The following is a 55,550-nucleotide window of genomic DNA, read 5'->3' on the forward strand; positions in this document are numbered from 1 at the left end:
CAGTTGAAGCATGGGCGAAAAGCTGGAGTCCTATAAACCAAGATGGAGTTCGCAGATATAATAATAACTGGGGAAGTAAAAAGAAAGTTTATGGTCTATGGGTTAAAAAGTCGAATAACAATAAGTATATAAATGCTGCAAAATATGCGGAAAAGCAAGCAGATAATAAAAAGAAATATAATTTCAACTTTTTTAATAAAAAGACAACTGCTAAATTTTATTGTTCTCAATTAGCTTGGCGTTCTTGGAAAAACCAAGGTATTGATATTGACAATGTCAAATGGGACACTGTTGTAACACCAATGGAGCTTGTAAAATCCAATAACACAACAATCTTTTATCACAAGGGTTAACATTGACAAAAACAATCGGTGCTGCACCGGTTGTTTTGTCATTTCAAAGGGAGGAAAAAATGAATAGACTTAAGACCCTGTTTATTTTCATTTGCATACTGATAGTCACAACCTCTTGTAGTCTCATCCCAACTGGGAATGAAAAAGAGGAAAGAAGTAGTAATAGCAAGACTGCATTAAAGAATATTGACAATGCAAAATTTATTGTTGGTTTTTCTAACACTTTAGATAGGGGAAGTGAGATTGGGGTTTACAGTGAAGATGGTACTAAAATGGATAGCTTGGAATTGAAAGATGGTATAAATTTCACGATGTCTTCATATAACAAAAACGATACGTTCTTCTCATCAAATAGAAGCAATAATCACTTGATGATAGACAATAAAACTGGAGCAATAAACAAAATAAATGAAAAGAGTTTGTCGAAAACAACTGAGGATGAAGGTGCTTTCTTTATAAACAGTTCTGGCGGTTATATCATCCATGACATTAACGTTGGATATACAGACAAAGGGCTGGAAAGTGAACTGGTATATTGGAAGGGAAACAGCCGAAAAAACAAGAAACAAATAAAGCTTGACGGAGAACTTGGATCAGCAATCGTCGCTAAAAATAAAATTTATGTCATTTCAAGTGATGAAGAAAGTATGTCCATCATTTCAATTAACCTAGAGACAAATAAGCAAGAGAACAAGGCATCCATACCGAATAAAGGGATATACTTCATGGATGAAAAGGATGCATTCCAAGCTCTAGATGAAAATACATTTGTACTGGCAGTTAATGATAACGTGAATGAGAAAGAGAATTCTAAGCTCATATTAATAGACAGAGAGACGCTTAAGGTAAAAAAAGAAGTCGAGATGGAGAAAGGGTTTCATCCTGCAAAATTGAAAATATTAAAAGATAGCATCTTAGCTGTTTCTTTTGATGGGAAGCTGCAGGTGTTTGATAAAAAAATGGTTAAGAAAAAATCTTTCGATTTTTATGCTGGGGATGATAACAAATTAATGAATGATGTTCAATTCAATGACAGAGAGATGTATGTTTTACTCAAAAACTTTGATATCCAGCGTGATAACAAGCTTGGAGATATCACTTCTTATGATTTGAAATCAGGAAAAAAGGTAAAAACAATCCCGCTAAAAGCAAATAAAGAGTGGGAAATCGCCCGGTTCGAAATTTTAAAATAAGTTGGAGGTGTTTATATTAGCCCGCTTTTGAGCCCTGCATATATCATACTCATCATTCTTCCGGCAGCTTCTTTCTTGCTGGGGATAATAGGGTATTTCATCTTTCAAAAAGTATGGACTATGGTTGTCGTCGTATTGATCCTGTCATTGATATTTATGTTTGTTGTAATAGGAGCAGAGCCAACATTTTTAGTTTGGGTGTTTATCATGACGGGAGCCTGCCTTATCTCCGGTTCAATCACTAAGACTATAATGAATTTTACAAAGCGAAAATATTAAATGGAATAATCATAAGAGTGTACACCAAAACCATAATCCCAAAAATCCCGCGACGAAAATTGCGGGTTTTTTTCGTTTTCACTTTTTGTTCAAATAGTTATAATATTACAAAAATAGAGATTAGAGGGAGAGGTATATATGGACCAAGTTTTGCCGTCGTCCCAGGTTGGTGTCAAGATCAATGAATAGTACAAAATGATTCGTCAGTTCAGTGTGCCTGATGCTGAGATTTTAAAGGCTGAAGTAGAACAGGAAATAGAGGAGATGGAAGAGGATCAGGATTTGCTTGTTTTTTATTCATTGATGTGCTTTCGTCACCAATTGATGTTAGATTCCTTGGAGCCGGAAGACAGATATAGAGATCGCCCCACAGTCGACGAACTGCTTGAGAAAATAGAAAAACCGCAAAAAAGACTTACAGGCCTCTTGAAATATTACTCATTATTTTTTCGTGGTATGTATGAGTTTGATCATAAAGAGTATGTTGAAGCGATAGGCTATTATCGCAAAGCAGAGAGAGAGTTGAATGCTGTATCAGATGAAATGGAGCAAGCTGAATTTCATTACAAAATAGCTGATGCCTATTATCAAATTGATCAGCACTTTGTTTCCCTCAATCATTTAAAAAAAGCCAAGCAATTGTTTGAAAAAAGTCAATTATACAAAGTGAAAGTGATTGGCTGTAATATGATGGTTGGTGCTAACATGTACGATATGTACAGGCTGACGGAGGCCGAATCATATTATCGGGAAGCATTAAGTATCGTCCGCGGCTTGGAAGAGGAAAAAGTGAAAAGAATTATAGGAGTGATCTTTCATAACTTAGGCTTAGTTTATTTAAGAGGGAAAAATTTGATTGCTGCTGAAGAGAATTTCAAAAAGGCAATAGACGTGAAAGAACATATTGATACAGTGTATGGGGTGAGATCATTATATATGATGGCAAATGTCCTGTACCAATGTGGTAAAGTCAAGGAAGCGCGTTTCTTTTATGAAACGGCTTTAAATCGTGCCCGGACTTCTAATGAAGAAGAATATTTGGCTAAATTAAAAATCATTAATTCATTATACGAGGAATATAATGAAACAGCAGTGAAACAAAGCTTAGGTTACTTAGAAGAGAAACGCCTTTGGTCTGATTTCGCAGAGCTAACTGAAAAATTAGGTGACTTTCATTTTGAGAAGAGGAACTATGTAGAGGGAAGAAACTTTTTAAAGAAAACCATACATGCCCAAACACAAATACTTAAGGTTACGGAGGCTATATAATGAAGAAACTTTTAATTAGCTCCGCTTTAATCGGTATTCTTTTCACTGGATTATTAAGTGTGACAAATGTTTATACTGCTGAATTGAATGAGTCTGGAACTTTTTATATCGCCGAAAAAGCTATAAATATTTAATTGTACTCCCAATTCAGTTCCCCGCCTTTTAAGGTTGGGGTTTTTCTTTTTAAAATCTCCACCGGTGTTTGTGCTTATCCCATTTCAACATACGCTGCCGCATGAGGTTCTTGACCGCTTCACGTATAGCCTGTAATCCTTTACCGGTTTTTCTCTTCAACTCATCCATTGAGGATTTTTCCCGAAGTGAGTCATGTTAAAGATAATCCGGTACATTTTTTCCGCTCAAAATCATTCATTCGAATTACCTCCTCGAGTAAATAATACAAGAACGAACATTCCCTTTTCAATTTGAAAAGCAGACAGACAAAAACTTTCAGGATGGACCTGAATCCCCCTCTAATTATAGAAGGGGATTCAGCAATCATCCGTAATCTTACAAAAAGGCAAGAAGATGCTTTGCACGCTATATCGAATTTCTTAAATCAGTATGGGGTGCATCAATGCCTCTATGAATCGCCAAATAAGGCGTTTTTTTCATAATATCTTTCACAGCCTCGCTAAAACGATTTCACAACATTCTGATCTGAAAATTGTTGGCCAATCATTTCCGCCTGGCTTACAGAGTTGTTTTGGATGACGATTCCAGTATTTAAGCCTCCGGATCCAAACGCTGTTTTTGAAGCGGTGATAGGGGTGATGGTTAACGCGCCGCCGACATTGACAACTCCGTTTCCTGATAAGTTGTTAATTTTAATAGGGGAACCATACATACTCTTTTCTCCTCTCACTTCAAGCTGCTAACTATATGTATGCTGTCATTTTGAATAAGATTAAACAACGCGGCAAAAATTGCCGAAAGCTCCGGCAATTTCTCTTTTGCTAGGGATAATAGAGCATTTCATCTTTTGAAAATTTTCATTGATATGTTTGTTGTAAGGGGCAGAGAACGTTTTTCATTTGGGTGTCTGTCTTGACAGGGGTTTGCCTTATCTCCGGTAAGATAATTTCAAGGAAAAACAAAACAGGCTGTCGAGAAGATCCCGACAGCCTGTTTATTTTTGTTTGCGTGAAAGAGCGAAGAAAAACGGGAAGGCGGAACCGGCCAATAACGTACCGAATAAAAACATTCCCCCGATGAACACATGATAGTTCACTCCGCCGATCCAAAGCCCCGTGATTAAGGAAACGATGCTCAATGCGATCATCACAAAGCCGGGAATCAGACGTTTCTTACCCGTTGTCCGATAAGCAATAAGAGAACAGAAGATGCCGATGACAATCGGCACAATCCACAGATAAAAAAGGATAAATACTGACATAAGCAAAACTCCGATTTTTTCTTCTATCATACCAAAAACGCCCGGAAAAAGATACGAACGAGAGCCGACGGCCAAAAGAAAAACCGGCCGAGATGGGCCGGTTTTTCTAACGGAATGAATCGTAAATCACAAACAGATTAAGCGCGATCACCAAAACCGCAATCAGCCAGGCGAGAGCCGTAACCCATTTTCGGTTCGTCAGGACGCCCATCAGGCGTTTGTTGCTTGTAAACATAATCAGCGGCACAAGCGCAAAGGCGATGCCGAATGAAAGAACAACCTGGCTCCATACGAGCGCTTCTGTGGCGTTGATTCCTGAGATAATGATGATCATCGGAGGAATGATGGTAATGAAACGCCGCAAATAAAGCGGGATACGGTAACGGATGAAGCCCTGCATGATAATATCGCCTGACAATGTGCCGACAGAAGAGCTTGAAAGCCCTGCGGCCAGCAGTCCGATCCCGAAGAGAATTGCTGAAGCCGGCCCGATAAAGTGGCCGAATTGCTGATAAGCCACGTCTAAATCCTCCACATACAGTCCGTTCTTGAAGAAAAGAGCGGCCGCGACAATCAGCATGCTTGCGTTAATCGCCCCTGCGATTACCATCGCGATGAGAATGTCAATCGTCTCGAATTTAAAAATCTTTTTCCGCTCGTTATCCGTTTTTCCGACGACACGGCGCTGCGTCAGGGCGGAATGTAAGTAAATGGCGTGCGGCATCACGGTTGCACCGAGTATCCCGGTTGCAAGAAGCACACTGTCCATTCCATCGATTTTCGGGATGAACAGCCCTTCGAGTACGGAAGCGGCGTCAGGCTTGGCAAAGAAGGTTTGCAGGGCGAAGGCGATCACCACGACAAACAGAAGTCCGGCAATGCCCGCTTCCAGCGCCCGGTAACCCCGGCGCTGAAGCTCTAAAATCGCGAATGATCCGATCGCCGCGATAATGGCCGCTTCAATCATCGGTATGCCGAACAGCAGATTGAGCCCGAGGGCCGCTCCGATAAACTCAGCCAGATCAGTCGCCATAATCACCAGTTCACCCTGTATCCACAACCCGGCGGATACCCATTTCGGATACCGGTCTCTGGCGATTTCCGGAAGGTTTTTACCCGTGGCGATGCCGAGCTTCGCGGAAAGGACTTGAATTAAAAAAGCCATCAAGTTTGAAAAGAGAATGACCCACAACAGCATATACCCGTATTTCGAACCAGCTGAGATATTCGTAGCGAAGTTTCCCGGATCAATGTAGGCAATCGCCGCGATAAATGCGGGACCTAAAAAAGGCAGAAGCCGCTTGAATCCCTTGCTTTTGCCGTCAAGTGCATCCTGAACGGCTTTTGATTGCAGTGATTGTGCTGAGATGTCTTTGCTCATTATGTCTCACCTAAATTCCGATAGATTTTTAGCTAAATAACAAAAAGTTTCCTAGACGCAAATTATTTTATCTACATCATAAATCCGCTATTATGAGTTGTCAAGCTCTTTATGTTCAATAACCAGTACATTTTTTCCCCGTTTTATCTATGATATGTATCCCGCCCGAGAAAGGTCCGAAAATGCAAAAGACATCGTTTCGGAATAGAAACGACGCCGTTTTCAAACGATGTTTCCCCATGCGCGGATCCTTTGAGCGTTCTTTAAAAAGGTGGAAGAGTACACTTGCCCATAAAACGTCAGAACCTTCCGATCGCCGGCACTGAATGGAGAAAAAGCCGGCACATTGCCTCCGTGTGCCGGGTAAATAGAATAATAATGAATCTTTCCTTTGGAAGATAAAACCTTTCTGTACCATTCAAATGACCTCCGGCAAAACCTCTGCTTCTCTGAATAAACGTTTGAATCCGCGGTATATAAGTGATTCAGGACCAATAAACCGCAGTTATTTATCAAAACAAAGAAAGGTTTTATCATTTGCGCAGAAATGAAGTTGGAGCATTAGACTTATTTCAGTCTTCCTGGCAAAAAAGTATAATAACGTCAGGAAAGCTTTCCAGCCATATGATAAAAGAGGGGGAATTTTCTTGGTACGTCGTTTGTCGGTCTTTTCTTTAGCTATGATTTTTGCTGTTTCTTTATTCGCTTTTGGCGGCTCTGCATCAGCTGCAACTTTTACACCTAAAGCTGAACCGGACGTTTCCATTTTAGCAAGCGGGGGAACAGTCGGTATTTACGGTGCTAACATGCGCTCATGCTCAAAGGTCAGCTGTTCAACGATTACAACATTCTCAAGCGGTAAAACAATTACAGGTACTTGGGTAACCGGAGAATATGTACAAGGCCACTACACCAACTCTAATAAATGGCTGAAAGTGACGTATGCAGGAGCGACAGGCTACGTGTCCGTCACCACTCTGTCTTATTATTACGGTTTATAATCAGAAAAACCCCCGTTCTTTTCAGAGCGGGGTTTTTCCATGTATTCCGGTTTAATTTCCTCGCTTCGTTTCATCATCGTGTTTCATCAGCTGATCGATTTCTTCCTTAGAAGCGTTTTTTTTCCACTCTTTCGCCTGACTTGTCGCAATGGGAATGGCCCGTCCTTCTTCATAACCCTCATCTACCATCGCATTCGCGATTTCGATCGCTTTTTTCCTCACAGGTTCCTCGAGATTCTTCAATGATTGCGGATAATCCTTCATAGACCAAGGCATGTCTATCACTCCTTTATGAAAAGTGTTTCCCGCCTGAAGAAAAAGAAAACCGCCTCATCAAAAAGAATGACAGCTATTTTTACGAGAGACCAGCAATTTCCGAATAAAATATAAAGGATAAAGAAGCAAATACAGATTGAATGCCCACCACATCAGATCAAAATCACCGATAAATACCCAAAAGGCAATCGCTTGCAGGCCTGAACAAAAGGTCAGCACAAGTGATATTAATGCGAAAGGGCGCCATAACGCATGTTTCCGTTTATAAAGAAACAAGCTGTACAGCCCGGTTATCGAAATGAAAATATCTAAGGGAAAGAATGACCAGTTCCAGGCCATTATCATGGCGTTATCATAGTCTTTAAACACCATGTTTTTTGGAATCCACTCAAAAAAAGTAACAATCCAATAAACGATAAATCCAATATCTGTAATGAGGAAGAGAACCTTTAACCCTTTCATCATCAGTTTCTGTCCGTATGAACGCTGATGCCGTTTGATGACGTTTCACTTTCAGAAATAAAGTTTAAGGTAACGACACCGATGATGATCAGAAGAACAGCGACAGCTTTTATGACAGAGAACTGTTCATGGAAGAAAAAAATTCCGATAAAGGAAATCAGCACGATCCCCATTCCCGACCAGACCGCATACGCGATGGAGACACTTATATATTTCAAAGTCAAAGTAAGAAAACATAGGCTGCCGATATAAAACAATAATAATAAAATACTGGGGACAAGTTTTGTAAAACCATTTGATAATTTCATGCTGACCGTACCCATTACTTCAAAAATGATCGCTAAACTCAAATAAATCCAATGCATTCAACATTCTCCTTCATTCGTATTATTCAAAATTATACAATATATAGAATTTAAAGAAAATTAAACAACGGAATGTTTTCCGGATAAAAAACCCGGTCGGGTAAGAAAACACCATAAAGGTATACTATGTACAAAGACATTCGGAAGGGACGTGCAGGACGGGTGACAGAAGAACGGACAGACCTGGAAAGACAATTGAAAGACATTCAAAAATGGGAAAAGGCGCAGCAGAGGGTGATGTTCTGGAAAACGCTCACCCGCCTGCCGTTTCAGCTTTTGGACAAGCTGACACCTCAATTTATTCAGCGGAAAATCGGACGCATTCTCGATGAAACGGGAACGTTTATTCAGTCAGGCGGACAGTATCTCACATCAGAAAAGCGCATTATCAAAAAGTTTCAGAAACGGCTGCCGCACGGCACATGTCAAACGCTTCTCGATATCCGGAATGCACCGCTTGCCGTCATGGATGAAATCGCAGAAGCCATGGCGCGCACAAGCGTAAAGACCGCCACGGTGCAGGGAGCCGCAACGGGAGTCGGCGGCGTGTTTACGCTTGCGGCAGATATTCCGGCGATGCTCGGTCTGTCCTTAAAGACGCTGCAGGACATCGCGATTGCCTATGGCTTTGATCCGAAAGACAAAAAAGAACGCGTGTTTATCATCAAATTGCTCCAGCTGGCATCCAGTGACGTCATCGGAAAAAAAGCAATCCTGCGGGATTTACAGCAATATGACCAAAACGACCAAATCTATCAGCGCATTGCCTCGCAAATCCAAGGCTGGCGGGAAGTCGTTTACAGCTACCGCGACACGTTCGCCGCGAAAAAACTGCTGCAAATGGTTCCGGCCGCAGGCATCGTCTTCGGCGCATCCGCCAACCGTTCAGCTTTAGAAAGCATTGCGGAAACAGGCATCATGCTTTATAAAAAGCGCCGGATTCTAAAACGCCTGAAAGATACAGAATGATAAAAAACCACCCGAAAACACATTCAATGTGTTTTCTTTGTTTATGAGTTCTGAAATCGGGAAACCAACAACCAACACCAATTAAAGGAGGAATTCAAAAATGGCACAAGAAAACAAAATGAGCAGAGAAGAAGCAGGTAAAAAAGGCGGACAAGCTACAAGCAATAACCATGACAAAGAATTCTATCAGGAAATTGGTCAAAAAGGCGGAGAAGCCACAAGCAAAAATCACGACAAAGAATTCTATCAGGAAATCGGTGAAAAAGGCGGAGAAGCCACAAGCAAAAATCACGACAAAGAATTCTATCAGGAAATCGGTGAAAAAGGCGGAGAAGCCACAAGCAAAAACCATGACAAAGAATTCTATCAGGAAATCGGCGAAAAAGGCGGAGAAGCCACAAGCAAAAATCATGACAAAGAATTTTATAAGGAAATCGGCCAAAAAGGCGGAAACAGACGCAGCAGCTAATAAAAGCATAAAAGGCAGACAACCTGCAGAGCAAAAGCGATCCGGCGCATCAGCTGGATCGCTTTTTATTTTGGGAAAATCTTGTTCTGGGCCGACGTTGCGGTACAATAAATGAAAAAAGGAGTTTTCACTCGTGTCTGAAATGCAAAATTTACTCGCCATCGCCAATAAAGTCAAAGAAAAACACGACAATTTTTCAATCGCGGAGATCAATGACCACTGTGTGCGCCTCGCAGTGTTTACGGGAGAATATGACTGGCACCATCACCCTGACTCAGATGAATGGTTCATTGTTCTTGAAGGTGAGCTTCTGATCGATTTTAAGGACAAAGAAACTGCAGTGCTCAAAGCAAATGACAGCCTGCTCATCCCGAAAGGCACTATTCACCGTACACGCTCATACGTCAGAACCGTGAATCTTTGTGTCGAGCATACGCAAGCGAAAACAGTCATCACAGAGGGACTGCCATGCTGATCAAAAAGATTGTATGTGAAACAGACGTTGCAAACGCTGAAGTATTTGCGCAAGCACAGTCACGGTGGGGAGCATTATCACGTGTAAATGGCTTCGTCAAACAGGCCGGCGGCTGGCGGAAAAACGCAGACGGTCTGTTCATCGCAGAGATCATCAGTGTTTGGGAGAACAGACAGGCCTATGATCATTTTATGGAGAACGAACATGACCGCATATACGAAGAAAACGAGCAGAAGGCTGCGATTCTTTCAATAGAAGTGATGCTGTACGAAGAGGATGAACCTTTCATTCACGAGCTGTTACATCATCCGGACATCCGATACGAACCTGATTGGACAGTTGTGCGCACATAAAAAAAGCCCTTTTAGAGGGCTTTTTTATTTTCGTCCGGGAAGCGTGTTGTGGACATAAGGCGGGACAGGATCCAGCTTAGCTATTTCGCCGTGCGCTTTCGGTTCTTTTTCGTATTCGAACGGTTCGCCGTCCGGCGCTTTTTCCTGCAGCCAATTCTGTTCAGCGCTTTCTCCGCCGTCTGAGAAATGAATAAGCTTATGGGAGAATGACTGTTTTTCCAGCGCCTTCGGGAATGTGGAAGGAACAATCGGGCCTTCCTGTGCCTCTAATTCTTTAATAGCCGCAAGCCATTGGTTTTGGTGCATCGTGTCACGCGCCAGCAGGAAGCTGAGCATATCTTTCACACCTTTATCATCGGTCATTTCATACAGGCGTGCGACTTGAAGCCTTCCTTGTGATTCGGCGTTCAGATTGGCGCGGAAGTCTGCCAAGAGGTTTCCGCTTGCGACGATATAGCCTGCGCTCCACGGAACGCCCGTGCTGCTCTCCGGCATTGCGCCGAGCCCTGAGACAATGGCATGGTGCGGGTTCATGCCGCCTAAAATGGACCCGATGACCGGATCATCCGCCGCTTTTTCCTGCTCTGCCAGCGGAGCATCTTCTAACAGTCTCGCAATCATCGTCGCGATCATTTCAACATGGCCGATTTCTTCCGTCGCGGTGTCCATCAGGAGATCTTTATATTTTTCATTGCCGCGTGTATTCCAGCCCTGAAACAAATATTGCATGGCGACGGATATTTCCCCGTATTGCCCGCCTAAGATTTCCTGCATCTTTTTTGCGAACAGCGGGTCAGGACGATCCGGTTTGGCCGGATGCTGCAGTTTTTTCGTATGTGTAAACATGTCTCCATCTCCTTTTTTATTTGTCCCTACTTACTTCCCCGTCAGGAAAAGGGATGAAACGGAGATGGGCGTATTGGTCCTGCTAAGGATCGCGGCGCAAGGATAACAGATCTTCCACAAGCCCGCGGCCGATCACCTGCTCATATTGCCCGTAAACTGGGTCGAGACGTTTCATCCATTTTTTCTTTTCCGCTTTCGTCAGCACGTGAATATTGATGGATGAATTCTTCTTGATTTCTTCGAGCTGGTCTTTATTCATTTTCTCAGCGGAGGCTTCGTTCCATTCCGTTGTTTCTTTCATCGCCTCCGTTAAGATGGTTCTCGTTTTTTCAGTCTGTGAATTCCAGAAATGCTCGTCGGTCATTACGGCATAACCGAGGTATCCGTGATTGCTGATTGTCAAATAATCTTGAACATTATAAAATTTTTTAGAATAGATATTTGAAATCGTATTTTCCTCTCCGTCTACGAGATTGCTTTCCAAGAGCTGAAACGTGGAATTAAAGGAATCCTGCCGCGGCTGCGCGCCAAGCAGGCGGTACTGGTCCTCGATCACACTGCTCGGCATGATCCTGAGCGCCTGTCCCTTTAAGTCATCCGGTGTGAAGATCGGCCCTTTATTTGATGTGAGCTGCTTAAACCCGTTTGTCCAGTATGCCAGTCCTTTCAAATGATGCTTTTCTAAAGATGCGAACAGGCGGGTGCCGATTTTGCCGTTTAAGCCTTCCTGCACGGCCTTATAGCTGGTAAACGCGTATGGCAGATCCAAAACACCCCATTCGGGAGAGAGTGATCCGAGCTTTGAGGTGGAGGGAGCGATGAATTGCACGTCCCCATTTTGGAGGGCGTTTATTTCTTCATTATCTGAATAGAGGCTCCCGTTTGGAAACACCTCTACTTTAATGGTGCCGCCGGACTTTTGATAGACCAGGTCGGCAAACTTATTCGCAGCCCGCCCTTTAGGCGTGTTTTCAGCAACGACATGGCTGAATTTGAAAACAATTTGATCTTTCAGGCCTTCCTGTTCGTCATCATAATACGGATCTTCCGTTGAGAAACGATCATGAAAGCCGATGAATAAAGCGGTTCCAATACCGAGTACCATCAGGCTGAGACAAGTCAGCAAGCTTTTCATCGAAAACCCCCTCCGCCATTTTCTATAACAAGCATAATCGGGCGGGCCGGTTTCGTAAAGAGACGGAAAGGAAGAGGCCAATGACGAAAAAAAAGCTCACCATCCGCTGGAAAATCACCATACTTTCTTATATCGTCGTGCTTTTTACCTTTTTGATCGTAGGCATCGTGCTGATCGGCAATATTCAGCATACAGAAGAGCGCGAGCTGAAAAAACGGCTGATGAATACCGCGCGGACGGTATCTGAGATGACGGATGTCAAACGCGCTCTCGAGCAGAAAAAACAGAGAGAAGACGTGCGCCATGCGGTCGAAGAAATAAGGATCATCAATGAAGCGGACTACATCGTCGTCATGGATATGGATCATATACGCTATTCACATCCCGTCAGCACAATGATCGGAAAGCGTTCAAGGGGCGAGGACGAAGCAGCGGCGTTCGCCGAGCACATTTATTTTTCTGAAGCAAAGGGAGAGATCGGCACCGCCGTCCGCGCTTTTTATCCCGTAAAAGACCGGGATTTGAATCAGATCGGTGTCGTCCTTGCCGGTAAAACGCTGCCGGGCTTTGGTGAAATTCTTCTTCAGCTGAAGCATGAAATTCTGTTTATCGTTCTGTTGGCGCTCGGCTTCGGACTGGCGGGCTCCTTTTTGCTGGCCCGCCATATCAAAAAACAGATGTTTTGGCTGGAGCCTCATGAGATCGTGAGAATGTATGAGGAACGGACCGCTACGTTTCATTCGATGAATGAGGGTGTCATCGCGATTGATAATCAGCACCACATCACCATTTTTAATGAAAAAGCGAAGCAGATATTCAATGTCAGTCAAGATACTGATGGCAGATTGATCTGGGACGTATTAAAAGATTCCCGGCTCCCTGAAATCGTTGAGCGGAACCAAGCTGTATATAATGAAGAAATTCAAGTCAGCGGAAAGGTGATCATGAGCAGCAGAATTCCGATCGTCATGAAAAAGAAGGTCATCGGAGCCGTCGCCATTTTCCAGGACAGGACGGAAGCAGCGAGAATGGCTGAAGAACTGACAGGCGTAAAAAATTTTGTCGATGCGCTCAGAGTTCAAAACCACGAACATATGAACAAGCTCCACACCATCGCGGGACTGATTCAGCTCGGAAAATCAGAAAAAGCGCTCCAGCTCGCTTTCAAGGCATCGTCAGAACAAGAAAGCGTCACTGAATTTCTTCATCAGGCCATTCAGAATGACGCTGCGGCGGGGCTTTTGTTAAGCAAAATCAAAAGAGGAAAAGAGCTCGGCATTTCTGTGAAAATTGATGAAAACAGCAGCTTCTCGGAATTTCCGGAGCATGTCGACCAGCATGACATCGTCGTCCTGCTCGGCAATTTAATAGAAAATGCATTCGGCGCATTTGAAACAGCGGACACGGAGGACAAACACATTGACATCAGTATCGAGCAAAATGATGAAGTGCTTGCTATATTAATAGAAGACAACGGAAGCGGGATTTCCGATCAGCACATCCCGCGCCTTTATGAAAAAGGGTTTACCGTCAATAAAACGGGGGGCACGGGATACGGATTGTACCTCGTCAAACAAATCGTCGACAAAGGGATGGGCGTCATTGAAGTCGACTCACAGCAGGGACAGGGAACGGCATTTTCAATTTTATTTCCGATGAAGGGGGAGGAATCATTAAATGGACATCAAGGTGCTGCTTATTGAAGATGATCCGATGGTGCAGGAGGTGAATAAAGAATTTATCACCGGTGTTTCGGGATTCAGCGTCATCGCCACGGCCGCTAACGGAGACGAGGGAATCAGGCTCATAAAAGAACTGCGCCCCGACCTCGTAATATTAGACGTGTACATGCCGAAAAAAGACGGCATTAAAACGCTCCAGGAAATCAGAAAACAAAAGCTCGAAGTGGACGTCATCATCGTCTCGGCTGCAAAAGACAAAGAAACGATCCAGCTTATGCTGCAAAACGGTGCGGCCGATTACATTTTGAAGCCGTTCAAGCTGGAGCGGATGAGACAGGCGCTCGAAAACTTTAAACAATATAAACGCAAAATCGAAGAGCATGACACCATGTCGCAGGATCAGCTTGACGCGCTGCTTAAAATTCCGCAAAATCAGTCCCGGAATCTGCCGAAGGGGTTAAATCATTTTACGATGAATGAAATTTTGACCTATATGAAACAGCAGACGGAGCCGCTTTCAGCTGAAGAAGCCGCCAAAGCGCTCGGAATTGCCAGGGTGACGGCGCGGCGTTATCTCGATTTCCTTGAAAAGGACGGCCAGATAAAACTGGACATTCAATACGGAGGAGTGGGCCGGCCGGTTAACCGCTACAAATTCGTCCGTTAGCCAAGACCAAAAAGACCAAAATGTCCGTTATGATCATAAGCTTCCCCTCCCTTCATGAAAACGCTATCATTTGTACATAGACGCAGCGAGAGGCAAGGGGGAGTAGGGATGAAAATTTTCAAAAATCTCACGGTGCAAGTCATCACGGCGGTCATCATCGGCGTCATCGTCGGGCTCGTATGGCCTGAGGCCGGGAAACAAATGAAACCGCTCGGCGATACATTTATCAATGCGGTAAAAATGATTATCGCCCCGATCATATTCCTGACGATCGTGCTTGGCATCGCCAAGATGGGAGACATGAAAAAAGTCGGAAAAGTCGGGGGAAAAGCATTTATTTATTTTGAGGTCGTAACCACCATCGCCCTTATTATCGGACTTCTGGTCGTCAATATCATGAAGCCGGGTGAGGGGCTTGATTACAGCAAGCTTGAAAAAGGAGATGTCTCTCAGTACACGCAAAACGGGGGACAGGGAATTGACTGGATTGAATTTATCACTCACATCGTTCCGTCAAACATGGTTGACGCTTTTGCAAAAGGCGATATTCTTCAGGTCTTATTCTTTTCTGTTTTATTCGGGGTCGGCCTGGCGGCGCTGGGTGAAAGAGGCAAAAGCATTATTGATTTCTTCGATAAACTGTCACACGTCTTTTTCAAAATCATCGGCTACATCATGCGCGCGGCGCCGATCGGCGCATTCGGGGCCATGGCCTATACAATCGGCCACTTCGGACTGGATTCGATCAAGCCGCTGGCGAGTCTGATGCTGTCTGTATACATTACGATGTTCCTGTTTGTATTCGTCGCTTTGAATATCATTTGCAGAATATTCGGTTTCAGTTTGTGGAACTATCTCCGTTTTATAAAAGATGAACTGCTCATCGTTCTCGGCACAAGCTCTTCTGAGTCGGTTCTGCCGCGGATGATGGATAAAATGGAGCGCTACGGCTGTTCAAAATCGGTTGTCGGCCTTGTCATTCCGACGGGATATTCCTTTAATTTGGACGGCACCTCAATTTATCTATCCATGGCGACGGTTTTTCTGGCGCAGGTGTTCGGCGTTGACCTTACGATCGGTCAGCAGATTACGATCATTCTCGTGTTGATGCTGACATCAAAAGGCGCGGCGGGCGTAACCGGAAGCGGATTTATCGTGCTCGCCTCCACTTTGTCGGCGCTCCAGGTGATCCCGCTGGAAGGGCTTGCGCTGCTCCTCGGTGTTGACCGCTTTATGAGTGAAGGAAGGGCGATCGTCAATCTGATCGGAAACGGAATCGCCACCATCATCGTAGCCAAGAGCGAAAATGAATTTGACGAAGTGAAAAGCACACAGGCCGTAAAAGAAATGAAAACGGCGGTATAAAAGGGGAGGAACGGCATGCATCGGGCATGCCGTTCTTTTTTTCGGCCGCTATGAGTAAAAAAGATAAATTTGTTTAAATTTATTAGGAGGTGGACAAAGACCTTAGCGTCATTTTGTTATATAATTTACAATTAGAGAGTGAAAGATGAAATCTAAGGGCTTTTTGTCCTAGCAGGAGTGTATAAATGGCGGCTATTTTTAAATTTTTTCAGCATCCGGGTGTCAGACGTTTTTCCGTTTTTCTTGTTTTGACTGGGGTGTTAGTTGTATTCCGAAGTATGATTAATTTGATTTTGCTTACGTTTATTTTTACTTTTCTGATGGATCGGCTGGAGACTGTCATCAGGCACGTGCTGAACCATTTTTTCCGGATCAGCCAGAGGGTGGTCATTACCGTTTTATATATTGCGCTGGCTGTCGGAGCGACTGTGGGAGGCTTTGTCTTTTACCCGATTGTTGCCAAGCAGATTGAACAGCTGATTAAGCAGATCAAGCACATCGCGTATCATCCCGATGTCATCCCGTTTTATGAAGAAATATCGAGCGTGTTCGGCGATATTAATATCGGTTCCTATGTAAAAGAAGGATTTAATGTACTGTATACATACTTGGCCGATATCAGCACTTTCGGTTTGCAGGTCGTGATGTCACTGATTCTCAGCATGTTTTTCCTGTTCGAGAAAAAGCGGCTCACGGAGTTTATGAAAAAATTTCAGCACAGCAAGCTGTCTGTTTTTTACTACGAACTTGCTTATTTCGGCAGCAAGTTTGCGAGAACGTTCGGCAAAGTGCTTGAAGCTCAATTTATTATCGCGCTGGTGAACTGTATCCTCACCTTGATCGCATTGGCGATTCTGCATTTTCCGCAGCTGTTCGGCCTGTCAATCATGGTCTTTTTCCTCGGGCTCATTCCCGTTGCGGGTGTGGTGATTTCGCTCATTCCGCTCAGTATCATCGCGTATACGACGGGCGGCGCTGCGTATGTCATCTACATCGTACTGGTCATTTTCGTCATTCATGCGATTGAGACTTACTTCCTTAATCCGAAACTGATGTCAGCGAAAACGGAACTTCCGATCTTTTTTACCTTTACAGTTTTAATTTTCTCGGAACATTTCTTCGGCATTTGGGGCTTGATTATCGGGATTCCGATTTTTGTGTTCCTGCTGGATATTCTGGATGTCGTCAATAACGAAGAGGTGGAAAAATCTGAACCGGAGCCGGATAAGACGTAACATCAGCTCCGCTCTTCACGAATATATGACAAATGTTATAATGCAGACAGTGCCTTATGTACGGGCACTGTTTATTTTTTGTGAAAAAGGAGGAAGGCTGTATGACTGAGCCGATTTTACATATCGAAGGCCTTGACAAAACAATAGGCAAAAAGCACATTTTAAAAAACATCAGCTTGGATGTCAGGCAGGGCGAGATCATCGGTTTGCTCGGTCCGAATGGATCGGGGAAAACCACACTTATCAGAATCATCGTCGGCCTTTTAAAGAAAAACAGCGGTACGATTACAATTAACGGTTTTCAGCACGATGCTGATTTCGAAAAAGCGCTTGAATCTGTCGGAGCAATCGTAGAAAACCCTGAATTCTACCCATATCTGACGGGGTGGGAAAATCTGAAGCACTTTGCCAATATGCACAAGAACATCAAGGAGGACAGGCTTCAGGAAGTAATCGAGCGGGTCGGGCTCGCAAATGCCGTTCACGACAAAGTTAAAACGTATTCCCTCGGTATGCGTCAGCGCCTCGGCATCGCACAAGCCATTCTTCACCGTCCGAAGCTGCTCATTTTAGATGAACCGACAAACGGGCTTGATCCCGGCGGAATGAAGGATTTCCGCAACCATTTAAAAGAGCTCGCGGAGCTTGAAGGGACGAGCATCCTCTTTGCGACGCATTTATTGCGTGAAGTGGAGGATCTTTGCGACTGTGTCATCATCATTCAAAAAGGTGAAATCAAAACAGAGGTCGTCCTGCGCGGCGTTGCGGAAAAAGAGGAAAAAGCCGTCATCGACATCCAGCCGGCTGACAAAGCATTTGAATGGCTGTCCGAACAGCAATTTGCTCCGGAGAAAAACGGCGGGGGCATTACCGTCACCGTATCGAAGAAGGACATCCCGGCATTAAACCGGGCGCTCGTCGGACAAGACTTTCTCGTGTATTCCATCATGCCGTATGCGGAATCGCTTGAGGATGAATTCATGAAAGTGACGACGGCGCTTCAAGAGGAGGGGGAGACGAATGTTTAAATTGACAGCAAATGAGCATATGAAGCTCTTTAATCGTAAAGTCTCATTAGTGGCGCTTATTCTGATGGCCGTTCTCCAGTTTATTATGGCGCTTGTCATTAAACGGCTTGTCATCAGCTCCGGGACGGATGAGAATTTCATCGGCTACATGGCGTACGCACCCGGGCTGAATATTCTGCTTGAGGCATTAACGATCGTGATCGCGGCAACGATCATTTCCGCTGAATTTGATAAGAAAACGATCAAATTTTTGTTAATCCGCCCGGTAAAGCGGGAGCGCATTTTTATATCTAAACTCATTACCGTATTTTTGGTCAGCCTGTACCTGTATGCGGCGTACTATATTCTGTCACTGCTTTTCGGCATCGCTTTCTTCGGTATGTCGGTGACATCTGAATCAGGGACGCTCCTCGTGAACACGCTGAAAGTAATCGGCACGAACTGGGTTGAGGCATTTGCGATGGCATGCTTCGGATTGCTGTGCTCTTCCTTATTCCGAAACAGCGCCACGGCTGTCATTTTATCATTTATCGTGCTGTACGGCGCAAAATCACTCGTGACGATTATGTCTCTCTTCCAAAACAAATGGGGAAGCTTCCTGCTGTTCGCGAATACTGACCTGACGCAATACATGAGCGGGGCAAAACCGCTGTTTGCGGGAATGACGCCGTTATTTTCCGTGGGCATTATCATTATCCATATCGTCTTCTTCTTAGCCGTCGCTTGGTGGAGTTTTTGCAAACGCGATGTTCGGGTGTAAAGTAAAGGAATGACATTTTTGTGAAAAAGATCACGATAAATCAATAATTTATGCTATTTTGATTTATAATAAAGGTAATGACGGAGGTGCTCACTTGAGAAATTTTATTACCGCATTACCGATTGTGTTATTGCTTGGTTTTTCCTTTGTGTCATTCATGTTCCAATTCGAACATCTTGTTTATTTCAGGCTTGCGCTGGGATTGTTTTCTACAGTGGGTCTGTTTCTCTTATATAAAATGAAGACGGGATTCCGTTATTTCATCATCTACCTGTATGCAAGCTGGATCGTGCTTGCGGCAGTTACCGCTTTTGAAGAGCCGATTTTCTCAAGCTTTTTCTTTGGCGGGCTTGTGATGACGATGGGTTATCTCACATATATGCTGATCTATCTCGGGCTCAAGCAGGATCGCGGCCCGGAAGCAGTCTAAAACGCGCTATTCTACGGAATAGCGTGTTTTTTTGTACAGCCTCACAGTTGCGGAACGAGACTTGAATCTCTATAATACTTATTAACTTTATCGGAATTATAATGGGGGGATTCCAGTGTCTTTATGGATACAGAACGAACGGCAGAGAGAATGGATGGAAAAAATCGGCCTTCTTGCAGATGAATTTCAAAAAACAGCCGCGCTTGATGATGAAGAGGGCCGTTTTCCCGCAGAGAAAATTCAAAGATTGCGGGACGCGGGATATACGGCGCTAACGGTACCTGAGGCTTTCGGCGGAGCAGGCATCTCGGTTTACGATATGGTGCTGTTTCAGGAACGGCTGGCGAGGGGGGACGCGGCCGTAGCTCTCGGAATCGGCTGGCATTTATCCGTCATGGGAGAGCTCGGAGAAGAAAACAGCTGGAATGAAGATGTCTTTTCATTTATCGCAGAAGAAGTGAAAAAGGGAGCCGTCCTGAACAGGGCAGCGACAGAAAAGCAGACCGGCAGCCCGACGAGAGGGGGAAGACCCGGCACTTCCGCGGTGAAAAAAGACGGTCAATGGGTGCTGAACGGCTGAAAAACCTTTACAACCCTTTCACTGACTTTGGATTATATGCTGGTGACGGCATGGATTGAAGAAAAGCAAACGACCGGCGTTTTTCTCATCCATAAAGACCAGGCGGGCGTTTCGGTCGAAGAAACATGGGATATGATTGCCATGAAGGCGACCGGAAGCCATGATCTCCTTTTAGATCATGTCACGGTCGGTGACGAGCGGCTCGTGGAGCTTTTCAGCGGGCCGAGAGGGGCAAAAGTGAACGGCTGGCTGCTCCACATTCCCGCTGCTTATTTGGGCATCGCTCAAGCGGCAAGGGACTATGCCGTCCGGTTTGCATCCGAATATTCGCCGAACAGCCTGAACGGTCCGATTAAAGACGTGCCGGCCGTTCAGCAGCGTGTCGGGGAGATGGAGCTGGAATTGTTAAAAGCGAGACAGTTTCTCTTCACGGCGGCGCAAATGTATGATGACCCAAAACGCCGTCCGTTTATAAAAAGCGAGCTCGGCGCGGCAAAACACATTGTGACGAATGCCGCCCTTTCTATTGTTGATAAAGCGATGAGAATCACCGGCGCGAAAAGCCTGGAACGAAATAATCCGCTTCAGCGGTATTACCGGGATGCCCGGGCGGGACTTCACAACCCGCCGATGGATGATGCGGTCATCGGCAAATTAGCGGCGGAAGCATTTGAGCAATAAAAAAAGAGCCTGAAAAAGGCTCTTTTTATGTATGGCTGTTGTGCTGAAGCCGTTTTTGATGCTTACGGTCAATTCTGTCATAGATCACATTCATCAGCTTTTGATTATTCATGATGGCGGCCTTGTTTTCTTTTATCAGCTGTTCGTAAGTTTTTATTTTACGTTTCGGCATGAGTCCGCACCTTCCTTACATATTTGATATTCGCTTTCTAGCTCTCCAAGCGATAATTCGTATAAATGCCGTTCCGACTTTTTGTATATTCCGTTATTAATCAGCAAATGGATCAGATGTTTTTTTCGTCCTTCAACTGATGATCTGAGTTGAGGAGAAGATCTCATGATTACCCTCCTATCAAATGATATTGATAATCATTATCAGTTAATGAAAGTATACAATGTGAATATTCATATGTAAAGGAAAAATACCGCCAATTTTTCGACAAAAAGTTTCCCGGGGAATAATGCTGTCGAATTGATTGCATTTCCGGCAGATCAAAACTGCTATTTTTCTGCTTTTCCATCCATACTATGAATGAGAATGGAGGCGTCTTATATGAATGATCAAACGGCAAACTTAAAACGGGGCGAAAAAGGCGCGCTTCTCAATATCGCTGCGTACCTCATCCTTGCCGCCGTGAAACTGGTGATCGGTCTTGTTTATCATTCCGAAGCGCTCAGAGCGGACGGGTTAAATAATGCTACGGATATTGTCGCATCACTGGCTGTGCTGATCGGGCTCCGGATTTCCCAGCGCCCCGCGGACAGCGATCATGCCTACGGACATTATAGGGCTGAAACAATTTCTTCATTAATTGCGTCTTTTATTATGATGGCGGTCGGTATTGAAGTGCTGATCGGAGGAGCGAAGGCGGTCGTGAGCGGTACGGAGACCGAGCCGAGCTTCATTGCGGCTTGGACGGCGCTCGGAAGCGCGATTGTAATGTACGGCATGTATGTATACAACAGCCGTCTGGCGGATCGGATCAAAAGTTCGGCGCTTCATGCGGCGGCGAAAGACAGCCGTTCTGACGCTTATGTCAGTATTGGGGCGTTCATAGGCGTCGTAACGGCCCGGTTTCATCTGCCGTGGATTGATCCGGTCATTGCTTTTCTGATCGGGATCATCATCTGCAAGACGGCATGGGACATCTTCAAAGATGCTTCCCACTCATTGACGGACGGGTTTGACCTGAAAGATTTGGAGCCGTACAAACATACGGTGAAAGAAATAAAAGAAGTCAGCAGGCTGAAGGATGTGAAAGCAAGGTATTTGGGGAGCACGGTTCATGTGGAAATGGTCATTACGGTAGATCCGGGACTGTCTGTGAAGGAAGGCCATGAAGTAGCTGATGAGGTCGAATATGCAATAAAACATGAACATGATGTTACTCATGTCCATGTCCATGTAGAGCCTGAAGTCATAAACAAAGATCGCGGAACGAATTAAATATGCTGTGATAAAAACTCAGTGACTTCTTCGGGAGTTTTAGCGTTTGCGCTGTGAAGATGCGCTTTCTTTTCTCCGTTTTTAAAGATCAGAAGGCTCGGAATGCCCATCACCTGATATTTGTCGGCAAGCTCAGGGAGCTCATCTCTGTTCAATTCATACCAATCATTTTGATTATATTCTTCCAAAATATCGCCGATGAACATATTCATGCGCGTGCAGTCAGGGCACCAGTCAGCGAAAAACTTCACGATGATTTCCTTGTCGGATTGAATAAGTTCATTAAATTGTTCTGTTGTACTGATTTTTTTCATATGACACATCTCCTTTTCCATGCCATTTTAATATAAAATAAAAAGGAATTACATACAAATGCTTTCATATGCAGAATGCCCAAAAATAATTAGATCATTTTCTGAGGAAAATGATAAGATAGTAAAGATGAATTGTTGTGGGGGGAATATCCATTGAAAACAAGTCTAGGATTGGTGTACGGCGGAAAGTCAGCTGAACACAATGTATCGCTTCAGACAGCACTTGCTGTAACAAAAGCGCTTAATACTGATAAGTTTGATATACATCCGATTTACATCACGGAAAAAGGAGAATGGCAAAGAGGTCCGCTTCTGACTGAACCGGTTTCCAACGTGAAAATGCTGCAGCTGGAACAAAATGGTGAAAGTTTCGCTCTTTCCGCATTGAACCGGGAAATGTTTCCTGAAGCGTCGGCTGATGAAAAGGCGCCGATTGACGTCGTTTTCCCGCTTCTCCACGGACCGAACGGTGAGGACGGCACGATCCAGGGCCTTCTTGAATTGCTGAACGTTCCTTATGTCGGCAACGGAGTGCTTGCGTCATCAGCGGGCATGGATAAAGTCATCATGAAGCATTTGTTCGCTCAAGCGGGGCTTCCGCAGGCGAAGTACGCCGCTTTCTTAAAAAAGGATTGGAAACAGACTCCGGACAGCTGCTTACAGCAGGTTGAAGAGGAACTGGGGTATCCATGCTTTGTCAAACCGGCGAACCTCGGTTCAAGTGTCGGAATCAGCAAATGCCGAAACCGCGAAGAGCTTGAAAAAGCCTTTGAACTGGCTTTTGAGTATGACCGGAAAATTGTTGTCGAAGAAGGAATCGCCGGCAGAGAAATTGAAATCGGCGTGCTCGGAAATGACGAACCGAAATGCTCCGCCGTCGGTGAAATCGCGCCAAAAACCGATTTTTACGACTACAAAGCGAAATACGAAGACGGCGACACGGATTTAATGATTCCCGCGCAAGTGACGGATGAACAATACGCGGAAATCAGCGAGATGGCGATTAAAGCCTTCAAAGCGATTGACGGCTCAGGCCTTGTCCGCGCCGATTTCTTCCTGACCAATGACGGTCAAGTGCTCATTAACGAAGTGAACACAATGCCGGGCTTTACGCCATTCAGCATGTTCCCGCTGCTATGGAAAGAAGCCGGCGTAGATTACAGTGATCTGATTGAACAGCTTGTTGAGCTGGCAAAAGAGCGCCATGCCGAGAAACAGCTGATTAAACATACATTTTAATGAAGACTGACACTGCCTGTAGGGGCAGTGTCTTTTCCCGTAACAGACAACATTTTTTAGAAAGCGAGGTGCCACCTTTGATAAAGCGAACTGTAAAACGAATCGCCGACATGGTCAAAGGCACACTGACAAATCCCGTATTTGAACAAACAATGATAGAGGGCGCCGCAACCGATACGCGGACTTTGGAAAAAAATCAGCTGTTCATCCCTTTAAAAGGCGAGCATTTTAACGGCCACACCTTTGTGCCGCAAGCCTTCGAAAAAGGCGTTTCCGCCGTATTGTGGGACCGCTCCGAACCAAATCCGCCGAAAGAGCGTGCTGTCATCCTTGTCGATGATACGCTGGAGGCGCTGCAAAAATTGGCAAAAGCTTATTTAGAAGAGCTCGGCACACGGGTCATCGGGGTGACCGGAAGCAACGGAAAAACGACAACAAAAGACATGCTTCACGCTGTCCTCGGCACTCAATACCGCGTTCACAAAACTGCCGGCAATTTTAACAACCATATCGGCCTGCCGCTGACCGTGCTTGCCATGCCTGAGGATACGGAAATTGCCGTTTTAGAAATGGGAATGAGCGCGAGAGGCGAAATTGATTTTCTGAGCCGCCTTGCTGAACCGGAAGCGGCCGTCATTACCAATATCGGCGAATCCCACATGCAGGATTTAGGCTCAAGAGAAGGAATTGCAGAGGCGAAACTTGAAATTATAAACGGACTTCGGGAAGACGGAGTGCTGTTTTATTTCGGGGATGAGCCGCTGCTGCGCGAGAAGGCGTACACTTGCCGGACAACGACATACGGCGAAGGTGCGGACAATGATCTCCGCTTGAAAGAAATAAAGCAGGCAGAAGAAGGCACATATTTCACTATCGACGGTATTGATCGTTCTTTCTTTATTCCCGTTCTCGGCCGGCATAATGTGATGAACGCCATGGGCGCATACGCCGCCGGCATCTATTTCGGCATTACGCCGGAAAATGCAGCTCTGGGACTGAGCCGCCTGAAGGTGACGGGAATGAGATTGGAACTGGTCAAAACGGAAAACGGCATCTCAATCGTAAACGACGCCTATAATGCGAGCCCGACGTCAATGAAAGCGGCGATCGAATTAATTGAAACGATGAAAGGCTATCGAAAGAAAATGCTTGTTCTCGGTGATATGCTTGAACTCGGTGATGAAGAAAAAGCATTCCACGAAGAATGCGGGGCCGCGATCAATCCGGCGGAAATCGACCATGTGTTTACTTACGGCACTCTCGGCGCATTCATTGCTGACGGAGCACGCAAACATTTTGAAGAGGGCCGCGTCAGCCATTATCTTGATAAAAAAGAACTGCTTGAGGCTATCCGGGAAAATGCCGCTTCAGGCGATCTCCTTCTGTTTAAAGCATCAAGAGGTATGAAGCTTGAAGAAACCGTTAAAGATTTATTAGAGAAGAACTGAAGAAATACTGATCAGCATCATAAAAATCCGCAAAAATGAAGAAACTAATTCAGGGTGAAATAATTCTGTCCGTATGAAAAAGAATTACCGACGGCTGGAAAATCCCGCCCGGAGCGGGGGCCGGCGTCATTTGCGGGAAGAATCCGGTCAGGCCGCTTCCGGCCGCCTGACCATCTCGCCTTATTGAAAAACACATAGTGTAATGGTAAGATTAAACGTAAAGTAATTCGGGCTTTGTATACGTATGATCCTGTCCTTTACATGGAAGGGCAGTTTTTAGTGGTAAATCACGACATTACTGAAACAGCAATCAGAAGGAGTTTGAATAATTTGACTATAACGTTTCAAGATTTCCAATTAAGTTCTGATCTCATGAAATCAATCAATCGTATGGGATTTGAAGAAGCAACACCGATTCAGGCACAAACGATTCCGCTCGGACTTTTAAATAAAGATGTCATCGGACAAGCGCAAACAGGTACAGGTAAAACAGCTGCGTTCGGTATACCCCTTGTTGAAAAAATGAACCCCGAGTCTCCTAATATTCAAGCAATCGTAATCGCGCCAACCCGTGAATTAGCCATTCAAGTATCTGAAGAGTTATATAAAATCGGACAAGATAAGCGTGCGAAAGTGCTGCCTATTTACGGCGGTCAGGATATCGGACGTCAAATCCGCGCATTGAAGAAAAACCCGCATATCATCGTAGGTACGCCGGGACGTCTTCTTGACCATATCAACCGCCGCACGATCCGTTTAAACAACGTGAACACGGTTGTCATGGATGAGGCAGATGAAATGCTGAACATGGGATTCATTGATGATATCGAATCTATTCTCTCAAACGTGCCGAGCGAGCACCAAACGCTCTTATTCTCAGCAACAATGCCTGCGCCGATCAAACGGATCGCAGAGCGTTTCATGACTGAGCCGGAGCACGTAAAAGTAAAAGCGAAAGAAATGACTGTATCAAACATCCAGCAGTTCTACTTGGAAGTGCAAGAACGCAAAAAATTCGACACGCTGACTCGTCTTCTTGACATTCAGTCTCCGGAACTTGCGATCGTATTCGGCCGTACAAAACGCCGTGTTGACGAATTAGCGGAAGCTCTGAACCTTCGCGGATATGCGGCTGAAGGAATTCACGGCGACTTAACGCAGGCGAAGCGTATGGTAGCGCTCCGCAAGTTTAAAGAAGGTGCGATCGAAGTGCTTGTAGCGACTGACGTTGCTGCCCGCGGACTTGATATCTCAGGCGTTACCCACGTGTACAACTTTGACGTGCCTCAAGATCCTGAAAGCTACGTTCACCGTATCGGAAGAACGGGCCGCGCAGGAAAAACGGGTATGGCGATGACGTTTATCACACCGCGTGAGAAAAGCATGCTTCGCGCGATTGAACAGACGACAAAACGCAAAATGGACCGCATGAAAGAGCCGACGCTTGACGAAGCATTAGAAGGACAGCAGCAGGTGACGGTTGACCGTCTGCGCACGACGATCAGCGAAAACAACCTGAACTTCTACATGACGGCAGCTGCGGAACTGTTAGAAGATCATGATGCAGTGACAGTTGTGGCTGCAGCCATTAAAATGGCGACTAAAGAGCCGGACAGCACGCCTGTACGCCTCACTGATGAAGCGCCGATGGTCAGCAAACGCTATAAAAACCAGCGTACTTCTAAGCGCAGAGACGGCCAAGGCGGCGGCTACCGCGGCGGTAAAGGGAAAAGCAGCAACCGTTCTTCCTACGATAAAAAACGTTCAAACGACCGCCGTTCTTCAGGTGACAGACGCCAGAAAAAATCATACTAAGACACAGAAAGCGGACCCTTCTATGGGGTCCGCTTTTTTTCGATATGCCGGAAAGTGAATCTTTTTTGCAAATCAGCCGTATTTGTATGTATGATAAAAAATGGGAGGTAGGTATATTGAGAGCACAGCCAAAAAATCGAATCAGTCCAAGCGGCTTAAAAGTCTGGCGTCTTCAGGAAGTCATCTTGTCCGCCGTTTGTCTTCTAGCGGTCATAACAGCAGCTGTTTTAAGCCATTTCTTCCATTGGCCGTATTGGATCACGGGAGTCCTCGGCATCATTTGGATTATCGGGTCAGTGATATCCATCTATGCCATACCGAAAATCAGGCACAGGATATGGCGTTATGAAGTCCATGAAAATGAAATTGATATTCAATCCGGCATTTTTATTGTCAAACGGGTCATTGTGCCGATGGTGAGGGTGCAGCACGTAGACACTTCACAAGGCCCGCTCCTCAGAAAATACCAGCTGGCCTCAGTCAAAATCTCCACGGCGGCAACCGTTCATTCCATTCCGGCGCTTGATATGGAGGAAGCTGACCGGCTGAGGGATTCCATTTCCCGTCTGGCAAGGGTGACGGAAGATGATGTCTGAACCGAAACGTCTGCACCCGGCGGCCGTGATTTTGAACTTATTCCATATTATTATCGAAACCATTAAAAACATTATTCTTCCTTTTTTTCTCGTCTATATCGTCAATTCCAACCATTTCATCCGCTTTTATGGCGGCATTGCGCTCGCCGTTCTGCTGATCTGGCTGATTACGGCAAGTGTGATCGAGTGGAGGAAGTTCACGTATCGGATTGAAGACGGAGAATTCAGGATTGAAGAAGGCTTATTTTTTACGAAAAAAAGATACATCTCCATTGACCGGATTCAATCAATGAATACGAGTGCCGGCGTCGTTCAGCAGCTTTTTAAGCTTGTGAAGCTGCAAATTGAAACGGCCGGCGACGGGAAAAATGCCGAGGCCGTCTTATCCGCCATTACGGTGGACGAGGCGGAACGGATCAGAGCGGCTGTTTTTCAGCAAAAAGCCGAGCAAGAAGAGCACCGGGAAACTGCAGCGGAGCAGGAGCCCGTGCGTGAGGATGATGTGCAATCCGTCTACCGCCTGTCTTTAGGTGAGCTGCTCATGGCCGCCTCAACATCCGGAGGAATCGGTGTCATCATCTCAGCGGTATTCGCCCTCATTTCTCAGATTGATGAAGTATTTCCGATGGACTGGCTCTATGACAGATTTTCTTTTCTCAAGCATGCGAGCATCAGCATTTACGCCGTGATCATTTTCGTGGGTTTGTTCATCGCCTGGCTGTTAAGCATCGCCGGTATGATGATCAAGCATGCGAACTTTAAAATAGAGAAAAAGGAACATGAATTGGTCATTACCAGAGGAATTATTGAAAAGCATCAAGTGACGATGCCGCTCCGTAAAATCCAAGCCATCAAAATTAAAGAAAATGTCATCAGACAGTTATTCGGCTACGCGACGGTTGCGATTGTCAGCGCCGGCAGTGCGGGGAATGAGAAAGAAGGAGCTCAGACGATTCTGTTTCCGATCATCCGCAAATCAAGGCTCGGTGTGATGCTCAAGGATTTCACCCCGGATTACGTGCTGGACGAAAATCGGCATCATTTGCCGAAGAGATCGCTGCGCCGATATTTATTCCGCTCCGTAATCTTCTCGGTTTTCGTGATCATTCCGCTTTGTATTCTGTTTAAACCGTGGGGATATGCATCGCTTCTTGTGCTTCCCGCCGAACTGGTGCTGGGCTATGCCTCGTTTAGGAGTGCGTCATGGTGCTTAAACGGCGGCCGGCTGCAGATCACCACGAGGCTGATCGGGAAGACGACCACGATTATGCTGAGAAGAAGAATGCAGATGTTCGAAGTCAGCCGATCCTTTCTGCAAAAAAGAAGACGGCTCGCATCCGTGGCTACAGCGGTGAAATCAGCTCACCATATGGAGCATGTCATGCTGAGGGATGTCAGCGAGGAAGATGCCGAACGCATCGGGCGATGGTATTCATATGAAAAAGCGGACGGTTAATACCGCCGCTTTTTTTGCTGCACGCATAAAAAAGAAAGCAAAAATCCGCCTGCCAGTCCGAACAAATGCGCCATAATGTTAATATTAGAATTGATAAACGTCGACAGTACCGCAATGACAAGCAGGGTCATAATCATTTTCGACTGGTCCCGGCCGATCAGCTCCTTGCGGAAAACAGTCAGAAACACATACACGCCGAAAAGTCCGAAGATCGCCCCTGATGCGCCGACATGCACATAATCAAGCGGTTCGACAAGATACGTGCCGATATTGCCGATGATGCCTGATGCGATGTACACAATCAGAAAGCGGACTTTTCCGAGCATTTGCTCAAGCGGGGGCGCGAATAAAAAGAGAGACATGGAGTTAAACAGAAGGTGGGTGAAATTCGCGTGTAAAAACATCGGTGTCACCAGCCGCCACCATTCTCCTTCGGCAACGCCGTAATTATAGCCGGTCACTGCATCTGACCACATCATGACGGAATGAAGCGGCAGGCTGAAAAACAGCCACAAGAACGCCTGCAGCGCCAAAATACAGCTGACGGCCGGATAACGTCTGATAAAAGTCTGGAAATTTTCCGTTCGTATAAACATCGCAAGCCCCTTTGCATCTGATTTGTTACATATATAGTAACACGTTTATGACATAAACCGTTTTTTAGTACGGACTTTTAGGAGGAATTCACATGATTTTCGGAATCGGAATCGACATCGTTGAACTGCACAGAATTGAAAACATGCTCAGCCGGCAGACGAGGTTTCCGCAAAGAATATTGACGGAGGCTGAATACGCCCGTTTTACACAGCTGTCAGACAAAAGGAAAATTGAATTTCTCGCGGGAAGGTTTGCGGCAAAAGAAGCCTTTTCGAAAGCATACGGCACAGGTATCGGCAAAGAGCTCAGTTTTCAGGATATTGAAATCGGGAAGGACCCGGCGGGAAAGCCTGTGCTGACCTGTGCCAAGCTGGACGGCGCGGCACTTCACGTCTCCATTACCCATACAAAAGAATACGCTGCGGCGCAGGTCGTGATTGAAAGGTTGTCACGCTAGTCTGCATATTAGCCGAAACCCCTTCATATATTTGATAGTGCATTAAGGGAGACAAGTTGTTTGAGGCTTTTATGGTACGCGTCCGGCCGTTCAGGGCGTACCGTTAAAGTCAAACAAGCGATTTCTTCCCTTTACATCAATTGAGAAGAAGGGGTTGAAAAAAGGTGAGAAAAAGCTTTGTTTTGCTTTTAACGGGACTGCTTGCCGTCCTTATTCTTTCGGCCTGCGGCCAAAAATCACAGGAAGATATTGTGAACGGTTTAGATAAGAAGGCGAAAGAATACACCTCGTACAAGGCGAAAGCCAAAATGACCATTCAAACGGGGAGTGATCCGCAAGTATACAATGTGGAAATCTGGCATAAAAAACCTTCCCTGTACCGGGTCTATCTGGAAAATCCGAAAAAAGACCAAAACCAAGTCATTTTACGGAACGCTAACGGAGTATTTGTCCTCACGCCGTCTTTAAATAAGAGCTTCAGATTCCAAAGCGACTGGCCGAATAACAGCAGTCAAGTATATTTGTTCGAGTCACTTGTAAAAGATGTGCAAAGTGACAAAGACGCCGTCTATTCCGCCAAGGATAAAAAGTACACTTTTGAAACGAAAACAAACTATCAGCACAACAAAATGCTGCCGACGCAAGAAATCACTTTCAACAAAAAGGACATGAGCCCGTCGCTCGTCAAAGTCATGGATACAGACCGGAAAGTGATGGTGAAAGTCGAATTCAAAAGCTTTGAATTCAACAAACCGTTTGACAAAGATTCTTTTGACGAGAAGAAAAATATGACGCTCTCCCAGATGGACGTCGCCACAAGCGCCAAGCCGTCTGATTCATTTGCGGTAAAAACTCCGCTTCAATTGCCGGCCGGCGTCAAAAAGCTTGAAGAAAAAGATATTTCAACAGCGGACGGCAAACGGATCGTCATGACATACGGCGGGGAAAAATCATTCACGCTCATTCAAGAAAAAGCCCAAATCGCAAAAGCCGCCTCTGCCGTCACGCTGAACGGCGAACCGGTTAATCTCGGCTTCACGGTCGCCGCGCTGTCTGATACGTCTTTAACGTGGACATATGACGGAGTCGATTACCTCCTGTCATCGAAGGATCTTACCAAAGATGAAATGGTGGCAGCCGCCAAAAGCATGCAGGGACAGTCATCAAAATAACGTCAAAAAAGAGGCCGCCGCTGTCGGTCTCTTTCTTTTTTTGATTTCACTTTGCAGAATAATTTTAGTATGATAATAACAATATGGATTGAAAATAATGCTAGGAAGTGTATCGAGTGAACACAGCATCCTTTTACAGAGATACGTGGGCGGAAATCAACCTGTCTGCGATTAAAGAAAATATTACACATATGAAAAAACACATCGGCGAAAACGTCCATCTCATGGCGGTTGTAAAGGCGAACGCGTATGGCCACGGAGATTTGGAAGTCGGGAAAGCCGCGCTTGAAGCGGGTGCCTCTTGTCTTGCCGTTGCCATACTGGATGAAGCGATCTCATTGAGAAAACGTGGCATTACAGCGCCGATTCTCGTGCTTGGCGCCGTGCCGCCCGAATATGTACAAGCAGCTGCCGAATATGACGTAACACTGACGGGGTATTCTGTTGAATGGCTTCAGGAAGCTGCACGCCACCTCGGAAGTGAAACAGTGCCGTTTCACCTGAAAGTCGATACCGGCATGAACAGACTCGGGGTCAAAACGGAGGAAGAAATCCAAAGCGTATTAAAAATCCTCAGCCAAAACCCGGGTTTAGTCTGTAAAGGCGTTTTTACCCATTTTGCTACCGCGGATGAAAAAAACAGGGATTATTTCCTTTTCCAATTTGAGCGCTTTAAAAAATTGATTGCTCCGCTTCCGTTAAAGGAATTGATGGTGCATTGCGCGAACAGCGCTGCCGGCCTTCGTCTTAAAAAAGGCTTCTTTAACGCGGTTCGTTTCGGCATCAGTATGTACGGGCTTCGTCCTTCTGCCGACATTCAAAATGAAATTCCATTTCAATTAAAGCCGGCTTTTACGCTGCACTCTGTTTTATCCCATGTGAAAAAGATCCGCAAAGGGGAAAGCGTCAGCTACGGCGCAACATATACGGCAGAGAAGGATCAATGGATCGGGACCGTTCCCATCGGCTATGCAGACGGCTGGCTCCGCAAGCTGAGCGGTACGGCCGTGCTGATCGACGGCAAACGGATGAATATTGCTGGAAGAATCTGCATGGACCAATTGATGGTAGAACTGGACCAATCTTATCCGCCGGGCACCAAAGTCACCCTGATCGGCAGCCAGAAGGAAGAAACGATCACGATGGACGAAATCGCCGGGCGGCTTGAGACGATTAATTACGAGATCCCTTGTACGATTAGTTCCCGCGTTCCCCGTATGTTTTTGGAAAATGAGAGTATAATGGAAGTAAGAAATCCTTTACTGCAAGAAAATACAAGTAAGTAACCGTCATCCGGAAAAAGAGAATTTATAAAACAGCTTTGCTTGACGTTTGAATAATGGTATCATTATGTCTGGATGGATAATTGGTCGTATCCGTAAGTTTGGTGGAGGTGTATGTTTTTTGTCTGAATCCAGCGCAAGAACCGAAATGAAAATCAGCTTGCCTGAAAACTTAGTAGCTGAATTGGATGGTGTAGCGATGCGGGAGAAACGAAGCAGAAACGAACTGATATCACAGGCAGTGAGAGCGTATGTCAGCGAACGGACAACTCGCCATAACCGTGATTTGATGAGACGCGGGTATATGGAAATGGCGAAAATCAACTTGAATATTTCTTCTGAGGCTCACTATGCTGAGTGCGAAGCAGAAACGACGGTTGAGCGCTTAGTCAGCGGAGGATAATCATTTTGATTGTAAAGCGCGGCGATGTTTATTTTGCTGATTTATCTCCTGTTGTTGGCTCAGAGCAAGGCGGCGTACGCCCGGTTTTAGTGATCCAAAATGATATCGGAAATCGCTTTAGCCCAACTGCTATTGTTGCAGCCATAACAGCCCAAATACAGAAAGCGAAATTACCAACCCACGTCGAAATTGATGCAAAACGCTACGGTTTTGAAAGAGATTCCGTTATTTTGCTGGAGCAAATTCGGACGATTGACAAGCAAAGATTAACGGATAAAATAACTCATCTGGATGATGAAATGATGGATAAGGTTGATGAAGCCCTGCAAATCAGTTTGGCACTCATTGATTTTTAGTCATATTTTTCTAGTTGCTCATATAGAGCAACTTTTTTTGTTTTCGAAAAACATTAGCGCTATAATAAAGAGATAATCAAACAAAATATGTTGTTTTGTGTCGGGAGGTCAGCGAAACCCATGTCGAATCAGAAAGTGTATCAGTTCATTATTGATCAGCATGATGAACTGCTTGATACTTGGACAGCCAAATTAAAAGAAGTAGGCAATCAGGAAGATTATCAGCTTACGTATCACATATCCGAAAATATCTGCAAAGACTATATAGACATTCTTTTATTATCGACAAAAGATGACGAGGCTGCGGAAGAGCAGATCAGCCAGCTCGCACTGCGCGCCGTTCAGCTCGGCCTGTCATTGAAGCTTCTTTCAGTCACCCTGTCAGAGTTTTGGAAGCTGCTTTACGAAACGATGGTTGACCATGAGATGGCCGATCATGACAGAGCAGAACTGATCTTGGAAATAGACAGCTTTTTCAGCCCGATCAACACGGAAATTTTAAATCAGTATTCCATCTCTTGGGAAAAAACAGTTTCTCTGCAAAAAATCGCGCTGCAGGAACTGTCGGCTCCGCTGATCCCAGTATTTGAGCATGTAACCGTCATGCCGCTTGTCGGGACGATTGATACGGAGCGTGCGAAACAAATCATGGAAAATCTGTTAAACGGCGTCGTAAAGCACCGTTCACAAGTTGTCTTAATTGACATTACGGGCGTGCCGGTCGTTGATACGATGGTGGCGCACCACATTATCCAAGCATCAGAAGCGGTGCGGCTTGTCGGCGCGAAATGCCTGCTCGTCGGAATCCGTCCGGAAATCGCGCAGACGATCGTTAACCTGGGAATTGATTTGTCGCAGGTTATTACGAAGAATACCCTTCAAAAAGGAATTCAAACAGCGCTTGAAATGACAAATCGAAAAATCGTTTCATTGGGGGAATAACATTGTGAGACATCCAAAAATCCCGATTCTGAAACTGTATAACTGCTTATTGGTATCCATCCAATGGGAGCTTGACGACCAGACTGCTCTGCATTTTCAAGAAGACCTGCTGAACAAAATCTATGAAACTGGCGCAAACGGGGTCGTCATTGACCTGACATCCGTCGACATGATCGATTCATTTATTGCGAAAGTGCTTGGCGATGTCATTACCATGTCAAAATTGATGGGCGCAAAGGTCGTATTGACAGGAATTCAGCCAGCTGTAGCGGTCACATTGATTGAACTTGGAATCTCACTTGAGGAAATCGAAACGGCGCTCGACTTAGAGCAGGGGCTTGAGACATTGAAGCGGGAATTGGGGGAATAGCGATGAACGACCAATCCTGTGTGAAAATCATGACAGAATGGGATATCGTAGCCGCCAGACAGCTTGGCCGCAACGTTGCGAAGGAATTAGGCTTCGGCACGGTGGATCAGGCCAGAATCACGACGGCTATCTCAGAATTGGCCAGAAATATCTACTTATATGCCGGCAAAGGCCAGGTCAGCATAGAACAAGTAAACGACAGAGGAAAAAAAGGCCTTAAAATCATAGCAGAAGACAAAGGACCCGGAATCGCGGACATCCGTAAAGTGATGGAAGACGGCTTTTCAACGTCAGGCGGATTGGGAGCGGGCCTTCCGGGCGTGAAAAGGCTGATGGACGAATTCAGCCTGCAATCTGTTGCGGAGGAAGGAACAGAGATTCAAGCCGTGAAATGGCTTCGGTAGGAGGTTAGAACGTGGATTTCAGGGAGGTTATAGAGCAGCGGTACCATCAGCTGCTTAGCCGTTATATAGCCGAATTAACAGAAACATCTTTATATCAAGCACAAAAATTCAGCCGAAAAACGATTGAACATCAAGTTCCCCCGGAGGAAATTATCAGCATCCACCGGAAAGTAGTAAAAGAACTTTATCCGGATCTGCCGGAAGATGTTTTTCATTCGCTGGATTTTTTAATAGAAGTCATGATTGGTTACGGGATGGCTTATCAGGAGCACCAAAGTCTGAGAGATATCCAGCAGGAGATTCGTTCAGAAATTGAAATTGCCGCAAATGTTCAGCAGACGCTGCTCGGCACAAAAATTCCTGAGGAAGAAGAGCTGGATATCGGGGCGATCAGCGTTCCCGCCAAACAGATGAGCGGGGACTATTATCACTTTGTCAAAGACAAGGAATCGATTAACATCGCGATAGCCGATGTCATTGGAAAAGGAATACCCGCCGCATTGTGCATGTCGATGATTAAGTATGCCATGGACTCTCTTCCGGAGATCGGCATTCACCCCTCCCAAGTGCTGAAAAATCTTAACCGCGTTGTAGAACAGAACGTGGATTCAAGCATGTTTATCACCATGTTTTACGCAAACTACAATATGAAAAGCCACCAATTTACCTATGCTTCTGCGGGGCATGAACCGGGCTTCTACTACTCTGAAAAAGAAAAAAAGTTTAATGACCTGGAGGCAAAAGGATTGGTGCTCGGAATTTCTCAGGATTTTGATTACAGCCAATATGAACAGCACCTGGACGAAGGAGACATGATCGTTCTTTTTTCTGACGGCGTCACCGAATGCCGTACCGAAAACGGTTTCCTGGAGCGCGGCGACATTCAGCGCATGCTGGAAGAACATATGGACTGCTCCGCGCAGGATATGGTCAAAAATATTTACGACAGCCTGCTGAGACTCCAGGATTTTCAGCTTCATGACGATTTTACGTTAATTGTTCTGAAAAGAAAGGTTTAGAAAAACGGCAGCACGGGTAAAAAGCCATTAGCACGAGTAAGGATAACTTTCAGAGGTGATACGATGAATTTAACAGTAGATATGAAGGAAAATCTTTCAGATATACAAATCAATATCGCCGGAGAAATTGATGTATACTCAGCTCCGGTGGTTCGTGAAAAGCTGATGCCCCTGGCTAACGAGGGGAAAAACATGAGAATCTGCTTAAAAGATGTGAACTATATGGACAGTACGGGTTTAGGCATTTTTGTAGGCGTGTTTAAAACGGTGAGCAAGGAAGGCGGTTCTTTGAAGCTTGAGAATCTTTCCGAAAGGCTCGTCCGTCTGTTTGAAATTACGGGGCTTAAGGACATCATCGATATTTCGGCAAAGTCAGAAGGTGGCGTGCAATGAGTACATCAGTTGATTATATAGAGATGAAAATTCCGGCCGAACCGGAATATGTAGGAATCGTCAGGCTTACGTTATCAGGTGTGGCCAGCAGAATGGGCTATACCTATGATGACATTGTAGATTTGAAAATCGCTGTCAGTGAAGCTTGTACAAACGCTGTCCAGCATGCATACAAAGATGAGAATAAGGGAGAAGTATCCGTGCGGTTCGGTGTGTTTGAGGATCGGCTGGAGGTCATTGTCGCCGATCAGGGAGACAGCTTTGATTTTGATCAAAAGCAGCAGGATCTCGGGCCGTACACACCTTCGCACACAGTCGATCAATTGTCAGAAGGAGGGCTCGGTCTATATTTAATGGAAACGCTCATGGATGAAGTCAAAGTTCAAAGCAACTCTGGCGTAACCGTTGCGATGACAAAGTATTTAAATGGGGAGCGAGTTGATCATGGCACAACCATCAAAAACTACGAAACTAACTAAAGATGAAGTTGATCGGCTCATACTCGACTTTCAAATACATGATAATAAAGAAGCCCAGGAAACACTTGTCGAGGTGTATACCAATCTCGTCGAAATGCTGGCAAAGAAATATTCAAAAGGAAAAAGCTTTCACGAAGATCTCCGCCAGGTCGGGATGATCGGGCTTCTCGGTGCCATTAAACGGTATGATCCCGAGGTCGGCAAATCCTTTGAAGCATTTGCAATCCCGACCATCATTGGTGAGATCAAACGCTTCCTCAGAGATAAAACATGGAGCGTACATGTTCCGAGACGGATTAAAGAACTCGGCCCCCGCATAAAAATGGCGGTGGATCAGCTGACGACAGAGACACAGCGGTCGCCGAAAGTCGAAGAAATCGCGGCCTTTCTCGATGTATCAGAAGAGGAAGTGCTGGAAACGATGGAGATGGGAAAAAGCTATCAGGCGCTGTCTGTCGATCACAGCATCGAAGCGGATGCGGACGGAAGCACCGTCACGATTCTTGATATCGTCGGTTCGCAGGAGGAAGGATACGAACGCGTCAACCAGCAGATGATGATCAAAAGCGTGCTTCATGTGCTGTCCGACCGCGAAAAACAAATTATCGATCTAACTTTTGTGCAAAATAAAAGCCAAAAAGAAACAGGGGACATTCTCGGAATATCTCAAATGCACGTCTCGCGCCTGCAGCGGAAAGCGGTGAAAAAACTGAGAGAGGCCTTGATTGGAGATCCCTCCATGGAGCTAATGTAATGATTCAGGTTGAAGAAAATGAACATGTGCAAACTCTTGTATACCAATTAAATAAAGAAGGCAAGTCCATATGCGGCGACAGCTTTTTTATAAAGGCGAATGAAGAGGAATTAGTCTGCGCGGTAGCGGACGGTCTCGGCAGCGGATCTCTTGCCAACGAATCTTCGTCAGCCATTAAAGACATCGTAAAGACGTATGCAGATGAGGATGTGGAAAGCATCATTGAGCGCTGCAATCAAGCGATGAGAAACAAAAGAGGGGCGACTGCCTCCATCTTAAAATTCAATTTCACCAAAAGGGAACTGACATACTGTTCGATCGGGAACGTCCGTTTCTTTCTGCATTCCCCATCAGGCGAAGTCTTTCATCCGCTGCCGATTTCGGGCTACCTTTCAGGCAAACCGCAGAAGTACAAAACGTATACCTCATCATATGAAAAAGGGGCAACATTCATCATCTATACAGATGGGCTGGAGGTTCCGCATATCCGCACCTGCTTAAAGCAGGGACACTCAATAGAAGATATATCAAAATCACTTCATCCGTACACAACATCCAGACGTGATGATTTGACCTATATTCTCGGGCAGCTTTTATCGTAAGGCTGCTTTTTTTATGTTCCGCCGTTTTTTGATACACTAGAGAAAGAATGAAGAGATGGAGGCTTTTGTGATATGGAAACGTTAGCCCTTTTGAAAAAACAAATTGCTGAAGAAACAGCTTTATCCCAAAAAAATGTCGAAAGTGTCATCCGCCTGCTTGAAGACGGCAATACCGTTCCGTTTATTGCGCGGTACCGAAAAGAACAGACAGGCTCAATGGACGAGGTGCAGATTCAGGCAATCTCCGAGCGGTGGCAATACATACAAAACCTGACGCAGCGGAAAGAAGAAGTCATCAGATTGATCGCCGAACAGGACAAGCTGACGGACGGACTGAAACAAAAAATCGAACAAGCGGCCAAACTTCAGGAAGTCGAGGATTTATACCGTCCCTTCAAACAAAAACGGAAAACAAAAGCGACCGTCGCCAAAAGCAAAGGGCTTGAGCCGCTTGCGGACTATATTCTTTCTCTCCCGAAAGAAAACCGGCTCCATGAAATCGCTGATCAATATATCAGTGAAGAGAAAGAAGTCGCTACAAGAGAAGAAGCCATTGAAGGCGCGAAGCACATCATAGCCGAACAAATCTCGGATGATCCTCATTTTAGAAAGTGGATCCGCCAGGAAACGTATAAAAAAGGAATTCTCACATCCACGGCAGGCAAGTCAGCCGCAGATGACGAGAAAAACGTCTATGAAATGTATTATGAATACGAAGAGCCGATCCAAAAAGTCGTTCCTCACAGAGTGCTTGCGATGAACCGCGGTGAAAAAGAAGGCATTTTAAAGATTGCGATCGAACCGCCCGCCGATCAGTTGAAAGCTTATTTAGAAAAGCAAATCATCAAACATCGTGAAACGCCTGTGAAAGAAACGCTGAAAGAAGCCATTGAGGACGGGTACAAACGCCTGATCCAGCCGGCTATTGAGCGTGACATCCGCAAAGAGCTGTCAGAAAAAGCAGACGCGCAGGCGATCCATATTTTCGCTGAAAACCTGCGTAAGCTCCTGCTGCAGCCGCCGATGAAGGGGAAAGTCGTGCTCGGCGTCGATCCGGCTTTCCGTACGGGATGCAAACTGGCAGTCGTTGACGAGACGGGAAAAGTGCTGAAAATCGACGTTATTTATCCGCACGCTCCCGTCAAAAAGACAGCCGAAGCCCAGAAAAAAATCAAACAATTGCTGAACCGTTACGAAGTCGAGGTCGTGGCGATCGGAAACGGCACGGCATCAAGAGAGACAGAGCAATTCATCGTTGATGTGTTAAAAGAAACAGAGCGGGACATCTATTATGTTATCGTCAATGAGGCAGGGGCAAGCGTGTACTCTGCGTCAGAAATCGCCCGTGAGGAATTTCCGGATTTTCAGGTCGAAGAGCGGAGCGCCGTCTCCATCGCGCGGAGATTGCAGGACCCGCTGGCCGAACTTGTGAAAATTGATCCTAAATCCGTCGGCGTCGGGCAATACCAGCATGATGTCAGCCAAAAGCACTTAAACGAATCTCTCCGTTTTGTCGTAGAGACCGTCGTCAACCAAGTCGGGGTAAATGTCAATACAGCATCAGCAGCGCTGCTTCAATATGTAGCCGGGTTATCCAAAACCGTTGCCGGCAACATCGTCAAAAAAAGGGAAGAACTCGGCAAATTCACAAATCGCAAAGAGCTGAAAGAAATCCCGCGCCTCGGTGCAAAAACATATGAACAATGCATCGGCTTTTTGAGAGTGCCCGAAGGACAGGAACCGCTCGACCGCACCGGGATACACCCGGAAAGCTATAAAGAGACAAAGGCGCTGCTCAAAAAACTTCATCTCACAGCAGATCAGATCGGAAGCGCAGACGTAAAAGAGAAAATCAGCGCACTTCCGCTGTCTGAAACGGCAGAAGAGCTAGGAATAGGGGACATTACGCTTGCGGATATTTGCGGGCAGCTGACAAGGCCGGAGCGCGATCCTCGTGACGAAGTGCCGAAACCTTTGCTGAAAAAAGACGTTCTGCAGCTTGAGGATTTAAAGGAAGGAATGGAATTGCAGGGCACCGTCCGCAACGTCGTAGACTTCGGCGCTTTCGTCGATATCGGCGTCAAGCAAGACGGGCTTGTGCACATCTCAAAACTGAGCAATCAATTCGTCAAACATCCTCTTGACGTCGTATCGGTCGGAGACATCGTCACCGTATGGGTCGAAGGGGTGGACGTGCAAAAAGGCAGAGTGTCGCTGTCTATGGTAAAATAAAAGCACTGCTTACGAGCAGTGTTTTTTTCTGTAGAAGTACCAGCACTGGTTCAGCAGTTTGATTTGGTAATTGTCCTTTTCTAAAAACGCTTTTTGCATTTGTTTCATCAGCCAATTCGGCATGGCTCATTCCTCCTCAGCTTTTAGTTAGAGGGCGGTTTTAACACATTGTATGCGAACGGTGAATTGTCCCGTTCAATGTTTTTAAAGCGGGGTGCACTTATGGATAACGAACAACTTCAAAAGCTGACGGAAGACATCTCTGCACAAGATTTCGGAAAGCCGTTCCGCCACCGGGCCTTTTTCAATGACCGGCTGAAAACGACAGGAGGCCGGTACATGCTGTCTTCCCATAACATCGAATTAAACCGCAAATATCTGCTCGAACACGGCCAGAGTGAGCTCGAAGGCATCATTAAACACGAGCTGTGCCATTATCACCTTCATCTTGAAGGAAAAGGGTACAAGCACAGAGACAAAGACTTCAGAGAGCTGCTTCAGAAAGTCGGCGCGCCGAGATTCTGCACGCCGCTGCAAACAAAAAAGACAGAAAAGAAAACATATATGTATAGATGCACGGCTTGCGGCCAACAGTATATAAAGAAACGGGCAATGAATCCGGAAAGATATGCCTGCGGAAAGTGCAGAGGAAAAATCAAAAGAATTTTTTAAAAAGGCTTGACTCATTTCGGTGATCTATGTTAAATTATAAAAGTCGTTGAGAGACAGCGATACTTTCTCAAAAAAATAAATGTTGCTTCTTGACACAATATGTCGCATCATTTATAATGAAGAAAGTCTGATCATTCCACAGTAGCTCAGTGGTAGAGCTATCGGCTGTTAACCGATCGGTCGCAGGTTCGAATCCTGCCTGTGGAGCCATTATGGAGAAGTACTCAAGTGGCTGAAGAGGCGCCCCTGCTAAGGGTGTAGGTCGCGTAAGCGGCGCGAGGGTTCAAATCCCTCCTTCTCCGCCAGATAAGTTCTCAACCAGACGGCCCGTTGGTCAAGCGGTTAAGACACCGCCCTTTCACGGCGGTAACACGGGTTCGAATCCCGTACGGGTCACCATTTACCTTCGTTGGGCTATAGCCAAGCGGTAAGGCAACGGACTTTGACTCCGTCATGCGTTGGTTCGAATCCAGCTAGCCCAGCCATTTTATTTTAAAATTTTTAATCACTTTTAGAGCGAGCCATTAGCTCAGTTGGTAGAGCATCTGACTTTTAATCAGAGGGTCGAAGGTTCGAGTCCTTCATGGCTCACCACTTGTCACGCGGGTGTGGCGGAATTGGCAGACGCGCTAGACTTAGGATCTAGTGTCTTACGACGTGGGGGTTCGAGTCCCTTCACCCGCACTTTATTTTCAAAGTGCTGATCATGATTCACTAGCTTACATGCTTAGTGGAAAGACAGCTTCATAGCACGCGGTCGTGGCGGAATGGCAGACGCGCTAGGTTGAGGGCCTAGTGGGTGAATAACCCGTGGAGGTTCAAGTCCTCTCGGCCGCATCAATGATACCAAGGATTATAGAGATCCTTGGTATTTTTTTGTGCTTATTTTTAAATGATCTGCTGCCCGTAAACTGGCACTTACCTAAAGTAAGTTCCGTTATTCCCACGTGAATATATTTGCGATAAGGTATTGAATCAATATACGATCCACTCAATTATTTGAGTGGATCTGTTTGTTTTTTATTTATTTGCAGCAGTCTCTATGTGACGAAACAATAGATTCATTAAAACCCTTTACGCAGCCAGGTTGTGGCAAGATCAATTGCTCCGCGCGCGGCTTCAGTTTTAGCTAAGGCGTTGAGCATCACGAAGTCGTGAATGATACCTTGGAAACGTACGGCAGTGACCGGAACACCAGCTTCACGAAGTTTATTGGCATATGCTTCTCCCTCGTCACGAAGTACATCAGCTTCAGCTGTGATAATCAATGCAGGTGGAAGCCCTTGAAGTTGCTCAGTAGTTGCACGCAGAGGTGATGCTGTAATCTCAGCACGCTCGTTCGAATTGGTTGTGTACTGATCCCAAAACCACATCATCGCGTCCTTGCGTAAAAAGTATCCTGTAGCAAACTGGTGATAGGATTCCGTATCGAAAGAAGCGTCTGTTACCGGATAGAAAAGTAATTGTTGTCGGATATTCAAGTCACCTCGTGCTTTGGCCATTAGCGTGACAGCAGCAGTCATATTGCCTCCAACACTATCACCTGCAATTGTTAGACTCTCTGGATTCATGCCGTTCTCACGGCCATTTTCAGCTGCCCACTTCACTACTGCATAGATTTCTTCAATGGCTGTGGGATATTTTGCTTCTGGAGATAAGGTGTAATTTGGAAAGACAATAGCAGCTTGTGCTCCAACTGCTAGTTCACGGATGAGCCGATCATGTGTATGCTCATTACCAAATACCCAGCCGGCCCCATGAATGTACACAATGACAGGAAGGTGCGCAGGCGCATTCTGTGGGCGCATTATTCTTACTGACACCTGTCCGCTCGGTCCTCCTGAAATCATAATATCTTCAATATCAACTGGCAGTTTATCAATTGGGTCAGATTGAACCTCATCTACAGCTTCTCGTCCTTTCTCAGGTCCAAGGTCGAATAGATAAGGTGGGTTCGCGGTTGCTTCTGCAAATTCTTGAGCTGCTTTTTCTAATTGTACTTTTTTCAACATAGATCTCTCTCCTTATTTGAAGGTTGGTCACCTATATGTTTTAATCAAATTTTTTTATTCTATTACCTATTGATCTTGGCATCTTTCGTCTTACATTGCTGTTGTAATGATTTGTACATCAATATTTCCGCGAGTAGCTTTAGAATATGGACATACCTGATGAGCTGCATGTGTTAATTCTTCTGCTTGCTCTTGAGATACCCCTTGAATTTCCACCTCCAAAACAACTCCGATTTTATAACCATTATCACTTTCATCTTTTAATAAACTTACTTTACCAGTAACAGCTGATTCGATTTTTAATCGTTGTCTTTGGGCTGCTAAATGAAGAGCACTGTCATAACAAGCTGAATAGCCTGCCGCAAATAATTGTTCTGGATTTGTAGCAGTGGATACTTGATTTGGTTTTGGCATAGCTAAATCCAAATCAATAATAAGATCATTAGATTTTACATGACCTTCTCTTCCACCTTTTGTTGTAGCTTCTGCTGTAAAATATACTGTCATCATCAAACACTCCTATAAATTAAATTTAACACAATTGAATTTTAAACAATTAAATTAAGGTTGTCAATTAAATTTTTAAAAATTGAATTGTTCACAATATAAATTCGCGATTAAAATCCTTGATAGGAGATCATATTATTGGTGATAGATTTTTTGTGATTTTGTATAAATTATGATTAATTAAATTGTTAGTCATTCAATTTTACTTAATGTAATTCTTGTGCTATTATGTGTAATAATGAATATAAATATTGTGAGGGATATAACATGAAGAATGATAAATTACTGTTAAGTAATCATCTATGTTTTGCGATTTACGCAGCTTCCCGTGAAATGATAAAGTTATACCATCCTCTCTTAAAAGAATTAGGAATTACTTATCCACAGTATTTGGTTCTTCTTGTTTTATGGGAGAAGGAAAAAATATCTGTTAAAGGTTTAGGCGAAGAATTATATCTGGACTCCGGAACATTAACTCCAGTTTTAAAACGACTTGAGGAGCGAGGTCTTATTATAAGAGAGCGTTCAAAAGAGGATGAGCGAAGTGTAATTATTACGTTAACAACTGAAGGGAACGAGTTTAAAGAAAAAGTCACATTGATTCCTAATGCAGTATTTGATAAAACCGGTTGTAATGAAGAAGAAATTAAAAGTTATAACAAGGAAATTCGTAATTTACTTAACATGCTGACAACTGAGCAATAGTTTTATGAATATAGATGGTTTTGCTATTATGAAGTCTAAAGTGCTTAGTTTAAGGGCCCTGCGGGTGAATAACCCGTGGAGGTTCAAGTCCTCTCGGCCGCATCAATGATACCAAGGGTTTTGACGCCCTTGGTATTTTTTTGTTTATAGAAATTTATCTGTTACTGCCCACTTACTTATAGGCGTAAGCTCTCACGTTTCCTGGATGTCAAATAACAATAATGATATGCAAGGTTGGTATTATGTCACGGTGGATGGTCAAGTGCAAACATAAAAAGCCCAAAGATGGGCTTTTTTTATTTCATTGATTGTGCTAACTGAACCATTTCAGTATCCTTTAAGTTAGAGCTATCCATTTCTACATAGGTTCCGTTTTGTACCCATCTTAAAATGCCGCCTTTTGTTCCATCAGCCCATCTTTCAAATATACCTTTCTGTCCATTAATAGTAACGTTTTTAACGTTTTTTCCATCTGAATAACGTAACGGTTGATTTTTAAATTTGCTTTGTGCAATTTCGACCATCACATAGTTTCTGTAAGCATGGTCTTCATAATTAAGTCTTGTCATGCTTATTTTTTTGTCTTGATTTAGATAATTTTTTATGGTTAATTTCCAATTTGAAGAAGTGTCTTTAGGTACTAAAACATGAAAATCTGCATGTTCTTTTAAATAAGATAAATCTTTTCTTGAAAAATTTTCTACAGCGAAGTCTGAAGTTGCAGTAACTTTGAGATTTGACCAAGGATTTAAAAGAAAAACAAGTGAAAGTGATATTCCAATCAGAGAATATTTCATTTTAATTGCTCCTTTTCTGTTAATAAGCAACTTAAGGACAGTATCCCTATTTTGATATGTGAAATACGTAAAATTTAAATTTTTTTTTGCATAATTTGGATTAGTGAAGGTATCAATAAAAAAATATCTTTTGCCTTTAGCGATCAACAAATAAAGAATGAATAGACATAGTATCTACTCATTTTTTTGTATGTGCAGGAATGTGCTTTGGTTTGAAACCAATATAACTTAAACCTTAATTTTAGATATAAAGTTCCTTTTTACATTTTAACTTTATCAAAAAATGTTCGATCTGCCATAATACAATTAATTTAAATATTGTTACAATTTTGTATTGTGCAGCAGCTTTGCTTAGGGATTCAGATGAAAAGTCGTAGTGTATGCAGATAATATTTGAAAGGAGTTTCGAATAAAAGATGGATCGAATAAGTGCATAGAGCTGCCCAATTTCTGCCCAGAATTAATGTTAAATGATAAAATTCAGTGTGAATTAAATAAACTGATGCTTTAAATAAAGGCTTTTGTAAACGATGATATGTTTTTACTTAGGTTGAGGGCCTAGTGGGTGAATAAACCGTGGAGGTTCAAGTCCTCTCGGCCGCATCTCAATGATGCCAAGGGTTTTAAACATTTGGTATTTTTTTGTGTTTATGATTGTGACCAAATGTGTCCATTAACTTGAAGTGAAGCGTTTCTGTACTGTAAGTCTGTAATCTAATGGGTACTTCCCGGTATCTCCATTCATCCTTCTGCTGAATGCATGAGGTGATTCATAACGTAATAAAGAAGTATAAGACCTCTTTAAGTGAAAGAGGAAGGGACCTGTTGATGCCAAAAGAGATAAAACCTTAATTCGTGTATATGATGGTGGGAAATATATTCAGTTTGCTTTTTATAATGATGCTTCACTCAATTATTCCTCGAAAAAAGTTTCTAAATATAGTTGGACTGATATATTATGATAGCCTACATATGTGATAACAATAGCAGCCTTAGTAGGTGTAACAGAACGTAAAAGTTAGTATTTGAGTAGGGGGAAATTATGCTATCACTTAATAGAGCTTTAAAACTACGTGATTTAGAAATTTTTCGTGTGCTGAAAGATGGTAACATTTTATCTTACGTAATAATTGAAGATACTCGAAAGCCATTTACAGAAGAAGACAAAAAATTAGAACCACTATGTTATATGGACGAAGAAGATATTAATGCGATTTTAAATGTTTTTAAGATTTCAATTGTTAATGATGAAAAATTATATGAAGCTGATTCAACTTTTATAAGATCCTACTTTTCCGAATTTGTTAATAATACAAATTTAACGAATGTTATTATCAAAGAATATGTTCAAGAGGATTTATATGATTACGATGATGAAGATGATATCATTTTCTTTAATAGAATTTTACGTAGTATAGGATCAGATTATGTTATTAAAGAATTTGACGATATAAATTGGATTTATTTATCTCAAGATTGATTTCTTATATAGGTACAGCATTAATTTTACAAATTCAATCATCGAAAAACGAAAAAACAAAATATGACTTGTGAATTAAAGGCTGTCTTAAAGGCACAAAAAAAGCTCAAACTAATTAATTTAGTCAGAGCTTTTTTTTATGAAGTATTCCCGAGTATCTGTCCTTGTTTTTTTAGGCAATACTACGTCCAGTTCCTTGTTTAACCATGCGAGCGTTTTATTACGAAGATACTTACGCATCTGTTCTTCTGCTTCAAGCATTACCAAGTTAATTGTACAAGAAGAATTGCTGGATTCACAGGAGTTGCATTTGTCTCGATAAAGCAGGCCATTGCTTACAATATTTTTACATTGAAAAATGGGTTTTGGTCCTTCAACAGCCTCTATTACATCCCAAAATGAAATATCTTCCGGGGATTTTGCTAACCTATATCCTCCCTTTACACCTGGGACAGAATTTACAATACCAGCTTTAGATAATTTACCGAAAACTTTTGAAAGAAATGATTCTGAAAGTCCTTGGAACTCTGCAAGGTCCCGAATCCCGACACTTTTCTTGGAGGGAACATCTATTAAATAAACCAGGCAATGTAAAGCATATTCAACCCCAGCACTATACTGCATAGAAACTCACCTGCTTTTGTTTTTGTGGGTAACCACATTGTATCTTAGGAGTATTTTTGGTGATAGTCAATCATAAAACCCTTCTTTAGATATATTATTTGTTTCATTTGACAAAATAAAATGCAGGGTTTATATTAAAGACTAATTTAATCGACGATTGAATTAGTCTTTAATAGAAGATGAAAGGGGGAATTTCAAATGAGCAAAACACTTATCATTAACGCACATCCGAAAGTAGATGATGCATCATCATACAGTTTGCAGGTAATGAACCGCTTTTTGGAAACTTACAAAGAATTAATTCCAAAGAGTGAAGAGCTTGAGCAGATTAACTTGTATAGTGATGAAGTGCCTATGATTGATAAAACAGTTTTAAGCGCATGGGAAAAGGCAGGAAAAGGCGATGAACTGACTAGCGATGAACAAAAAGTAACGGAGCGTATGACAGAAGTATTGAAACAATTTAAAAGTGCAAAAACGTATGTCATCGTTTTGCCATTGCATAATTTCAATATTCCATCAAAATTAAAAGACTACATGGACAATATCATGATCGCACGTGAAACATTTAAATATACTGACACTGGGTCAGTGGGTCTGCTTAATGATGGACGAAGAATGCTTGTCATACAAGCTAGCGAATCAATTTATACAAATGATGATTGGTATGAAGAAGTTGAATACTCTAATAAATATTTGAAATCAATGTTCAATTTCCTCGGTATTGAGGATTATCAAATTATACGAGTGCAAGGAACAGCTTTACTAAGTCTGGAGGATGTTTTACAAAAAGCAAAGAAAGAAGTTGAAGAAGCTGCTTCAAGATTAGCAGGGAAAAGGAAAGCCTGAAGATCATTGTTGGTTAGAACAGCTGAAGCTAAAGTACAATCAATTATATGATGGTGGGAAGTCTCTTCAACTTGCGTTTTGCGCCTAATTATACTGGTATCTATTCTTGTCTTGGCGGATTAGATTGGTAAGGATATTTGAGCAGACATAAAAGTCTGCTCTTTTTTGTGCTTAAAAATCTGTCAAGAAACAAAAATTCGTAGACAGAGCAGATTCGTCTATTATACGGTAGCTAAAAGAGATTTCTCACTGCTTGTTATCCCTTTTGATTTAACGCTATTGGAACCTCTAAAAAAACCATACCAAAACACCCCACCAATGAAACGTAATATTAATTTGCAGTTATTTCCGTTTCGTGCTATGATAAAGGGGAATTATTTTTGTTCGTGTAAAGGATAGTATGAATATCGACTTTTCGTCTTGATGATACTTTGGGCAAGGATAGTAATACAATGTGTGGTATCACACTAGGAGGCAACAAAAATGGAACAAGGTACAGTTAAATGGTTTAATGCAGAAAAAGGTTTTGGATTTATCGAACGTGAAAATGGAGACGATGTATTCGTACACTTTTCTGCAATCCAAAGTGACGGATTCAAATCTTTAGACGAAGGTCAAAAAGTAACGTTTGACGTTGAGCAAGGTGCTCGTGGAGCTCAAGCTGCTAACGTTCAAAAAGCTTAATCTTCAATCGTTTATACAAACAGGCTCTTTATATAGGGCCTGTTTTTTTATATTCTCTGTATAATACTTAATAAAAAACCCTACTCAACGTTCGAGTAGGGGGAGATGGTACAAGGTAATAGAAAAAGGTTTAAAACTTCAAAGGTTTGTTTACAGTATAACATACTGGATTGACAATATGCGGAATGTATATAAATTATTTGTTTTTCTGTTCTCAATATAACTGCATGTTATTCTTTCTTCTTTCACTAAAATTGCTCGTTAATTTAAGCACAAGGATTAGGCTGACGAAAACTTTCGTCAGCCTTTTTATATTAAGGAAGAAATTAAAATTCTCAAAGTTAGAGCGTGTTTTGTTTTGACTCACCATTTTTTTCACCATAATTCATACAAACATATAGAAATGACGTAAAGTGAAGTGGGTGAATAACCCATCACTTTTTGTTTCTTTATAAAAGGGGAGGGAATACTCCAAGATAATAAAGAGAAAACAAAAAAGAGCCCGCAGGCCCTCAGAAAACATGAGTAAAATAATTCACTTAATAAAATCTGCGTCCTCTTCCAACGAATCCAAACCGTCTTCTTCTTTCGAATGCAAGAGGTGAAAATCCCCTTCTAAAACCGCCACGAAAAAATCGGTTTCTTGCATATAATCCAAATAAAGGCATGGGCTTTCCTCCTTTCAGGTCATAAGTTATGAGACGCGGATCTGCTCCGCAGGCGTTCAACAAGCTACAATAATTAGCAGAACAAATATGAAATGACTAAGGCTTTGCGAAAATTAAATAGATCTTGTTTACAATCTATTCATCATAACCTCTTCAGAGTCACCTCCTGTTTGGAGTAATTAATCATAGAATATTTTATGTGTAGATAAACAAAATAGATTGGGCGAACTTTAGTTATTATAAAATTCCACGTTATAGCAATCTGGCTGAATGTGGCACCACACATATGAAGAACCTTTTTATTTTCCCTGGTGTATCCGCCATCCTTCTGCTGACTGCGTGTGGCGGAAGTAAGTATGACAATTCGATTGATGAAGTGATAAAGCAGTAGAAGAAAGCCAGAAAAGAAATGGGGGCAGATTCAGATGAGGATAAGAAGGATAATGCTGAATTTGGGTAGAATAACTCTTGGTGACAGATTGGTACACATTTTTAAGGAGGAGGACAACTATGATTGGAATACTGGCAGGAATGGGACCAAAATCTACCGGGCCATTTGTAGATAAAGTAGTAGACGAGTGCCAAAAAATATATGGAGCAATAAATGACATTGATTTTCCTCATATGATGATTTATTCTTGTCCGACTCCTTTTTACGTGAATAAACCTCTCAATCATACGGACATGGAAAAGGCAATTATTGAGGGTGCTGTAAAGCTTGAAAAAACGGGTGTTGATTTTATCGCCATCCCATGTAATACCGCTCATATCTATTTTAATCAATTAAAAAAATCGATTTCAGTCCCTTTATTAAACATGGTTGATGAAACCATAAAAAAAATACCAAAGGACTCAAAAAAAATAGCCCTTTTAGCCACCTCTCCAACGGTTCAATCTGGAATATTTCAAGAAGCCTTAATCAGAGAAAATTATGATTTTTTACATCAAGATAGTTGGCAAACCTGTGTCGATCAAATAATAGAAAAGATTAAACAAGGTCAAATCAATGAGTCTATTACATTATTTGATGAATTACACCGTGAATTAGCAGAAAAGGTTGATACGGCTATCATTGCATGTACAGATTTAAATGTTGTCACAGATAAAAAAAGCAGCGATATTCCCTTTGTGGATTCATCAGCTTGTCTCGCTCAAGCCATTGTCAATAAGTATGTATCATTAACAGAATAACTCTTTGAATAGTTGAGTGGACTTTGTGTCTGCTCTTTTTTATGGGGAATTCATCTAAACAGTAATTCGTCTGATTTATCAGCAAATTCAGGGCGCTTTTTTTCCGTTAAAGCGCCCGACTTCGGCAGAAACATTATCCCCAAATTACTTCTTTGAATTTAACTTCCTCGCATTATTTTTCTTTTAACATTGAATACTTTCGATAAGCTTTATAGTAACTGATGCCAAAGATAACAGCCATTAGGGCGGGAAGCGATCTCAAAAGGGCAAATGGAGTTTCAAATAAAAATGCTTTCCAAAACATTGCGCCTTCCATACTCCACAGACCTTCAGCTAAATATAAACCAGAATCCTTGTAAATCATATAAGAATAAAACAAGCACAGTAAACCAAAACAAGATGAATAACCCATTAATCTTTTATAATAATTACTCTTTGATTGGCGATCCGAGAAGATTTCATTTTGATCATCATCTTCTTTTTGCCAATATCGCGTTCCGCTAAGCCATGGGCTGTTTATATAACTCCAGCCGAAGTCTTCATAGATCCCTTTGTAATCTTTGAACTTTTTCTTTGATAAATAATCTTGATAATCCAGCCGCATCACATATGTCTTGTCGGTTTTTTCGAAGGTGTATATTCCTGATCCGCTAATATTTGTACAGCGATAGCCTTTTTGTAATTGCTCGTTCAGCCATTGCTCCTCTTTTTCAATATCAAAAAACATCTTAAATTTCTTCATTCGATTCACTTCCTTCGTACAGGGATAGAATATGCAATAACCTATTTTGTTCCATTTTCAAAATGTCGCTTCCTTCTGCAGTTATCATATAGACTTTTCTCCGGCCTGACTCTCCAACAGATTCAATCCAGCCGTGCTTATTCAAGTTTTCAATCGCACCGTATAATGTGCCGGCCGCTAACATAACAGTTCCGTTACTCATCTTTTCTATCTTCTGCATGGCGGCATAACCATGAAGCGGCTCACGCAGAGCTAATAAAATATAATGCATGGTTTCAGACAGCGGTAATAATTTATGTTTCATATCGTCACCCTCTATTCAGTTCGACTATATAGTTCAACTTTATAATAAAAGTAATACAGTTCAACTGAATAGTCAATGGTTTTTTCAAAATTTGTAAAAATAAATTGATAATAAGAGGACATCAATCTAAAAAGCCGCCTTCCTGCGTAAGGGAAAGCGGCTGCACGATATTATATGTCAGCCAAATCCTCAGGGGTAATTGGCTGCTGCGATATTTCAAAGTATGTGTTTGGCATATTGGATAAAAAGAAAATTGTTTTCTAAACGGTGCGATCATATAATTGAATGAAAAAAGGAAGCATATCATGCCGATCAATTCTTTTGAAAACTATCCGATGAGCTGGAAGCCGACGATTGATAAAACGGAAAAGCCCATTTATAAAGCGATTGCGGGGAAATTGGAACAGGATATATTACAAGGAGTTTTATTACCCGGAACCAAGCTGCCTCCTCAGAGAGAATTAGCTGATTATTTGGATTTAAATGTAAGCACTATTTCAAAGGCTTTTAAAGTTTGCGAGTTAAAAGGTCTGTTGAGTGCATCTGTCGGGAGCGGTACTTTTGTTGCTTACGATGCATTATCGAATGCGTATCTGCTCGAAGATACAAAGCCGAAGCATTTAATTGAAATGGGAGCGACACTTCCGGATCAGGTATCTTATGAGCCGCTGCTGCTCCAGCTGAAAAGTATGCTGCAAGAGGAAGATTACGAAAAGTGGTTCGGCTATGGCCGGACAGGTGAAAGTCTTTGGCAGAAAGATGCGGCTGTCAAGCTGATTCGAAGAGGCGGATTTGAAACGTCCGTTGATCACATTTTATTTGCAAACGGCGGGCAAAATGCGATTGCCGCCACATTGGCAAGTCTCTGTAAACCGGGAGATCGCATCGGAGTTGATCATCATACATATCCCGGCTTGAAAACGGCCGCGTCAATGCTGATTGTGCAGATTGTGCCGATAAAATCAGAGAACAATGAAATGAGCCCTTCCTCATTTGAATATGCGTGTAAAAATGAAAATATTAAAGGCATCTACCTAATCCCGGATTATCATAATCCGACAGCGTCTTTTATGTCTGTTGAGAATCGAAACACGATTGCGGGCATTGCAAAAAAATATAATCAGTTCATTATTGAAGATGCATCGTACCATCTTCTGGGGAAAAATCCGCTTCCGACTATCGCATCATTTGCACCGGAGCAGACCATTCACATTGCCGGTCTGTCAAAATCATTAGCACCAGGGTTGAGGCTGGCGTATGTCGCAGTCCCGAGCCAATATAAGGAGCCGATTTCAAAGGCGCTTTACAATTTAAATATAACTGTTTCTCCGCTATTAGCAGAACTTACTGCACGCACGATCGTATCGAATCAATTCGAAGTCTTAATTGAAAGTCATCGTGAACAGACCATTCGCAGAAACAAAATCGTAAATCAATATTTACATGGCTATACGTGTGCAGGTGCTGAAACGGGAATCTTTCGCTGGTTAATGTTACCCGGAAACATGACAGGTGCGGAATTTGAAAATTTAGCCGCACAACATGGAGTGCAAGTGTATGCGGCTGAACGCTTTGTCGTTGGGAATAGTTGTCCGGAAAGGGCTGTCAGAGTGTCTGTCTGTGCACCGAAAACGCTTGGGGAGCTTGAGCAGGGCTTAATGATTCTTAAACGCTTGCTGGATGAGCATATGTAATATTGTCCGCCATACAATTCTTATATTGTATGGTTTTTTTTGTGCGTGTTATGATAATCCAAATCTGTTGGAGGTTATAAGAAAGGCAGGTCGGGTTATGCTTCAAAAAGACAGTATAAACGTGTCAGATGGTCAATCTGCATCATTGCGGCAATTCATAGATTCTCCTGAAAAACAAAAAGCGTTATATAAGCGTACTTTAGCTGTCGTCAGTCTTTCACAAATTTTCGGTGGTGCAGGGCTGGCGGCAGGAGTTACTGTCGGTGCGCTTATTGCACAGGAAATGCTTGGTACAGATGCGTTTGCCGGTGTACCTTCTGCTTTATTTACTTTAGGATCAGCAGGGGCCGCATTATTTGTGGGGAGGCTTTCTCAGCGTTATGGCCGTCGAACAGGTCTTTCAGCCGGATTTATGATTGGCGGACTGGGGGCGATAGGAGTCATCCTTGCGGCAATGATAAATAGTGTTTTTTTGCTGTTTGCTTCTTTGATTATTTATGGTGCGGGAACAGCGACAAATCTGCAAGCCCGTTATGCAGGTACGGATTTGGCAAATCACAAACAGCGGGCGACTGCTGTCAGTATGACTATGGTTTTTACCACATTTGGTGCAGTTGCAGGCCCGAATTTAGTGAATGTAATGGGGCAATTCGCGCTCTCTATCGGTGTTCCGTCACTTGCGGGTCCATTCATTTTAGCGGCAGCAGCATATATTTTAGCAGGTGCCACTCTTTTCATCATGCTCCGTCCGGATCCGTTAGTCATAGCAAGAACAATAGAAATTTCCGGCCAAAAACCTGATGATAGAGGCCAAGTGACCGCGGACGAACACACAAAGAAAAAAAGAGGGATCATTGCGGGCGCAGCGGTTATGATTCTTACTCAAATTGTAATGACTGCTATTATGACAATGACGCCGGTTCATATGAGACATCACGGTCATGGCTTAGGAGCAGTAGGTCTTGTCATTGGCTTTCATATAGGCGCCATGTATCTCCCTTCACTGGTGACAGGTGTGCTTGCGGATAAATTAGGCCGTACTGTAATGGCTGTATCTTCTGGAATGACGTTGCTTTTGGCAGGACTCGTATCGGCATTTGCCCCGGGAGATTCTATGATTCTTATGGTCATTGCTCTATCTTTGCTCGGGTTAGGATGGAATTTTGGTTTAATAAGCGGAACTGCACTTATTGTTGATTCAACTGAAGCTTCCGCACGGGCTAAAACTCAAGGTACAGTGGATGTTTTGATTGCGTTGTCCGGAGCTGCCGGCGGAGCATTGTCCGGAATGGTCGTAGCAGGCGCAAGTTATCTAACATTATCACTTGGCGGAGGAATATTATCGTTGTTATTAATTCCGGTGGTGATATGGTCACTTGGAAATAAAGAATAAACAAAGTACTTTATGTTTGCCCAACATGAACATAAAACGGTGTAAATGGATCAATGAATAACTTCATATACTTGAAATAACAAGCTATTAAGGGCCTAGTGGGGAATAACCCGTGTGAGGCGAGGTTCAAGTCCTCTCGGCCGAATCGAAAAATACCAAGGGTTTTTCCGCCCTTGGTATTTTTTCCGTTCTTATTTGCTGTTCCAGTTTTTCTCTATAAATTTATTCACAGGCTGTAAGTTGGTTTTGTTCGCAATTTCAATGACAGCGGGAACCACGGAAGGGTCCGTTTTGGAGAAGTTAGGAATTCGCGGGTCTAACCGGAAAAAGCGATCTCCCAGAAGATTAGCACTGACCATGGATTCATAGTAACCGTTTCCGCCACCGACAATCTGCAGAAATGGCAGTAAAGGTTCATTAGGCGACCTGTCCAAAAGGACTCCCCAATTTGGAGGAAGATTCTTCAGATTTTCGGGACGTATGTTATCTGCACTTACCATTCCCCACCCCCTCGTATCTCGTCTTAACCGAGTCGGGGCTTCACCTGTTCCAATGGATAATACTGCAATTTGATCCAAAGGCACTTTGGCTTTTCCTACTGCAAACGCGATACTGGCTGTACTGGGGTTCGTTGCTACTACATATCCGTCCACGTAGTTTTGATAGGCGCGTTGTGTCGCGGGAGCACCGCTGCTTCGCAGTATGACATCACTCACTTTCTCATCTAAATAGGGAGAGCCGGGAAAGTTGTGAAATAATACAGGAGTCCAACGATCCAGTTTAGGAGAGTATAATTTGAA

The 55,550-nt window shown here is 43.6% G+C and carries 63 protein-coding genes, 7 tRNA genes and 5 pseudogenes (2 of these 75 cut by a window edge); 54 read left to right on the forward strand and 21 right to left on the reverse strand.

Annotated elements, in window-relative coordinates; genetic code table 11:
• The 5 genes from MHH91_RS02230 to MHH91_RS02250 form a co-directional block, all read left to right on the forward strand.
• Positions 1-353: the 3' end of a YiiX/YebB-like N1pC/P60 family cysteine hydrolase gene (locus MHH91_RS02230; RefSeq protein ID WP_014471449.1), read on the forward strand. It extends 415 nt beyond the left edge of the window; 353 of the gene's 768 nt are visible here — the last part of the coding sequence; the start codon falls outside the window, past its left edge; the stop codon is at positions 351-353.
• Positions 354-412: 59 nt separating this feature from the next.
• Positions 413-1,546, forward strand: a complete 1,134-nt coding sequence (locus MHH91_RS02235; protein ID WP_014469764.1) for a hypothetical protein — start codon at positions 413-415, stop codon at positions 1,544-1,546.
• A 75-nt stretch (positions 1,547-1,621) separates the two neighbouring features.
• Positions 1,622-1,825 carry a DUF2651 family protein gene (locus MHH91_RS02240; RefSeq protein ID WP_232469715.1) on the forward strand — a complete coding sequence of 68 codons (204 nt, stop codon included), beginning with the start codon at positions 1,622-1,624 and terminating at the stop codon, positions 1,823-1,825.
• 195 nt (positions 1,826-2,020) lie between these two features.
• Positions 2,021-3,094 (forward strand): response regulator aspartate phosphatase, encoded by a 1,074-nt coding sequence (locus tag MHH91_RS02245; RefSeq protein WP_013351064.1) that lies wholly within the window; start codon positions 2,021-2,023, stop codon positions 3,092-3,094.
• Positions 3,094-3,228 (forward strand): hypothetical protein, encoded by a 135-nt coding sequence (locus tag MHH91_RS02250; protein ID WP_014469765.1) that lies wholly within the window; start codon positions 3,094-3,096, stop codon positions 3,226-3,228. The genes MHH91_RS02245 and MHH91_RS02250 overlap by 1 nt, the downstream gene beginning before the upstream one ends.
• Before the next feature lie 49 nt (positions 3,229-3,277).
• Here MHH91_RS02250 and MHH91_RS02255 read toward each other — a convergent pair.
• The 4 genes and pseudogenes from MHH91_RS02255 to MHH91_RS02270 form a co-directional block, all read right to left on the reverse strand.
• Positions 3,278-3,467, reverse strand: a pseudogene (locus MHH91_RS02255) (hypothetical protein).
• Between the two features lie 261 nt (positions 3,468-3,728).
• Positions 3,729-3,941 carry a spore germination protein gene (locus MHH91_RS02260; protein ID WP_013351065.1) on the reverse strand — a complete coding sequence of 71 codons (213 nt, stop codon included), beginning with the start codon at positions 3,939-3,941 and terminating at the stop codon, positions 3,729-3,731.
• A 282-nt stretch (positions 3,942-4,223) separates the two neighbouring features.
• Positions 4,224-4,490, reverse strand: a complete 267-nt coding sequence (locus tag MHH91_RS02265; protein WP_013351066.1) for a hypothetical protein — start codon at positions 4,488-4,490, stop codon at positions 4,224-4,226.
• Between the two features lie 106 nt (positions 4,491-4,596).
• Positions 4,597-5,874: an Nramp family divalent metal transporter gene (locus MHH91_RS02270; RefSeq protein WP_088030479.1), complete on the reverse strand. Its 1,278-nt coding sequence runs from the start codon at positions 5,872-5,874 to the stop codon at positions 4,597-4,599.
• A 644-nt stretch (positions 5,875-6,518) separates the two neighbouring features.
• Between MHH91_RS02270 and MHH91_RS02275 the strand changes: the two genes are divergently transcribed.
• Complete coding sequence (locus MHH91_RS02275) at positions 6,519-6,872, forward strand: SH3 domain-containing protein (RefSeq protein ID WP_038462600.1); 354 nt, start codon at positions 6,519-6,521, stop codon at positions 6,870-6,872.
• 60 nt (positions 6,873-6,932) lie between these two features.
• Here MHH91_RS02275 and MHH91_RS02280 read toward each other — a convergent pair.
• From MHH91_RS02280 to MHH91_RS02290, 3 genes and pseudogenes are all read right to left on the reverse strand, one after another.
• Positions 6,933-7,148, reverse strand: a pseudogene (locus MHH91_RS02280) (DUF2188 domain-containing protein); the annotation flags it as partial.
• A 57-nt stretch (positions 7,149-7,205) separates the two neighbouring features.
• Entirely contained in the window at positions 7,206-7,613 is a 408-nt protein-coding gene (locus tag MHH91_RS02285) for a DUF5360 family protein (protein WP_012116851.1), read from the reverse strand.
• Positions 7,613-7,975: a DMT family transporter gene (locus tag MHH91_RS02290; RefSeq protein ID WP_014469770.1), complete on the reverse strand. Its 363-nt coding sequence runs from the start codon at positions 7,973-7,975 to the stop codon at positions 7,613-7,615. The genes MHH91_RS02285 and MHH91_RS02290 overlap by 1 nt, the downstream gene beginning before the upstream one ends.
• A 162-nt stretch (positions 7,976-8,137) precedes the next feature.
• Between MHH91_RS02290 and MHH91_RS02295 the strand changes: the two genes are divergently transcribed.
• The 4 genes from MHH91_RS02295 to MHH91_RS02310 all read left to right on the forward strand — a co-directional run bounded on the left by MHH91_RS02295 (position 8,138) and on the right by MHH91_RS02310 (position 10,241).
• Positions 8,138-8,944, forward strand: a complete 807-nt coding sequence (locus tag MHH91_RS02295) for an EcsC family protein (RefSeq protein ID WP_014472460.1) — start codon at positions 8,138-8,140, stop codon at positions 8,942-8,944.
• 100 nt (positions 8,945-9,044) lie between these two features.
• Positions 9,045-9,413 carry a glucose starvation-inducible protein GsiB gene (gene gsiB, locus MHH91_RS02300; protein ID WP_014471456.1) on the forward strand — a complete coding sequence of 123 codons (369 nt, stop codon included), beginning with the start codon at positions 9,045-9,047 and terminating at the stop codon, positions 9,411-9,413.
• Positions 9,414-9,546: 133 nt separating this feature from the next.
• Entirely contained in the window at positions 9,547-9,888 is a 342-nt protein-coding gene (locus MHH91_RS02305; protein ID WP_014469772.1) for a cupin domain-containing protein, read from the forward strand.
• Positions 9,882-10,241 (forward strand): YdbC family protein, encoded by a 360-nt coding sequence (locus MHH91_RS02310; RefSeq protein ID WP_014469773.1) that lies wholly within the window; start codon positions 9,882-9,884, stop codon positions 10,239-10,241. Before MHH91_RS02305 ends, MHH91_RS02310 begins: the two co-directional genes overlap by 7 nt.
• A gap of 24 nt (positions 10,242-10,265) precedes the next feature.
• On the opposite strand, the gene MHH91_RS02315 is transcribed toward MHH91_RS02310, so the two are convergent.
• Both MHH91_RS02315 and MHH91_RS02320 read right to left on the reverse strand, forming a co-directional pair.
• Positions 10,266-11,087 (reverse strand): manganese catalase family protein, encoded by an 822-nt coding sequence (locus MHH91_RS02315; RefSeq protein ID WP_013351075.1) that lies wholly within the window; start codon positions 11,085-11,087, stop codon positions 10,266-10,268.
• 82 nt (positions 11,088-11,169) lie between these two features.
• The gene (locus MHH91_RS02320; protein WP_014469774.1) at positions 11,170-12,222 is read right to left on the reverse strand and encodes a TRAP transporter substrate-binding protein; all 1,053 of its coding nucleotides are present in this window, start codon (positions 12,220-12,222) and stop codon (positions 11,170-11,172) included.
• 80 nt (positions 12,223-12,302) lie between these two features.
• Between MHH91_RS02320 and MHH91_RS02325 the strand changes: the two genes are divergently transcribed.
• The 8 genes and pseudogenes from MHH91_RS02325 to MHH91_RS02360 all read left to right on the forward strand — a co-directional run bounded on the left by MHH91_RS02325 (position 12,303) and on the right by MHH91_RS02360 (position 20,650).
• A complete protein-coding gene (locus MHH91_RS02325) occupies positions 12,303-13,925 on the forward strand; it encodes an ATP-binding protein (RefSeq protein ID WP_014469775.1) in 1,623 nt (540 codons plus the stop codon).
• Positions 13,900-14,571, forward strand: coding sequence for a response regulator (locus tag MHH91_RS02330; protein WP_014469776.1), 672 nt, complete (start codon positions 13,900-13,902; stop codon positions 14,569-14,571). Before MHH91_RS02325 ends, MHH91_RS02330 begins: the two co-directional genes overlap by 26 nt.
• 108 nt (positions 14,572-14,679) lie before the next feature.
• A complete protein-coding gene (gene dctP, locus MHH91_RS02335; protein WP_014469777.1) occupies positions 14,680-15,936 on the forward strand; it encodes a C4-dicarboxylate transporter DctP in 1,257 nt (418 codons plus the stop codon).
• A 185-nt stretch (positions 15,937-16,121) separates the two neighbouring features.
• On the forward strand, positions 16,122-17,171 hold the full coding sequence (locus MHH91_RS02340; RefSeq protein WP_014469778.1) for an AI-2E family transporter: 1,050 nt from the start codon (positions 16,122-16,124) through the stop codon (positions 17,169-17,171).
• A 101-nt stretch (positions 17,172-17,272) separates the two neighbouring features.
• The gene (locus tag MHH91_RS02345; protein WP_014469779.1) at positions 17,273-18,199 is read left to right on the forward strand and encodes an ABC transporter ATP-binding protein; all 927 of its coding nucleotides are present in this window, start codon (positions 17,273-17,275) and stop codon (positions 18,197-18,199) included.
• A gap of 19 nt (positions 18,200-18,218) precedes the next feature.
• Positions 18,219-18,959, forward strand: coding sequence for an ABC transporter permease (locus MHH91_RS02350; RefSeq protein WP_118977666.1), 741 nt, complete (start codon positions 18,219-18,221; stop codon positions 18,957-18,959).
• Positions 18,960-19,053: 94 nt separating this feature from the next.
• Positions 19,054-19,389 carry a hypothetical protein gene (locus MHH91_RS02355; RefSeq protein WP_003156210.1) on the forward strand — a complete coding sequence of 112 codons (336 nt, stop codon included), beginning with the start codon at positions 19,054-19,056 and terminating at the stop codon, positions 19,387-19,389.
• Positions 19,390-19,504: 115 nt separating this feature from the next.
• Positions 19,505-20,650 (forward strand): annotated as a pseudogene (locus MHH91_RS02360) (acyl-CoA dehydrogenase family protein).
• 25 nt (positions 20,651-20,675) lie between these two features.
• Here the strand turns inward: MHH91_RS02360 and fbpB are convergent.
• Together fbpB and MHH91_RS02370 are read right to left on the reverse strand one after the other, a co-directional pair.
• A complete protein-coding gene (gene fbpB, locus MHH91_RS02365; RefSeq protein ID WP_013351084.1) occupies positions 20,676-20,822 on the reverse strand; it encodes a Fur-regulated basic protein FbpB in 147 nt (48 codons plus the stop codon).
• Positions 20,809-20,989: pseudogene (locus tag MHH91_RS02370) on the reverse strand (Fur-regulated basic protein FbpA). The gene fbpB and the pseudogene MHH91_RS02370 overlap by 14 nt, the downstream one beginning before the upstream one ends.
• 214 nt (positions 20,990-21,203) lie before the next feature.
• Between MHH91_RS02370 and MHH91_RS02375 the strand changes: the two are divergent.
• The gene (locus tag MHH91_RS02375; protein ID WP_014469782.1) at positions 21,204-22,097 is read left to right on the forward strand and encodes a cation diffusion facilitator family transporter; all 894 of its coding nucleotides are present in this window, start codon (positions 21,204-21,206) and stop codon (positions 22,095-22,097) included.
• Here the strand turns inward: MHH91_RS02375 and MHH91_RS02380 are convergent.
• Positions 22,094-22,411, reverse strand: a complete 318-nt coding sequence (locus MHH91_RS02380) for a thioredoxin family protein (protein WP_003156200.1) — start codon at positions 22,409-22,411, stop codon at positions 22,094-22,096. The genes MHH91_RS02375 and MHH91_RS02380 overlap by 4 nt on opposite strands.
• A gap of 153 nt (positions 22,412-22,564) precedes the next feature.
• Between MHH91_RS02380 and MHH91_RS02385 the strand changes: the two genes are divergently transcribed.
• From MHH91_RS02385 to MHH91_RS02405, 5 genes are all read left to right on the forward strand, one after another.
• Positions 22,565-23,650: a D-alanine--D-alanine ligase gene (locus tag MHH91_RS02385; protein ID WP_013351087.1), complete on the forward strand. Its 1,086-nt coding sequence runs from the start codon at positions 22,565-22,567 to the stop codon at positions 23,648-23,650.
• A gap of 77 nt (positions 23,651-23,727) precedes the next feature.
• Positions 23,728-25,098, forward strand: a complete 1,371-nt coding sequence (locus MHH91_RS02390; protein WP_014469783.1) for a UDP-N-acetylmuramoyl-tripeptide--D-alanyl-D-alanine ligase — start codon at positions 23,728-23,730, stop codon at positions 25,096-25,098.
• Positions 25,099-25,428: 330 nt separating this feature from the next.
• Positions 25,429-26,913, forward strand: coding sequence for a degradosome RNA helicase CshA (gene cshA / locus MHH91_RS02395; protein ID WP_014469785.1), 1,485 nt, complete (start codon positions 25,429-25,431; stop codon positions 26,911-26,913).
• Positions 26,914-27,029: 116 nt separating this feature from the next.
• Complete coding sequence (locus MHH91_RS02400; protein WP_013351090.1) at positions 27,030-27,509, forward strand: PH domain-containing protein; 480 nt, start codon at positions 27,030-27,032, stop codon at positions 27,507-27,509.
• On the forward strand, positions 27,499-28,965 hold the full coding sequence (locus tag MHH91_RS02405) for a PH domain-containing protein (protein ID WP_013351091.1): 1,467 nt from the start codon (positions 27,499-27,501) through the stop codon (positions 28,963-28,965). The genes MHH91_RS02400 and MHH91_RS02405 overlap by 11 nt, the downstream gene beginning before the upstream one ends.
• Here the strand turns inward: MHH91_RS02405 and MHH91_RS02410 are convergent.
• Entirely contained in the window at positions 28,962-29,561 is a 600-nt protein-coding gene (locus MHH91_RS02410; RefSeq protein WP_013351092.1) for a rhomboid family intramembrane serine protease, read from the reverse strand. The genes MHH91_RS02405 and MHH91_RS02410 overlap by 4 nt on opposite strands.
• 92 nt (positions 29,562-29,653) lie before the next feature.
• On the opposite strand from MHH91_RS02410, the gene acpS reads away from it, so the two are divergent.
• The 14 genes from acpS (at position 29,654) to MHH91_RS02480 (ending at position 40,428) form a co-directional block, all read left to right on the forward strand.
• Positions 29,654-30,019, forward strand: a complete 366-nt coding sequence (acpS, locus tag MHH91_RS02415) for a holo-ACP synthase (RefSeq protein WP_013351093.1) — start codon at positions 29,654-29,656, stop codon at positions 30,017-30,019.
• A 164-nt stretch (positions 30,020-30,183) separates the two neighbouring features.
• Positions 30,184-31,191 (forward strand): LolA family protein, encoded by a 1,008-nt coding sequence (locus MHH91_RS02420; RefSeq protein ID WP_013351094.1) that lies wholly within the window; start codon positions 30,184-30,186, stop codon positions 31,189-31,191.
• A gap of 116 nt (positions 31,192-31,307) precedes the next feature.
• The gene (alr, locus tag MHH91_RS02425) at positions 31,308-32,477 is read left to right on the forward strand and encodes an alanine racemase (protein WP_013351095.1); all 1,170 of its coding nucleotides are present in this window, start codon (positions 31,308-31,310) and stop codon (positions 32,475-32,477) included.
• A gap of 118 nt (positions 32,478-32,595) precedes the next feature.
• On the forward strand, positions 32,596-32,877 hold the full coding sequence (endB, locus tag MHH91_RS02430; protein ID WP_003156188.1) for a type II toxin-antitoxin system antitoxin EndoAI: 282 nt from the start codon (positions 32,596-32,598) through the stop codon (positions 32,875-32,877).
• 5 nt (positions 32,878-32,882) lie between these two features.
• Positions 32,883-33,233, forward strand: a complete 351-nt coding sequence (gene ndoA / locus MHH91_RS02435) for a type II toxin-antitoxin system endoribonuclease NdoA (RefSeq protein WP_003156187.1) — start codon at positions 32,883-32,885, stop codon at positions 33,231-33,233.
• Between the two features lie 120 nt (positions 33,234-33,353).
• A complete protein-coding gene (locus MHH91_RS02440; RefSeq protein ID WP_013351096.1) occupies positions 33,354-34,175 on the forward strand; it encodes an STAS domain-containing protein in 822 nt (273 codons plus the stop codon).
• A gap of 4 nt (positions 34,176-34,179) precedes the next feature.
• On the forward strand, positions 34,180-34,545 hold the full coding sequence (gene rsbS / locus MHH91_RS02445) for an RsbT antagonist protein RsbS (RefSeq protein WP_003156180.1): 366 nt from the start codon (positions 34,180-34,182) through the stop codon (positions 34,543-34,545).
• A 2-nt stretch (positions 34,546-34,547) separates the two neighbouring features.
• Entirely contained in the window at positions 34,548-34,949 is a 402-nt protein-coding gene (locus MHH91_RS02450; protein ID WP_013351097.1) for an anti-sigma regulatory factor, read from the forward strand.
• Positions 34,950-34,960: 11 nt separating this feature from the next.
• Positions 34,961-35,968 (forward strand): PP2C family protein-serine/threonine phosphatase, encoded by a 1,008-nt coding sequence (locus MHH91_RS02455; protein WP_013351098.1) that lies wholly within the window; start codon positions 34,961-34,963, stop codon positions 35,966-35,968.
• Positions 35,969-36,031: 63 nt separating this feature from the next.
• Positions 36,032-36,361, forward strand: coding sequence for an anti-sigma factor antagonist (locus MHH91_RS02460; RefSeq protein WP_014469786.1), 330 nt, complete (start codon positions 36,032-36,034; stop codon positions 36,359-36,361).
• Positions 36,358-36,840: an anti-sigma B factor RsbW gene (rsbW, locus tag MHH91_RS02465; protein ID WP_013351100.1), complete on the forward strand. Its 483-nt coding sequence runs from the start codon at positions 36,358-36,360 to the stop codon at positions 36,838-36,840. Before MHH91_RS02460 ends, rsbW begins: the two co-directional genes overlap by 4 nt.
• On the forward strand, positions 36,806-37,594 hold the full coding sequence (gene sigB, locus MHH91_RS02470; RefSeq protein WP_013351101.1) for an RNA polymerase sigma factor SigB: 789 nt from the start codon (positions 36,806-36,808) through the stop codon (positions 37,592-37,594). The genes rsbW and sigB overlap by 35 nt, the downstream gene beginning before the upstream one ends.
• Positions 37,594-38,196 (forward strand): PP2C family serine/threonine-protein phosphatase, encoded by a 603-nt coding sequence (locus MHH91_RS02475; RefSeq protein ID WP_014469787.1) that lies wholly within the window; start codon positions 37,594-37,596, stop codon positions 38,194-38,196. Before sigB ends, MHH91_RS02475 begins: the two co-directional genes overlap by 1 nt.
• 72 nt (positions 38,197-38,268) lie before the next feature.
• Positions 38,269-40,428 carry a Tex family protein gene (locus tag MHH91_RS02480; protein ID WP_014469788.1) on the forward strand — a complete coding sequence of 720 codons (2,160 nt, stop codon included), beginning with the start codon at positions 38,269-38,271 and terminating at the stop codon, positions 40,426-40,428.
• Positions 40,429-40,437: 9 nt separating this feature from the next.
• Here the strand turns inward: MHH91_RS02480 and cmpA are convergent, their stop codons facing one another.
• Positions 40,438-40,551 (reverse strand): cortex morphogenetic protein CmpA, encoded by a 114-nt coding sequence (cmpA, locus tag MHH91_RS02485; RefSeq protein ID WP_003156164.1) that lies wholly within the window; start codon positions 40,549-40,551, stop codon positions 40,438-40,440.
• A gap of 99 nt (positions 40,552-40,650) precedes the next feature.
• Between cmpA and MHH91_RS02490 the strand changes: the two genes are divergently transcribed.
• The 8 genes from MHH91_RS02490 to MHH91_RS02525 all read left to right on the forward strand — a co-directional run bounded on the left by MHH91_RS02490 (position 40,651) and on the right by MHH91_RS02525 (position 41,937).
• A complete protein-coding gene (locus MHH91_RS02490) occupies positions 40,651-41,100 on the forward strand; it encodes a SprT family protein (RefSeq protein ID WP_013351104.1) in 450 nt (149 codons plus the stop codon).
• A gap of 135 nt (positions 41,101-41,235) precedes the next feature.
• A tRNA-Asn gene (locus MHH91_RS02495) sits at positions 41,236-41,310 on the forward strand.
• A gap of 4 nt (positions 41,311-41,314) precedes the next feature.
• A tRNA-Ser gene (locus tag MHH91_RS02500) sits at positions 41,315-41,405 on the forward strand.
• Between the two features lie 19 nt (positions 41,406-41,424).
• Positions 41,425-41,499 (forward strand) — tRNA-Glu (locus MHH91_RS02505).
• 11 nt (positions 41,500-41,510) lie between these two features.
• Positions 41,511-41,585, forward strand: a tRNA-Gln gene (locus MHH91_RS02510).
• Positions 41,586-41,618: 33 nt separating this feature from the next.
• Positions 41,619-41,694, forward strand: a tRNA-Lys gene (locus MHH91_RS02515).
• A gap of 8 nt (positions 41,695-41,702) precedes the next feature.
• Positions 41,703-41,784: transfer RNA gene (locus MHH91_RS02520), tRNA-Leu, on the forward strand.
• Positions 41,785-41,853: 69 nt separating this feature from the next.
• Positions 41,854-41,937, forward strand: a tRNA-Leu gene (locus MHH91_RS02525).
• Positions 41,938-42,164: 227 nt separating this feature from the next.
• Here the strand turns inward: MHH91_RS02525 and MHH91_RS02530 are convergent.
• A complete protein-coding gene (locus MHH91_RS02530) occupies positions 42,165-43,112 on the reverse strand; it encodes an alpha/beta hydrolase (RefSeq protein ID WP_014469789.1) in 948 nt (315 codons plus the stop codon).
• Positions 43,113-43,202: 90 nt separating this feature from the next.
• Positions 43,203-43,622: an organic hydroperoxide resistance protein gene (locus MHH91_RS02535; protein WP_014471462.1), complete on the reverse strand. Its 420-nt coding sequence runs from the start codon at positions 43,620-43,622 to the stop codon at positions 43,203-43,205.
• 264 nt (positions 43,623-43,886) lie between these two features.
• Between MHH91_RS02535 and MHH91_RS02540 the strand changes: the two genes are divergently transcribed.
• Positions 43,887-44,324 (forward strand): MarR family winged helix-turn-helix transcriptional regulator, encoded by a 438-nt coding sequence (locus tag MHH91_RS02540; protein WP_014469791.1) that lies wholly within the window; start codon positions 43,887-43,889, stop codon positions 44,322-44,324.
• Positions 44,325-44,620: 296 nt separating this feature from the next.
• On the opposite strand, the gene MHH91_RS02545 is transcribed toward MHH91_RS02540, so the two are convergent.
• Positions 44,621-45,121 carry a DUF4367 domain-containing protein gene (locus MHH91_RS02545; protein WP_014469792.1) on the reverse strand — a complete coding sequence of 167 codons (501 nt, stop codon included), beginning with the start codon at positions 45,119-45,121 and terminating at the stop codon, positions 44,621-44,623.
• A gap of 1,042 nt (positions 45,122-46,163) precedes the next feature.
• On the opposite strand from MHH91_RS02545, the gene MHH91_RS02550 reads away from it, so the two are divergent.
• On the forward strand, positions 46,164-46,601 hold the full coding sequence (locus MHH91_RS02550) for a hypothetical protein (protein WP_014471463.1): 438 nt from the start codon (positions 46,164-46,166) through the stop codon (positions 46,599-46,601).
• Between the two features lie 120 nt (positions 46,602-46,721).
• Here MHH91_RS02550 and MHH91_RS02555 read toward each other — a convergent pair whose 3' ends face one another.
• The gene (locus MHH91_RS02555; RefSeq protein ID WP_013351106.1) at positions 46,722-47,225 is read right to left on the reverse strand and encodes an RrF2 family transcriptional regulator; all 504 of its coding nucleotides are present in this window, start codon (positions 47,223-47,225) and stop codon (positions 46,722-46,724) included.
• Between the two features lie 198 nt (positions 47,226-47,423).
• On the opposite strand from MHH91_RS02555, the gene MHH91_RS02560 reads away from it, so the two are divergent.
• From MHH91_RS02560 to MHH91_RS02570, 4 genes and pseudogenes are all read left to right on the forward strand, one after another.
• Positions 47,424-48,074: an FMN-dependent NADH-azoreductase gene (locus MHH91_RS02560; protein WP_013351107.1), complete on the forward strand. Its 651-nt coding sequence runs from the start codon at positions 47,424-47,426 to the stop codon at positions 48,072-48,074.
• Positions 48,075-48,557: 483 nt separating this feature from the next.
• On the forward strand, positions 48,558-48,758 hold the full coding sequence (cspC, locus tag MHH91_RS02565; protein ID WP_013351108.1) for a cold shock protein CspC: 201 nt from the start codon (positions 48,558-48,560) through the stop codon (positions 48,756-48,758).
• Positions 48,759-49,712: 954 nt separating this feature from the next.
• Positions 49,713-49,814, forward strand: a pseudogene (locus MHH91_RS20755) (lipoprotein); the annotation flags it as partial.
• Positions 49,815-49,936: 122 nt separating this feature from the next.
• Positions 49,937-50,617 (forward strand): aspartate/glutamate racemase family protein, encoded by a 681-nt coding sequence (locus tag MHH91_RS02570; RefSeq protein ID WP_013351110.1) that lies wholly within the window; start codon positions 49,937-49,939, stop codon positions 50,615-50,617.
• Positions 50,618-50,789: 172 nt separating this feature from the next.
• On the opposite strand, the gene MHH91_RS02575 is transcribed toward MHH91_RS02570, so the two are convergent.
• Both MHH91_RS02575 and MHH91_RS02580 read right to left on the reverse strand, forming a co-directional pair.
• Positions 50,790-51,359, reverse strand: a complete 570-nt coding sequence (locus MHH91_RS02575; protein WP_013351111.1) for a DUF2812 domain-containing protein — start codon at positions 51,357-51,359, stop codon at positions 50,790-50,792.
• On the reverse strand, positions 51,346-51,663 hold the full coding sequence (locus MHH91_RS02580) for a PadR family transcriptional regulator (protein WP_013351112.1): 318 nt from the start codon (positions 51,661-51,663) through the stop codon (positions 51,346-51,348). Before MHH91_RS02580 ends, MHH91_RS02575 begins: the two co-directional genes overlap by 14 nt.
• A gap of 305 nt (positions 51,664-51,968) precedes the next feature.
• Here MHH91_RS02580 and MHH91_RS02585 point away from each other — a divergent pair, with 305 nt between their 5' ends.
• The gene (locus tag MHH91_RS02585; protein ID WP_014471470.1) at positions 51,969-53,357 is read left to right on the forward strand and encodes an aminotransferase-like domain-containing protein; all 1,389 of its coding nucleotides are present in this window, start codon (positions 51,969-51,971) and stop codon (positions 53,355-53,357) included.
• Positions 53,358-53,454: 97 nt separating this feature from the next.
• Positions 53,455-54,750 carry an MFS transporter gene (locus MHH91_RS02590; protein WP_014471471.1) on the forward strand — a complete coding sequence of 432 codons (1,296 nt, stop codon included), beginning with the start codon at positions 53,455-53,457 and terminating at the stop codon, positions 54,748-54,750.
• Positions 54,751-54,941: 191 nt separating this feature from the next.
• Here MHH91_RS02590 and MHH91_RS02595 read toward each other — a convergent pair whose 3' ends face one another.
• Positions 54,942-55,550, reverse strand: the 3' portion of a protein-coding gene (locus MHH91_RS02595; protein ID WP_014469807.1) for a patatin-like phospholipase family protein. Its footprint extends 354 nt past the window's final position; the window shows 609 of its 963 coding nt (coding positions 355-963); its start codon lies off the right edge, out of view — the gene reads right to left on this strand; its stop codon occupies positions 54,942-54,944.

The sequence above is a fragment of the Bacillus sp. FSL K6-2819 genome (genome assembly GCF_038008305.1).
GTDB classification, from domain to species: Bacteria; Bacillota; Bacilli; order Bacillales; family Bacillaceae; genus Bacillus; species Bacillus amyloliquefaciens.

Coding starts and splice junctions, on each gene's coding strand:
- MHH91_RS02325 (WP_014469775.1), top strand. CDS start 12,303: ATGACGAAAAAAAAGCTCACCATCCGCTGGAAAATCACCATACTTTCT.
- MHH91_RS02475 (WP_014469787.1), top strand. CDS start 37,594: ATGATTCAGGTTGAAGAAAATGAACATGTGCAAACTCTTGTATACCAA.
- MHH91_RS02460 (WP_014469786.1), top strand. CDS start 36,032: ATGAATTTAACAGTAGATATGAAGGAAAATCTTTCAGATATACAAATC.
- MHH91_RS02340 (WP_014469778.1), top strand. CDS start 16,122: ATGGCGGCTATTTTTAAATTTTTTCAGCATCCGGGTGTCAGACGTTTT.
- MHH91_RS02315 (WP_013351075.1), bottom strand. CDS start 11,087: ATGTTTACACATACGAAAAAACTGCAGCATCCGGCCAAACCGGATCGT.
- MHH91_RS02535 (WP_014471462.1), bottom strand. CDS start 43,622: ATGATGACAGTATATTTTACAGCAGAAGCTACAACAAAAGGTGGAAGA.
- MHH91_RS02320 (WP_014469774.1), bottom strand. CDS start 12,222: ATGAAAAGCTTGCTGACTTGTCTCAGCCTGATGGTACTCGGTATTGGA.
- MHH91_RS02265 (WP_013351066.1), bottom strand. CDS start 4,490: ATGTCAGTATTTATCCTTTTTTATCTGTGGATTGTGCCGATTGTCATC.
- MHH91_RS02450 (WP_013351097.1), top strand. CDS start 34,548: ATGAACGACCAATCCTGTGTGAAAATCATGACAGAATGGGATATCGTA.
- MHH91_RS02310 (WP_014469773.1), top strand. CDS start 9,882: ATGCTGATCAAAAAGATTGTATGTGAAACAGACGTTGCAAACGCTGAA.
- rsbW (WP_013351100.1), top strand. CDS start 36,358: ATGAGTACATCAGTTGATTATATAGAGATGAAAATTCCGGCCGAACCG.
- MHH91_RS02375 (WP_014469782.1), top strand. CDS start 21,204: ATGAATGATCAAACGGCAAACTTAAAACGGGGCGAAAAAGGCGCGCTT.
- sigB (WP_013351101.1), top strand. CDS start 36,806: ATGGCACAACCATCAAAAACTACGAAACTAACTAAAGATGAAGTTGAT.
- MHH91_RS02235 (WP_014469764.1), top strand. CDS start 413: ATGAATAGACTTAAGACCCTGTTTATTTTCATTTGCATACTGATAGTC.
- dctP (WP_014469777.1), top strand. CDS start 14,680: ATGAAAATTTTCAAAAATCTCACGGTGCAAGTCATCACGGCGGTCATC.
- MHH91_RS02540 (WP_014469791.1), top strand. CDS start 43,887: ATGAAGAATGATAAATTACTGTTAAGTAATCATCTATGTTTTGCGATT.
- MHH91_RS02575 (WP_013351111.1), bottom strand. CDS start 51,359: ATGAAGAAATTTAAGATGTTTTTTGATATTGAAAAAGAGGAGCAATGG.
- MHH91_RS02290 (WP_014469770.1), bottom strand. CDS start 7,975: ATGCATTGGATTTATTTGAGTTTAGCGATCATTTTTGAAGTAATGGGT.
- MHH91_RS02560 (WP_013351107.1), top strand. CDS start 47,424: ATGAGCAAAACACTTATCATTAACGCACATCCGAAAGTAGATGATGCA.
- MHH91_RS02545 (WP_014469792.1), bottom strand. CDS start 45,121: ATGAAATATTCTCTGATTGGAATATCACTTTCACTTGTTTTTCTTTTA.
- MHH91_RS02350 (WP_118977666.1), top strand. CDS start 18,219: ATGAAGCTCTTTAATCGTAAAGTCTCATTAGTGGCGCTTATTCTGATG.
- MHH91_RS02410 (WP_013351092.1), bottom strand. CDS start 29,561: ATGTTTATACGAACGGAAAATTTCCAGACTTTTATCAGACGTTATCCG.
- MHH91_RS02550 (WP_014471463.1), top strand. CDS start 46,164: ATGCTATCACTTAATAGAGCTTTAAAACTACGTGATTTAGAAATTTTT.
- MHH91_RS02260 (WP_013351065.1), bottom strand. CDS start 3,941: ATGTATGGTTCCCCTATTAAAATTAACAACTTATCAGGAAACGGAGTT.
- MHH91_RS02405 (WP_013351091.1), top strand. CDS start 27,499: ATGATGTCTGAACCGAAACGTCTGCACCCGGCGGCCGTGATTTTGAAC.
- MHH91_RS02590 (WP_014471471.1), top strand. CDS start 53,455: ATGCTTCAAAAAGACAGTATAAACGTGTCAGATGGTCAATCTGCATCA.
- MHH91_RS02250 (WP_014469765.1), top strand. CDS start 3,094: ATGAAGAAACTTTTAATTAGCTCCGCTTTAATCGGTATTCTTTTCACT.
- MHH91_RS02570 (WP_013351110.1), top strand. CDS start 49,937: ATGATTGGAATACTGGCAGGAATGGGACCAAAATCTACCGGGCCATTT.
- MHH91_RS02585 (WP_014471470.1), top strand. CDS start 51,969: ATGCCGATCAATTCTTTTGAAAACTATCCGATGAGCTGGAAGCCGACG.
- MHH91_RS02380 (WP_003156200.1), bottom strand. CDS start 22,411: ATGAAAAAAATCAGTACAACAGAACAATTTAATGAACTTATTCAATCC.
- MHH91_RS02490 (WP_013351104.1), top strand. CDS start 40,651: ATGGATAACGAACAACTTCAAAAGCTGACGGAAGACATCTCTGCACAA.
- MHH91_RS02530 (WP_014469789.1), bottom strand. CDS start 43,112: ATGTTGAAAAAAGTACAATTAGAAAAAGCAGCTCAAGAATTTGCAGAA.
- cmpA (WP_003156164.1), bottom strand. CDS start 40,551: ATGCCGAATTGGCTGATGAAACAAATGCAAAAAGCGTTTTTAGAAAAG.
- fbpB (WP_013351084.1), bottom strand. CDS start 20,822: ATGCCGAAACGTAAAATAAAAACTTACGAACAGCTGATAAAAGAAAAC.
- acpS (WP_013351093.1), top strand. CDS start 29,654: ATGATTTTCGGAATCGGAATCGACATCGTTGAACTGCACAGAATTGAA.
- cspC (WP_013351108.1), top strand. CDS start 48,558: ATGGAACAAGGTACAGTTAAATGGTTTAATGCAGAAAAAGGTTTTGGA.
- MHH91_RS02330 (WP_014469776.1), top strand. CDS start 13,900: ATGGACATCAAGGTGCTGCTTATTGAAGATGATCCGATGGTGCAGGAG.
- MHH91_RS02555 (WP_013351106.1), bottom strand. CDS start 47,225: ATGCAGTATAGTGCTGGGGTTGAATATGCTTTACATTGCCTGGTTTAT.
- MHH91_RS02245 (WP_013351064.1), top strand. CDS start 2,021: ATGATTCGTCAGTTCAGTGTGCCTGATGCTGAGATTTTAAAGGCTGAA.
- gsiB (WP_014471456.1), top strand. CDS start 9,045: ATGGCACAAGAAAACAAAATGAGCAGAGAAGAAGCAGGTAAAAAAGGC.
- MHH91_RS02480 (WP_014469788.1), top strand. CDS start 38,269: ATGGAAACGTTAGCCCTTTTGAAAAAACAAATTGCTGAAGAAACAGCT.
- MHH91_RS02345 (WP_014469779.1), top strand. CDS start 17,273: ATGACTGAGCCGATTTTACATATCGAAGGCCTTGACAAAACAATAGGC.
- MHH91_RS02440 (WP_013351096.1), top strand. CDS start 33,354: ATGTCGAATCAGAAAGTGTATCAGTTCATTATTGATCAGCATGATGAA.
- MHH91_RS02580 (WP_013351112.1), bottom strand. CDS start 51,663: ATGAAACATAAATTATTACCGCTGTCTGAAACCATGCATTATATTTTA.
- MHH91_RS02285 (WP_012116851.1), bottom strand. CDS start 7,613: ATGATGAAAGGGTTAAAGGTTCTCTTCCTCATTACAGATATTGGATTT.